General features: G+C 41.1%; 55 protein-coding genes, 2 tRNA genes and 1 pseudogene (2 of these 58 cut by a window edge). 20 read left to right on the plus strand and 38 right to left on the minus strand.

Going from position 1 to position 57,671, the window contains the following annotated elements:
- A protein-coding gene (locus tag TVG_RS05295) for an MMPL family transporter (protein ID WP_010917243.1) crosses the window boundary here: on the minus strand, nt 1–3,036 show its 5' portion. Its footprint begins 12 nt before the window's first position; the window shows 3,036 of its 3,048 coding nt (coding positions 1–3,036); it begins with the start codon at nt 3,034–3,036; the stop codon falls past the left edge of the window.
- 69 nt (nt 3,037–3,105) lie between these two features.
- Here TVG_RS05295 and TVG_RS05300 point away from each other — a divergent pair.
- Nucleotides 3,106–4,350 (plus strand): annotated as a pseudogene (locus TVG_RS05300) (adenosylhomocysteinase); the annotation flags it as partial.
- Nucleotides 4,351–4,354: 4 nt separating this feature from the next.
- Here TVG_RS05300 and serS read toward each other — a convergent pair.
- Nucleotides 4,355–5,680, minus strand: coding sequence for a serine--tRNA ligase (serS, locus tag TVG_RS05305; RefSeq protein ID WP_010917245.1), 1,326 nt, complete (start codon nt 5,678–5,680; stop codon nt 4,355–4,357).
- A 56-nt stretch (nt 5,681–5,736) separates the two neighbouring features.
- Nucleotides 5,737–6,783, minus strand: coding sequence for a calcium-gated potassium channel TvoK (gene tvoK, locus TVG_RS05310; protein ID WP_010917246.1), 1,047 nt, complete (start codon nt 6,781–6,783; stop codon nt 5,737–5,739).
- 151 nt (nt 6,784–6,934) lie between these two features.
- Between tvoK and TVG_RS08915 the strand changes: the two genes are divergently transcribed.
- On the plus strand, nt 6,935–7,045 hold the full coding sequence (locus TVG_RS08915; RefSeq protein ID WP_277770639.1) for an AbrB/MazE/SpoVT family DNA-binding domain-containing protein: 111 nt from the start codon (nt 6,935–6,937) through the stop codon (nt 7,043–7,045).
- Here TVG_RS08915 and TVG_RS05315 read toward each other — a convergent pair whose 3' ends face one another.
- Nucleotides 7,046–8,041, minus strand: a complete 996-nt coding sequence (locus TVG_RS05315) for a tyrosine--tRNA ligase (protein ID WP_010917247.1) — start codon at nt 8,039–8,041, stop codon at nt 7,046–7,048. It lies immediately after the preceding gene.
- A gap of 128 nt (nt 8,042–8,169) precedes the next feature.
- Between TVG_RS05315 and TVG_RS05320 the strand changes: the two genes are divergently transcribed.
- The 3 genes from TVG_RS05320 (at nt 8,170) to TVG_RS05330 (ending at nt 10,699) form a co-directional block, all read left to right on the plus strand.
- Nucleotides 8,170–8,430 carry a lipoate protein ligase C-terminal domain-containing protein gene (locus tag TVG_RS05320; protein WP_010917248.1) on the plus strand — a complete coding sequence of 87 codons (261 nt, stop codon included), beginning with the start codon at nt 8,170–8,172 and terminating at the stop codon, nt 8,428–8,430.
- Nucleotide 8,431: 1 nt separating this feature from the next.
- Nucleotides 8,432–9,220 carry a lipoate--protein ligase family protein gene (locus TVG_RS05325; protein WP_010917249.1) on the plus strand — a complete coding sequence of 263 codons (789 nt, stop codon included), beginning with the start codon at nt 8,432–8,434 and terminating at the stop codon, nt 9,218–9,220.
- A 111-nt stretch (nt 9,221–9,331) separates the two neighbouring features.
- On the plus strand, nt 9,332–10,699 hold the full coding sequence (locus TVG_RS05330) for a signal recognition particle protein Srp54 (protein ID WP_010917250.1): 1,368 nt from the start codon (nt 9,332–9,334) through the stop codon (nt 10,697–10,699).
- On the opposite strand, the gene TVG_RS05335 is transcribed toward TVG_RS05330, so the two are convergent.
- The 3 genes from TVG_RS05335 to TVG_RS05345 form a co-directional block, all read right to left on the minus strand.
- A complete protein-coding gene (locus TVG_RS05335; RefSeq protein WP_010917251.1) occupies nt 10,692–11,882 on the minus strand; it encodes a digeranylgeranylglycerophospholipid reductase in 1,191 nt (396 codons plus the stop codon). The two genes, TVG_RS05330 and TVG_RS05335, sit on opposite strands and share 8 nt — an antisense overlap.
- Complete coding sequence (locus TVG_RS05340) at nt 11,869–12,081, minus strand: 4Fe-4S binding protein (RefSeq protein ID WP_010917252.1); 213 nt, start codon at nt 12,079–12,081, stop codon at nt 11,869–11,871. Before TVG_RS05340 ends, TVG_RS05335 begins: the two co-directional genes overlap by 14 nt.
- Before the next feature lie 215 nt (nt 12,082–12,296).
- Complete coding sequence (locus tag TVG_RS05345; protein ID WP_010917253.1) at nt 12,297–13,163, minus strand: coiled-coil domain-containing protein; 867 nt, start codon at nt 13,161–13,163, stop codon at nt 12,297–12,299.
- 194 nt (nt 13,164–13,357) lie between these two features.
- Here TVG_RS05345 and asnS point away from each other — a divergent pair, with 194 nt between their 5' ends.
- Complete coding sequence (asnS, locus tag TVG_RS05350; protein ID WP_010917254.1) at nt 13,358–14,647, plus strand: asparagine--tRNA ligase; 1,290 nt, start codon at nt 13,358–13,360, stop codon at nt 14,645–14,647.
- A gap of 46 nt (nt 14,648–14,693) precedes the next feature.
- On the opposite strand, the gene TVG_RS05355 is transcribed toward asnS, so the two are convergent.
- Both TVG_RS05355 and pdxS read right to left on the minus strand, forming a co-directional pair.
- The gene (locus TVG_RS05355) at nt 14,694–15,458 is read right to left on the minus strand and encodes a DUF92 domain-containing protein (protein ID WP_241760262.1); all 765 of its coding nucleotides are present in this window, start codon (nt 15,456–15,458) and stop codon (nt 14,694–14,696) included.
- On the minus strand, nt 15,412–16,422 hold the full coding sequence (gene pdxS, locus TVG_RS05360; RefSeq protein ID WP_010917256.1) for a pyridoxal 5'-phosphate synthase lyase subunit PdxS: 1,011 nt from the start codon (nt 16,420–16,422) through the stop codon (nt 15,412–15,414). The genes TVG_RS05355 and pdxS overlap by 47 nt, the downstream gene beginning before the upstream one ends.
- 123 nt (nt 16,423–16,545) lie before the next feature.
- Between pdxS and purB the strand changes: the two genes are divergently transcribed.
- Entirely contained in the window at nt 16,546–17,892 is a 1,347-nt protein-coding gene (gene purB, locus TVG_RS05365; RefSeq protein WP_010917257.1) for an adenylosuccinate lyase, read from the plus strand.
- Nucleotides 17,893–18,483, plus strand: coding sequence for a hypothetical protein (locus tag TVG_RS05370; protein WP_010917258.1), 591 nt, complete (start codon nt 17,893–17,895; stop codon nt 18,481–18,483).
- A 5-nt stretch (nt 18,484–18,488) separates the two neighbouring features.
- Here the strand turns inward: TVG_RS05370 and TVG_RS05375 are convergent, their stop codons facing one another.
- The 5 genes from TVG_RS05375 to TVG_RS05395 are packed head-to-tail and all read right to left on the minus strand — an operon-like array spanning nt 18,489 to nt 22,704.
- Entirely contained in the window at nt 18,489–19,109 is a 621-nt protein-coding gene (locus TVG_RS05375) for a diphthine--ammonia ligase (RefSeq protein WP_277770628.1), read from the minus strand.
- 21 nt (nt 19,110–19,130) lie between these two features.
- A complete protein-coding gene (locus TVG_RS05380) occupies nt 19,131–19,886 on the minus strand; it encodes a thiamine-phosphate kinase (protein WP_338384076.1) in 756 nt (251 codons plus the stop codon).
- 44 nt (nt 19,887–19,930) lie between these two features.
- Nucleotides 19,931–20,113, minus strand: coding sequence for a hypothetical protein (locus TVG_RS05385; RefSeq protein ID WP_048054013.1), 183 nt, complete (start codon nt 20,111–20,113; stop codon nt 19,931–19,933).
- Nucleotides 20,114–20,173: 60 nt separating this feature from the next.
- Nucleotides 20,174–21,655, minus strand: coding sequence for a single-stranded-DNA-specific exonuclease RecJ (locus tag TVG_RS05390; RefSeq protein WP_010917261.1), 1,482 nt, complete (start codon nt 21,653–21,655; stop codon nt 20,174–20,176).
- Nucleotides 21,652–22,704: an archaeosine biosynthesis radical SAM protein RaSEA gene (locus TVG_RS05395; protein WP_010917262.1), complete on the minus strand. Its 1,053-nt coding sequence runs from the start codon at nt 22,702–22,704 to the stop codon at nt 21,652–21,654. Before TVG_RS05395 ends, TVG_RS05390 begins: the two co-directional genes overlap by 4 nt.
- Nucleotides 22,705–22,791: 87 nt before the next feature.
- On the opposite strand from TVG_RS05395, the gene TVG_RS05400 reads away from it, so the two are divergent.
- From TVG_RS05400 to TVG_RS05410, 3 genes are read left to right on the plus strand one after another with little or no spacing between them, the layout of a single operon-like run.
- On the plus strand, nt 22,792–23,937 hold the full coding sequence (locus TVG_RS05400; RefSeq protein WP_010917263.1) for a pyridoxal phosphate-dependent aminotransferase: 1,146 nt from the start codon (nt 22,792–22,794) through the stop codon (nt 23,935–23,937).
- A 58-nt stretch (nt 23,938–23,995) separates the two neighbouring features.
- Nucleotides 23,996–24,916 carry a homoserine kinase gene (locus tag TVG_RS05405; RefSeq protein ID WP_010917264.1) on the plus strand — a complete coding sequence of 307 codons (921 nt, stop codon included), beginning with the start codon at nt 23,996–23,998 and terminating at the stop codon, nt 24,914–24,916.
- Nucleotides 24,894–26,012 carry an aminotransferase class I/II-fold pyridoxal phosphate-dependent enzyme gene (locus tag TVG_RS05410; protein ID WP_010917265.1) on the plus strand — a complete coding sequence of 373 codons (1,119 nt, stop codon included), beginning with the start codon at nt 24,894–24,896 and terminating at the stop codon, nt 26,010–26,012. The genes TVG_RS05405 and TVG_RS05410 overlap by 23 nt, the downstream gene beginning before the upstream one ends.
- An 80-nt stretch (nt 26,013–26,092) precedes the next feature.
- On the opposite strand, the gene TVG_RS05415 is transcribed toward TVG_RS05410, so the two are convergent.
- The 5 genes from TVG_RS05415 to htpX all read right to left on the minus strand — a co-directional run bounded on the left by TVG_RS05415 (nt 26,093) and on the right by htpX (nt 30,589).
- A tRNA-Tyr gene (locus TVG_RS05415) sits at nt 26,093–26,190 on the minus strand.
- Nucleotides 26,191–26,276: 86 nt separating this feature from the next.
- Nucleotides 26,277–26,654, minus strand: a complete 378-nt coding sequence (locus tag TVG_RS05420) for a DUF302 domain-containing protein (RefSeq protein WP_162009542.1) — start codon at nt 26,652–26,654, stop codon at nt 26,277–26,279.
- Nucleotides 26,655–26,705: 51 nt separating this feature from the next.
- Complete coding sequence (locus TVG_RS05425; protein ID WP_010917267.1) at nt 26,706–27,854, minus strand: redox-regulated ATPase YchF; 1,149 nt, start codon at nt 27,852–27,854, stop codon at nt 26,706–26,708.
- A gap of 34 nt (nt 27,855–27,888) precedes the next feature.
- Entirely contained in the window at nt 27,889–29,511 is a 1,623-nt protein-coding gene (locus TVG_RS05430; protein ID WP_010917268.1) for a B12-binding domain-containing radical SAM protein, read from the minus strand.
- A gap of 160 nt (nt 29,512–29,671) precedes the next feature.
- Nucleotides 29,672–30,589 carry a zinc metalloprotease HtpX gene (gene htpX / locus TVG_RS05435; protein WP_010917269.1) on the minus strand — a complete coding sequence of 306 codons (918 nt, stop codon included), beginning with the start codon at nt 30,587–30,589 and terminating at the stop codon, nt 29,672–29,674.
- Nucleotides 30,590–30,772: 183 nt separating this feature from the next.
- On the opposite strand from htpX, the gene TVG_RS05440 reads away from it, so the two are divergent.
- The 4 genes from TVG_RS05440 to TVG_RS05455 are packed head-to-tail and all read left to right on the plus strand — an operon-like array spanning nt 30,773 to nt 34,824.
- The gene (locus tag TVG_RS05440) at nt 30,773–32,011 is read left to right on the plus strand and encodes a type II/IV secretion system ATPase subunit (protein WP_048054014.1); all 1,239 of its coding nucleotides are present in this window, start codon (nt 30,773–30,775) and stop codon (nt 32,009–32,011) included.
- Nucleotides 32,012–32,021: 10 nt separating this feature from the next.
- A complete protein-coding gene (locus TVG_RS05445) occupies nt 32,022–32,861 on the plus strand; it encodes a type II secretion system F family protein (protein WP_162009543.1) in 840 nt (279 codons plus the stop codon).
- On the plus strand, nt 32,858–33,595 hold the full coding sequence (locus tag TVG_RS05450; protein ID WP_010917272.1) for a type II secretion system F family protein: 738 nt from the start codon (nt 32,858–32,860) through the stop codon (nt 33,593–33,595). The genes TVG_RS05445 and TVG_RS05450 overlap by 4 nt, the downstream gene beginning before the upstream one ends.
- Nucleotides 33,592–34,824, plus strand: a complete 1,233-nt coding sequence (locus TVG_RS05455; RefSeq protein ID WP_010917273.1) for a type II/IV secretion system ATPase subunit — start codon at nt 33,592–33,594, stop codon at nt 34,822–34,824. Before TVG_RS05450 ends, TVG_RS05455 begins: the two co-directional genes overlap by 4 nt.
- Here the strand turns inward: TVG_RS05455 and TVG_RS05460 are convergent.
- The 4 genes from TVG_RS05460 to gdh all read right to left on the minus strand — a co-directional run bounded on the left by TVG_RS05460 (nt 34,817) and on the right by gdh (nt 38,973).
- Nucleotides 34,817–36,115, minus strand: a complete 1,299-nt coding sequence (locus TVG_RS05460) for a cation:proton antiporter (protein WP_010917274.1) — start codon at nt 36,113–36,115, stop codon at nt 34,817–34,819. The genes TVG_RS05455 and TVG_RS05460 overlap by 8 nt on opposite strands.
- Before the next feature lie 2 nt (nt 36,116–36,117).
- Nucleotides 36,118–36,846: an NAD+ synthase gene (locus TVG_RS05465; RefSeq protein WP_010917275.1), complete on the minus strand. Its 729-nt coding sequence runs from the start codon at nt 36,844–36,846 to the stop codon at nt 36,118–36,120.
- A 205-nt stretch (nt 36,847–37,051) separates the two neighbouring features.
- Nucleotides 37,052–37,897, minus strand: a complete 846-nt coding sequence (gene folD / locus TVG_RS05470; protein WP_010917276.1) for a bifunctional methylenetetrahydrofolate dehydrogenase/methenyltetrahydrofolate cyclohydrolase FolD — start codon at nt 37,895–37,897, stop codon at nt 37,052–37,054.
- The gene (gene gdh / locus TVG_RS05475) at nt 37,888–38,973 is read right to left on the minus strand and encodes a glucose/galactose 1-dehydrogenase (RefSeq protein WP_010917277.1); all 1,086 of its coding nucleotides are present in this window, start codon (nt 38,971–38,973) and stop codon (nt 37,888–37,890) included. The genes folD and gdh overlap by 10 nt, the downstream gene beginning before the upstream one ends.
- Nucleotides 38,974–39,078: 105 nt before the next feature.
- Between gdh and pyk the strand changes: the two genes are divergently transcribed.
- Nucleotides 39,079–40,704, plus strand: a complete 1,626-nt coding sequence (pyk, locus tag TVG_RS05480) for a pyruvate kinase (RefSeq protein WP_010917278.1) — start codon at nt 39,079–39,081, stop codon at nt 40,702–40,704.
- Between the two features lie 15 nt (nt 40,705–40,719).
- Here the strand turns inward: pyk and TVG_RS05485 are convergent, their stop codons facing one another.
- The 13 genes from TVG_RS05485 to TVG_RS05545 all read right to left on the minus strand — a co-directional run bounded on the left by TVG_RS05485 (nt 40,720) and on the right by TVG_RS05545 (nt 52,069).
- Nucleotides 40,720–42,201, minus strand: a complete 1,482-nt coding sequence (locus TVG_RS05485) for a D-glyceraldehyde dehydrogenase (RefSeq protein ID WP_010917279.1) — start codon at nt 42,199–42,201, stop codon at nt 40,720–40,722.
- Nucleotides 42,202–42,537: 336 nt separating this feature from the next.
- Nucleotides 42,538–43,251 carry an indole-3-glycerol phosphate synthase TrpC gene (gene trpC / locus TVG_RS05490; protein ID WP_010917280.1) on the minus strand — a complete coding sequence of 238 codons (714 nt, stop codon included), beginning with the start codon at nt 43,249–43,251 and terminating at the stop codon, nt 42,538–42,540.
- Complete coding sequence (locus tag TVG_RS05495; protein ID WP_010917281.1) at nt 43,248–43,799, minus strand: anthranilate synthase component II; 552 nt, start codon at nt 43,797–43,799, stop codon at nt 43,248–43,250. The genes trpC and TVG_RS05495 overlap by 4 nt, the downstream gene beginning before the upstream one ends.
- Nucleotides 43,796–44,851: an anthranilate synthase component I gene (locus TVG_RS05500; RefSeq protein ID WP_010917282.1), complete on the minus strand. Its 1,056-nt coding sequence runs from the start codon at nt 44,849–44,851 to the stop codon at nt 43,796–43,798. The genes TVG_RS05495 and TVG_RS05500 overlap by 4 nt, the downstream gene beginning before the upstream one ends.
- Nucleotides 44,841–45,428: a phosphoribosylanthranilate isomerase gene (locus TVG_RS05505; protein ID WP_010917283.1), complete on the minus strand. Its 588-nt coding sequence runs from the start codon at nt 45,426–45,428 to the stop codon at nt 44,841–44,843. Before TVG_RS05505 ends, TVG_RS05500 begins: the two co-directional genes overlap by 11 nt.
- Complete coding sequence (gene trpD, locus TVG_RS05510; RefSeq protein WP_048054015.1) at nt 45,400–46,392, minus strand: anthranilate phosphoribosyltransferase; 993 nt, start codon at nt 46,390–46,392, stop codon at nt 45,400–45,402. The genes TVG_RS05505 and trpD overlap by 29 nt, the downstream gene beginning before the upstream one ends.
- A 1-nt stretch (nt 46,393) precedes the next feature.
- Nucleotides 46,394–47,107: a tryptophan synthase subunit alpha gene (locus TVG_RS05515; RefSeq protein WP_010917285.1), complete on the minus strand. Its 714-nt coding sequence runs from the start codon at nt 47,105–47,107 to the stop codon at nt 46,394–46,396.
- On the minus strand, nt 47,104–47,913 hold the full coding sequence (locus TVG_RS05520; protein ID WP_010917286.1) for a hypothetical protein: 810 nt from the start codon (nt 47,911–47,913) through the stop codon (nt 47,104–47,106). The genes TVG_RS05515 and TVG_RS05520 overlap by 4 nt, the downstream gene beginning before the upstream one ends.
- A 25-nt stretch (nt 47,914–47,938) precedes the next feature.
- Nucleotides 47,939–48,322, minus strand: a complete 384-nt coding sequence (locus TVG_RS05525; protein ID WP_010917287.1) for a DUF123 domain-containing protein — start codon at nt 48,320–48,322, stop codon at nt 47,939–47,941.
- Nucleotides 48,319–48,990 carry a ubiquinone/menaquinone biosynthesis methyltransferase gene (locus TVG_RS05530; protein ID WP_010917288.1) on the minus strand — a complete coding sequence of 224 codons (672 nt, stop codon included), beginning with the start codon at nt 48,988–48,990 and terminating at the stop codon, nt 48,319–48,321. The genes TVG_RS05525 and TVG_RS05530 overlap by 4 nt, the downstream gene beginning before the upstream one ends.
- Entirely contained in the window at nt 48,987–49,289 is a 303-nt protein-coding gene (locus TVG_RS05535) for a DUF424 domain-containing protein (protein WP_010917289.1), read from the minus strand. The genes TVG_RS05530 and TVG_RS05535 overlap by 4 nt, the downstream gene beginning before the upstream one ends.
- On the minus strand, nt 49,286–51,385 hold the full coding sequence (locus TVG_RS05540) for a minichromosome maintenance protein MCM (RefSeq protein ID WP_010917290.1): 2,100 nt from the start codon (nt 51,383–51,385) through the stop codon (nt 49,286–49,288). The genes TVG_RS05535 and TVG_RS05540 overlap by 4 nt, the downstream gene beginning before the upstream one ends.
- Nucleotides 51,386–51,472: 87 nt before the next feature.
- Entirely contained in the window at nt 51,473–52,069 is a 597-nt protein-coding gene (locus TVG_RS05545) for a hypothetical protein (RefSeq protein ID WP_010917291.1), read from the minus strand.
- A gap of 478 nt (nt 52,070–52,547) precedes the next feature.
- Here TVG_RS05545 and TVG_RS05550 point away from each other — a divergent pair, with 478 nt between their 5' ends.
- A complete protein-coding gene (locus TVG_RS05550) occupies nt 52,548–53,366 on the plus strand; it encodes an NAD(+) kinase (protein ID WP_010917292.1) in 819 nt (272 codons plus the stop codon).
- Entirely contained in the window at nt 53,353–53,721 is a 369-nt protein-coding gene (locus tag TVG_RS05555; RefSeq protein ID WP_010917293.1) for a Mov34/MPN/PAD-1 family protein, read from the plus strand. Before TVG_RS05550 ends, TVG_RS05555 begins: the two co-directional genes overlap by 14 nt.
- A 68-nt stretch (nt 53,722–53,789) precedes the next feature.
- Here TVG_RS05555 and TVG_RS05560 read toward each other — a convergent pair.
- A tRNA-Leu gene (locus tag TVG_RS05560) sits at nt 53,790–53,873 on the minus strand.
- 68 nt (nt 53,874–53,941) lie between these two features.
- Entirely contained in the window at nt 53,942–55,633 is a 1,692-nt protein-coding gene (locus tag TVG_RS05565) for an APC family permease (protein WP_010917294.1), read from the minus strand.
- Nucleotides 55,634–55,830: 197 nt separating this feature from the next.
- Here TVG_RS05565 and TVG_RS05570 point away from each other — a divergent pair, with 197 nt between their 5' ends.
- Both TVG_RS05570 and TVG_RS05575 read left to right on the plus strand, forming a co-directional pair.
- Nucleotides 55,831–57,279, plus strand: coding sequence for a phenylalanine--tRNA ligase subunit alpha (locus TVG_RS05570; RefSeq protein WP_010917295.1), 1,449 nt, complete (start codon nt 55,831–55,833; stop codon nt 57,277–57,279).
- Between the two features lie 77 nt (nt 57,280–57,356).
- A protein-coding gene (locus TVG_RS05575) for a hypothetical protein (protein WP_048054016.1) crosses the window boundary here: on the plus strand, nt 57,357–57,671 show its 5' end (the start). It continues 483 nt past the right edge of the window; 315 of the gene's 798 nt are visible here — the first part of the coding sequence; its start codon is at nt 57,357–57,359; its stop codon lies beyond the right edge, outside the window.

Below are 57,671 nucleotides of genomic sequence, written 5' to 3' on the forward strand. Positions count from 1 at the left end.
GATCTTTGATGGCCACCAGTTCAGATGCTTCATTAACAGCATTACTGCTGGGACAAAGAATGGCCAGCTTAGGAATGTATCTATAAGGACACCTATCGCAAGCCCACCGCCAATCTCTTCTATCAGCTGCAAGTCGCTAAAGTACAGTGATCCGAACGTAACGAATAGCAGAGAGCCTAGAGTAACGATTATCCCGCCGTTCTCCTTTATGCTTGTCGTTATAGCCTCCTCGTCACTCATTCCCTTAATCACGCCCTCCCTAGCCCTGGTGATCATAAATATATCGTAGTCTAAGCCCACGGCTAAAAGCGTCACAAATGTAAACATAGGCATGAATACTATTATAGGCAACCCATAAATGTAGTACACTATTGCATATATTATCACAAGACCGACTATCACTGAAGCAAGAACCATAAGTATTAGCCTTATTGGCGTGAAAACCGAGCTAAGCTGTATCAGCAGTATAACGAATATCGATCCTGTGATTATAGGGATCATCTCCTCGAAAGTATGCAATGTATGTGAATATGCAGCATCTAGGCCGGCTGTGAGACCACCGACATAGAAAACCAAAGAATTTCCAAATTTATCTGAGATCATTGACGGCAACTTATTGATGAATGACGTGGCAGGATCTGACCAACTAATGTCATGCAATTCAAACTCGACCATTACGTACTCCGGGTTCTTTCCTATGTATGTAGAAATTTGCTTCTTATACTCAGATGCATAGCTGCTTGGTAAATTCGTAACGTTAACAAAGTAGCCATACGGGTAGGATGGCCCATAAACGTTCGCTATTTCACTTTGGTTTTTTAGGAAAGATTCTAAATTCGTTACTTGTAACATTTCTGTTGTGTTATAGGTGCCGTTAGACAAAATTGGGCTTGAAAATTTAAGTATAACAAAGCTAGTAAAGAAGAGGTCTCCGTGAAAACTCTGGTTTACTACGACTGCAGACTGAATGCCGCTGCTCGGAGGTATGAGGTTGAATACGTCCATGTTTGTGGGCGTAATCGCATAAACAAAGAGGGAGGCCATTGCGACAACTACAAATATCACAACTATCTTTTTCTTGTTGTTTATTACAATTTTCGAGATCTTATCCATGGTGTTCTCCATGGGTATCTTCTTAGATCTGAACGGCCAGAATATTTTGCCCTTCATCTTTGAAAGTAAAGCTATGAGGAATGTGTTGCCGAGCATAACTGAAACTATTACTCCAACAGCGTTTGTAATGCCGGCATCACTGAATATTGGAACATTAAAGAGGTATAGGACGATATATGACAACGCTACGGTTATGCCGGAGGTAAAAACAGCATGACCAGCCCACATAGAGCTTTCTGCTATTGCATCTAGATTATTTCTTATGAGCTCCCTTCTGAATCTTGACATGATGTATACAACGTAATCGCTTGTTAGTCCGAGCAGCAGTATAAGGAGCAAAGTCGGTGTAACGAATGATACCGAAGAATGCAAGATGTGCTCGTAAAGCAGGGAGTTTATGCCAAATGAAATAATAGATGACATAAGGAAAAGAGAAAATGGAATAAAAGCCGCTACGGGAGATCTAAAGAACAGCCCAACGATAACTATCGAAAGCACTATGCCTATTATGAGTGCACGGATTAGACCGTCCATCACTTCCTGTTCGATCTGTTGATCGAGAACAGTTGTCCCTGCGGTGTAATAAGACCCATTTATAGGATCAACCGATACATAGCTGCTGGCTATTTTGTTAACATGGTTGAGAGTGGATATGCTGTAGTTTTTATTAAGGCCAAAGGCAAAAATTTCAGTTGTGTTTCCATAACCAACAAAAGATCTAAACACATAGTTAGATGGGATTATAGGATACTGCGAAAATGTTTCATAATAAAGCGTAGAGTTTACAGTGTTGTTTACCTGGGCGAAGTTACCCTTGCCTCCGTCAAGCAAAGCGGATAGATATGGTTCGAGATATTTCGTGTTGAGAGAAACGAGCGGGTTTCCCTGGAATAGGTATACGGTTCCGTTATATACCTCCAAGGAAGTTAAATCCGGTACGCCTGCACTATTGCCTGAAAGAGAAAGGTTCACTATTGATCTTGAGAAGTTAGTAACTGTTGTGTGCAGATTCTTAGAAATTAAGTCTGTATAATTAGATAACTGTTCCGATATAGTTGATACACTATAGTTGTAAGAATAATTTAAGAAGTCCTTTTTCACGTTAAAAGTGCGAAGAGTCAAGTTATGATCGACAGATATAAGTATAGGGCCAAAAGGACCAGCTTTTCCAGCAATACCTGTAACGGTTTCGTTGACCGCATAATTAACAAGATCGAGCACCTCATGAATATTGCTGGAATTAAGTGTATTATTTAATAGCAAAGAAAAACCGTTCACGTAAGGCATGTAGAGTTCCTCATATGGTGTTTCATTAAACAAGGTTCGATTATCAACCGTATAATTATAAGCTAAATGTTCGGATACATTTAGATCACCTGATTTTTTGTAAGCAGTTAAAAGCGTTGAATAGTATATTGTGGCCGGAAGGAACAAGAAATTGGCTGTAAGGTCAAGGGTTTTATTTATCGTGAGCACAGAATTGTAAAGTTTTTCGTTAAGATCGTATATGCTCTTCAACTCACCATATAGGGATAATGAAACGGATCTTAAGGTGTTATTTTCTACTACCAAAATGCTGCTCACATTAACTGAGAAACCCTCGCTATTCAAATACGACATTATTGCTTCCTGCATATTCATTAATGCCGTCAGCGATAATTGCTGATCTATGCTAGTATCATTCGTAACAATTACAAAGGAGGAATCGTTAGACGTATTGAATTCCGAAGTCTGTAAGTTTGATGCGATATTGGCAGGTGAATTTGTAGGTACTATATCACTAGCTATATTGTAATTAGTATGCGTGAAAAGCGATGGTGCAAACGGTGCAAGCACAAGGAGCAGCAAAATCCAAGATATTATAACGGCTGTGCTGTGTCTCGCAGAAAATAGCCCTATCCCTTTGAATGTGCTCTCAAACACATATCCGGCATTTCAACCCAGTAGTTAAAAGTTTATGAGTTAAACGATCAACATTTAAGTCATTCTGTAGTATTAAGTGTCATGGCAGAGGGCAAAGGTTTTTTGAGACTTGAATGGGCACGGGATCATATGCCTGTAATTGCCGAAATAAGAAAGAGGTTCCTTGATGAAAAGCCATTCAAGGGGATAAATATAGCTATGGCGCTTCACGTTGAGGCAAAAACTGGTATATTCTCACTCTTGCTCAAGGAAGGTGGTGCGAACGTTAGAATGGCTTCATGCAATCCTTTAAGTTCAGACGATTCAGTTGTTGAAAGCCTGAAAACTGATTATGGAATGCCTGTTTTTGCACGCAAAGGGGAAACGCAGGAAGAATATTACGAAAACCTTCAAAGAACGCTGGAAAAGCCGCCAGATATAATAATAGATGATGGTGGAGACCTTACCAAACTCGTACACACTGAGAGAAAAGACCTATCTAAAAATATAATGGGCGGAAATGAAGAGACTACCACTGGGGTAGTAAGATTAAAGGCTATGGAAAAGGCAGGAGTACTTTTATTCCCAATGTTTGATGTTAATGATGCAAATATGAAGCATTTATTCGACAACAGGTATGGTACAGGACAGAGCACGCTCGACGGAATAATGAACTCGACCAACCTGCTTATAGCTGGCCGAAACGTGGTAGTTGCCGGTTACGGATACTGTGGCAGGGGAATAGCCATGAGGTTAAAAGGGATGGGGGCAAATGTCATAGTAACTGAAATCGATCCAATAAAAGCAAACGAAGCGATAATGGATGGCTTTCAAGTCAGGAGAATGAATGATGCCATTAGGTACGCAGATATGGTTATAACTGCAACAGGTATGAAAGACGTAGTAAAGTACGAAGACGCACTTGTCGCTAAGAAAAACATAGTATTGGCAAATGCTGGGCATTTTGACAACGAAGTAGCTGTGAAGGAGATAGAAAAGCATTCGCTGGAAAAACGTGAAGTGAGGGAATTCGTTAAAAGATACAGGCTTGAGAATGGCAATACAGTAGATGTAATAGCTGATGGCAGGCTGGTTAATCTAGCTGCTGGCCAGGGGCACCCTGTGGAAATAATGGACCTTAGCTTTGCACTTCAGGCACTAACAGCTGAATACCTAGTAAAGAACCACCAAAATCTTGAGAAAAAAGTCTATCCTGTACCTCCGGAAATCGACAGATATGTGGCTGAGATCAGGCTGAAGCAGTTTGGCGGAGAGCTCGATACATTAACTGAAGACCAGATAAAATACCTTAATTCATGGGATGAGGGTACCTAAACCCTCATTCCTTATCTATATACTGGAATCCTGTATATGGCACAAGGACATCAGGTATTCTTATCCTGCCATCTTCCTGGAAATTTTCCATAATTGCAACCAGTATCCTCGTGGTAGCTATGGCTGTGCTGTTCAGCGTATGAACGAACTCGTTCCCGCCGCTCTTCCTGTACTTTATGTTAAGGGAACGTGCTTGATAATCTGTATCGTTAGATGCAGATACAATCTCCCTGAATTTACCCTGTGCCGGGAACCAGGCCTCAATATCGTATTTCTTTGCGGCCAGCCTACCTAGTTCACCTGAGCAGACATTTACGACACGATAGGGGATTCCTAACGACCTGTAGATCTCCTCTGCGTTTGAAAGGATCTCCTCAAGATAATCCCATGAATCTTCTGGCTTGCAGAATATGAACTGCTCTATCTTGTTGAACTGATGTACCCTGAATATACCCTTTGTATCTTTTCCATGAGCGCCTGCCTCGCGCCTGAAGCAAGCCGAAACTCCGGCAACGCGTATTGGAAGCTCTTTTTCTTCAAGAAATTCATTAGAAAGCATTGAAGCTATTGAATGTTCAGACGTTGCTATTAAATAAAGGTCTTCATCTTCGATTTTATAAAGCGTATCCTTGAACGTTTCGAGGTCTGTTGCACCCCTCATACTTTCAAGGTTCAGCATATACGGCGGCTCGACTACGGTAAAGCCTCTTTGCGAAAGGAAATCCACTGCATAGTTTTCGAGTGCCATTTCCAGCTTCAACAACCTATTTTTTATAAAATAAAACCTCGCTCCTGATATTTTCGCTGCACTTTCTAAATCAATTATTCCGAGCTCCTGGCCTAAATCTACATGGCTTTTCGGCCTCTCGTCGATGACTTCGTAATCTCCATTGCCTCCTGATCCTTTGAGAAACTCCTCTTCATCATCCCTATATACCTTAGCGTGCCCTACGTACCTAACTATTTTATTATTTTCATCACCAAAGCATATAGGTACACTTTCATGTATCAAATTCGGAATGGTCCACAGAACTCGATCTCGTTCTTCCTCTATCTCCCTGATCTTTTTTTCCAAAGAAACTATCTTTTCGTTTATCAACTCTACTCGATCTTTCTCATTACTTACAATTTTGCCTCTTTTTAGGGACTCTGCGATAGCCCTAGTCATGCGATTCTTTTCAGCCCTTTGACCATTCAACTCCCTGTTTACAGATCTCCATTCTTCATCCAGCTTGAAAAATTGATCTATAATTGCCTTATCTACACCTCTATACTCACAATTCTTCTCAAATAGTTCTCTGTTTGAGCGCAGAAGCTTAACATCTATCATTGAAGGAGTATTTTAACATGATATATATTTATGCTTTTCTCATCAGAAATCAAAGATTATCCTTTTATAGCCTCTTCCACTTCCTTCTTGTTCTTTGCCAGAAATACGACGTAGTCACCAGCACCTATCTTATATGATCGGTCAGGTGGATATTCGATTTTTCCCTTTGAGATCACTGAAATTATTACACAAACTTCGGCTAAGTTGGAGGCTGCATCCTTAACGGTCATCCCTGGTAGGATACCGCAAGCTTCAATAGAGAATATCTTAAAATCTTCTGTCTCGGATAAAGACTTCAATATGAAATCGGTCAGTCCGGGATTGGATATTGATCTGGAGATTAACCTGGAACTAAGCTCTCCTACTGACAGTACTTCGGTAGCACCTGCACTAACTGCATGCTTTTTGTTCTTTTCGTCCCTTACCTCAGCTATTATTTCCACAGCGTTGTTCAATTTCCTAACAGTGAATATCGATAATAGAGTTTTAGCATCCAACAGGTCTTCAGGAATTGCGTTGTTTTCAATATCGCTCATGATCACAACTCTGGCAGCATCCTCTATTGCGGCATTCTTAAGATCGTCTTCACTTGTACAATCGCCTTTGACAAAGAAAACATTTTGGTATTTTTCAGAATTATCGGTATTTTCGGATAGGATGACTATAGGTGCCGCTTCCTCGTCTCTATTTCCCTCAATTATGTTTCTAGTATACGCATTCCAATTGCATATGATCGTATGATTTTTCAATCGCTTCTCCAATTTTCCCCTCCTCTCAATCCTTATTTGAAATAAATATGCGGATATTGTTGCGGTTAAAGTACCTAGCAATCCTATGCCTGACACCATTATTAACATTGCCACTACACGGCCTAAATTAGATACAGGAACAACGTCTCCATATCCAACTGTTGTTACAGTCTCCATTGTGAACCATATGGCCGTGAAATAATTCTTGATCTCTGAATATTTTACGTTTCTCTGTGTAAGGAATTCAAGATAAGACCCGATCAGTACGACTATGATGAAAGCCATAAAAACTTTCGTAAGAGGGCTGCTCTCTATTTTTTGCAATACTTTCACTAATGTTCTAAATGGCCTCATATCACCGCTAAGTATATCTTTGAATAATAAAAATAATGACGAATTTGGAAAGTGAAACTAAGCAAGAAAACATTATATATTGATCCTTTGATAATGAATCACGCCGAAGACATTAATCGATGTTTCGCACGTTTCCAGCAGGGGTTCGTCCCTGAGGATCACGATACCCAAGAAGGTAATCCAGAAGCTAAAGATTAACCCAGAAGACATAATAGGCTTTTACGAAGAAGATGGTAAGATCTACATAGAAAAAATAGAGTGATCAGGAAAATATACTTAAATCCATATCATACGCGACCTTCCTAGCCGGCTCGATCATTTCATCTAAGATAGGTATCATTGCTTTTTTGAGCTCAGTTGGTGCAATTTTGCCGGATATATAGTCATTCTGGAACTGATCAACATTTTCTATTCGAACATTTCCAGATGGTTTCTCAATGATTATATCTCTTCCATAGTACGGGATTAATACGTACTTCATTATTTCAGCAAGTGGATTCCCATCTACTTTTTCGGGTGGGCAGAAAGCAGCATTGACTTTTCTTTCAATGTCCTTGTATTCATCATTTATGAGAATGGCCGAGTTCGGATCACTCTTGGACATCTTTACAAAATTATCCATCCTCGTATTTCCCTTTAGGCTGCTCAACAGGTATCCGTGGACTGATACTGCTTTTTTCACCTTCATCTTATCGGCTATGTCTCTGGCAAGCATATGAGCATGTCGCTGATCCATCCCTCCAAATGCAATATCAACATCCAGGTAAAATATGTCGGTAACCTGCATTATAGGGTAAATGTACATACTAAAGTCTTTTTCTGCATCGGCCTCAGTTCTTCCCATAATCGGAAGGGCTCTTGTGAGCCGTTTTAACGTGCTTCTCTTTGCTGTTTTAATGAACATTTCCCAATAATTCGAAGAAGAAACTAGTTGAGATGCCCATAAGTACTCGGCCTTTGTAAGGCCTTCAGCCATAAATGATCGTTTTAATAATTCCCCTCCCTTCCTTATTAAATCAAGGTCACCATGCAGCTTGTTATTTATCATTGCATGCCAATCAGCAAGCAAAACATAGATCTTAATGTCATCTTGAAGTTCAGCAAGTTTTCTAGGCCACATAACAGCGGTTGCAACGTGAGGTATACCTGACGGTTCTATCCCAATGTAAGATTTCACGCCTGCCTTCTGATCGAGTTTCTGGGCATCCTCCAAAGTAACGATCTCCCTTGTATTCTTCATGAGCTTATCTATCAGCATTGATGGCTGATTGAAGCACCATTTATAATTTTTGGTTTTTTTAACTAAATTAGCTGAGAATTTAATAACTTAATTTGAGTTGTTATGCTTACAGTAATTTTATAAATGCATTTCCGATCATATATTTGATGCACGTCAACAGAAACTGGAAGGCAAAAAAGGGGCTGATCAGAGTTTCAATGGATGTAGAAAACGGTGTCATAAATAACATAAAGATCTCTGGCGATTTCTTCATGTTTCCAGAGGAATCAATAAATGAACTTGAAAACATGCTCAAAGGTTCGAAAATAGATAATATAAAATCGATCATTGATAAGTTTTACAATGAAGGCATCATTACACCAGGAGTGGAACCGCAGGATTTTGTTAATGCGATAGCAGGTGAGTAAAATGGACGGGAGGTTGCTATTTCTAGAGACTCCAGGAAACACAAGGATGAGCCTCGCGTATGACGAATCTCTTTACAGGAGTTTCAAGGAAGGAGATAAGCCCATACTAAGGTTTTACAGGCACGATCGATCCGTAATAATAGGATATTTTCAGATAGCTGAAGAAGAAGTTGACCTAGACTACATGAAAAGAAATAATATAATGCTCGCAAGGCGGTATACAGGCGGCGGAGCAGTATACCACGATTTGGGCGATTTGAACTTCTCGGTGATTACAGAAAGCCACGATATGAACATAACTGCTATGTTTAGAACAATGAACGAAGCAGTAGTTCGATCTCTGTCGTACCTCGGCCTGCAGGCGAGGCCTGGAGAATTAAACGACGTGTCTATTCCTATCAACAAAAAAACGGATATTATGGCAGGCGAGAAGAAGATCATGGGTGCGGCTGGAGCAATGAGAAAGGGCAGCAAGCTATGGCACGCTGCAATGCTCGTTAAAACAGATTTAGATATGTTATCGGCTGTCTTAAAAGTCCCAGATGAAAAATTCAGGGATAAGCTTGCGAAGAGCACAAGGGAAAGGGTTGCAAATGTCACAGACTTCGTAGACGTCTCAATTGAAGATGTAGAAAAAAGCTTGATCAAGGGGATATCAGAGGTACTAAAAATAGATTTCAAAGAGGATACTTTAAGGGACGACGAGGAGAACTTGGCGAAGGACTTATACGACAAAAAATACAGTACAGAGGAGTGGAATATGGGCCTGCTGAGGAAACAGGTTGCATAACTTTTTTCCGCATAACCGATCATAAAAATATATTTTATTTCTAATATGTTTTAGGTTAATAGCACCGTGATCAGTATATCTTAATATCCGGAATTCAATGTAGATAATACTATGGTCCTCGAAAGTTTATCAAGCTCCCTGAGGGAAACTATCCGAAAAATAACTGGTTCAACCTATATAGATAAGAATACGGTTAAGGAGATATCAAAGGATCTTCAACGTATACTGCTTAAGGCCGATGTAAATGTACAAACCGTTCTTAATATTACAAAGGAAATGGAGAGGAGGGCCCTAGAGGAGAAGCCCCCGGTCGGCATGGCCCACCAGGACTACATGGTCAAGATAATTTACGAAGAGCTTTTGAAAATACTCGGCGAACCTTCAAATGTAGAGCTGAAACCTCAGACTATAATGCTCGTGGGGCTCTACGGGCACGGGAAGACCACATCCGCTGGAAAATTGTCCAGGTTCTTCATGAAGAAGGGGCTATCGGCAGGCTTGATAGCGGCAGATGTCCACAGGTATGCCGCTTACGAACAGCTCCAGCAAATTGCAGAATCGGTAAACGCAAAGTTTTATGGAGACCCTAAAGAAAAAGATCCAGTAAAAATAATAAAGAATGGCCTAGAGGTTCTTAAGGACGCTCAGGTTAAGATAATAGATACTAGCGGTAGGGATTCCCTCGATTCAGATCTTATAGAGGAAATAAGAAGGATAAAGGAAGCAGTAAAGCCAGATCAGGTGCTTATGGTTATAGACGCTACTATGGGCCAGCAGGCTGGACCAGAGTCAAAAGCAATAAATGATGCTGTAGGCGTTACAGGCATAATAATAACTAAGATGGATGGTACAGCTAAAGGTGGAGGAGCACTAAGCGCTGTAGCTAAGATGCGTGTGCCGATTTACTTTATAGGTACAGGAGAACATATGGACGACATGGAGATTTTCGATCCCAAGAAGTTTTTGTCAAGACTCTTGGGGCTGGGAGATCTTGAGACACTATTCGAAACAGTTAAAGAAGCAAACATTACAGAGGAGGAGGCCCAGAAATCCTTTGAGAAACTGATGACTGGAAAATTCAACCTTAAGGACATGTACGATGTTTGGGAGAAATTTTCCAGACCAGGCCTTATGAAAAAGCTAGTTGATTCTTTGCCTTTGGCGAAGCTCCCAGGCAGCCAAAAGATCAACGACGACCAGATACTTACTGCGGAGCAAAAGCTGCAGAGATATAGGATAATAATGGACTCGATGACATTTCAGGAGCTTGAGAATCCGGAAATAATAAATGCGAAGCGCATAACAAGAATTGCACGCGGAGCCGGTGTAAGGGAAGAGGATGTAAGGATGCTTCTCAAGGAGTTTAAAGCTATGAAAAATAATATGAAATTAATGAAAGGGAACAGGGGCTTCAAAAAAATTTTACAGTCCAATTTCCGTTCTGGAAACTTTGGGCTTGATGATCTTGGCCTCAAATGAGGTCTTCAAGCTCTTTCACAACTTCTGGATATTTTTCTGCAATCGCCTTCAGTATGGCTTCGACGGATATTGTTGTAAGAACCTGTTCTGATACTATGTCAACAAGCTTGTCCAGAGTCTCATCCGATAGCTGTGCAAGCTTCTCTTTCGCAACCCAGTTTCTAAGGTGTTTTCTTTCAAAGCGATCCTTGACTAACTTTTCATACTTGCCCATCATCTGCGGCGAGTAGTCGTTGCTCTCTATCGCTTCCTTAGAGACTTGCGCAGCGTACATACCAGATACTATCGCGTTTGCAATGCCACCTCCTGTGATTGGATCTATGAGCCTTGCTGCATCTCCAACCAGCATCAGGCCTGGCATAGTTATCGGCATCTTCACCTTGGAAACTGAAACACCGCCAGTTACAAGCTGTATGTCCTGTCCCTTCTTAAGGCCCGGGTGGTTCTCTATAAATCTGTCCAAGTAATTCTTGAGCTCTAGCCTGTTATGTATAAAGTTTATGGATGATCCTATACCAACGTTGGCCATACCTTCGCCTTTTGGGAATACCCATATGTATCCACCAGGGGCTATTGATCCAAGATAGAAGTCTGTGTAGTCTGGATCGACATCTATGTTTATCATTCTATATTGGAGAGCAGATATGATGTCATTCCTGGCGAGTATCACACTCTTTAAGCCTGCCCACCTGCCAAATTCGCTTTCGAAACCATCGGCAGCTATCACCATCTTGGCTCTGACTTCCACTACATTGTTTTCATGCCTTATCTTTGCACCGGCTACCTTGCCGTCTTCCTTTATTACGCCTAGTGCAGGAGACTTGACCCATACGTCTGCTCCTGCCTTGGCAGCCAAAGCAGCTAGGTGTTTGTCGAACTTGTCCCTCTCAAGAACAAATCCTACTTCGTTGCCAGCCTTCTCGCTCTGAAGTATTATTGGCCTCTTCTCTGAAGGCCCGTATATTCTTGCACCTTTTACTTCATTAGCTATGAACGATTTATCAGGTTTTATATCTGCCTCGTTTAGTATTCCCTTTGACAGGCCCTCGCCGCACCTAACAGGTGATCCTATCTCAGGCCTCTTCTCTATCATTAAAGTCCGTAGGCCGTACTTTGCCGCATACCTGGCAGCTGTGCTGCCTCCAGGGCCTCCTCCTATGACGAGGACATCATAAGTTTCCATGGAACCACTCCGCATTTATTGCCCCAGTTGGGCATCCAACTATGCAAAAACCACACTCTATGCATTTTTCCTCGTGGATCTTGATTACTGTCTCATCGAGCCATATGGCATCGGTTGGACACATACCTACACAGGCTCCGCAGTAATTGCAGAGGTTTCTATCTACATCCATCTCTGTTTTAACTTTCAGCTCCACCATCTGGTACACCTAGAATTAATGATAAAACGGTAAGCTGTATATTTGATTTTTGTTATGTTGGCGTTGTCAATGTTGTATGTGATCTGTACTCTGCTAACATTTTAAGAGAACTTGCAAAATTAAAGCAATCTGGATTTCATATCCAAGTTGCATTCAATAATCGAACTAATGTTGTCATTCTTAAAATTACAATGCATATTGTATTTTATTTTCGCTTATTGGCTCTTTTTAAGCTCTCTTGCGTTTATTTTTTCAAATTCTCTCTTGGTCATTTTGTTAATCAATGTATCATAGCGAGTAAAAATATCATTGTAACTATCCTTCAACTTCTTAATCTCTGCATCACGCTGAAGAATTAAGTCTTTCAGCTGAGAAACCGTAGAGAGTGCAGTTGCAAGATCAGCACGAGTTTTTTCATACTCCTCTAGAGTTTTCTTCATGCTTTCATTTTCTTCGAACACGGCCTTTATTCTCTCGTCTATGCCTGCCTGTATATCCTCGATCTGTTTTTGCATCTCTGCGATCGCTTGTTCCAGTTCGCTCTTCTTCGCGTTTAAATCGTTTATCTCTGCGCTTAGCTGCGATATTTCAGACTGCATCTGATCTTTCTTTGAGTTTAGGTACCCTATTTCGCTTTCTATTGCCTTCTTCTCACCAACTAGGCCGTTATCTGAGTATATGGAATCTTTTACCTCCATTATGGGCTTCATGGCCTCTCTTACCAAATCTAGTTCAAAGGGGCTTTCAATATTAGTCATGTCCTCAATGACAAACTCCCTCAAGTCTTTGAGTTTTTCATCTGAAGGGTTTTTTTCCAACATCTGCGTTATCCTGTGATAAACATATCGTACAAACTTCTTATTGTAATCGTTTAACTCCAATGACTTAAAGTGATTAAAAAGGATTATTCGATTTGCCTTCTCTGGTTCAAATACCCATTCTGGAATATTATCGTTATTTTGAGAACCATTAAAATATTCATAAATTATTTCCTTGTAAGTTTTACCTGATTCCTTAACTCTCCTATCGAGGTCTTCTTGTATCTTGAACCTGACATCCTTCGTAGGGATGCTTTCTACCATATTAACTCAAATTGTTATACTCTAATAAATATTTGTACTTTTAACTTTGCAGGTCTCAAATCATATGGAATCGCATAACTATACGAAATAAAACCTTCGAAAATACCATTCCCGCCCAATATTTTAAATCAGATCAGAACGGATGTAATTTTCTCGCTGTAAAGTTTTATTTTGTAATTCAAAATAACGGTGCGATGTTATCCATAGCTGAAGCGTCCAGCGAAGCACATGTTGGTTCTGAAGTATCCGTAAGAGGCTGGGTCTATAGGATCCGGAGCAGCGGTGGAGTTACGTTCATAGTCATAAGGGACTCTACGGGCATAGTCCAGTGCACTGCCAAGAAAAATGAGCTAACTCCAGAACAATACGATGAGATCTCTTCACTTGGGATAGAGAGCAGCCTTTCCCTGATAGGGACTATGAAAAAAGAGCCTAGATCCCCAACAGGATACGAAATATCTATTCATAAGTTTACGGTATATCAGAAAAACGATGTTTTTCCCATCACTAAGGATCAGGGAGAAGAGTTTCTGCTGGACAACAGGCACCTTTGGCTGAGAAGCCGCGAATTCACTTCTATTTTAAAAGTCCGATCAACAATATTCAGATCTTTTGCTGACTTCTTTTACGATCAGGGATATTACCAGGTTCATACTCCTTTCATGGTCTCAACGGCAGTTGAAGGTGGCTCCACCTTATTTAAAGTAGACTTCTTTGGCGAACCCATCTTTCTAAATCAAAGTGCGCAGTTCTACTTGGAAACAATGATATACAGCCTCGAAAAGGTATTCACAATAGCACCGAGCTTTAGAGCTGAAAAATCAAGGACTAGGCGGCATCTTACTGAATACTGGCATGCGGAAGCAGAAGTAGCATGGATCGATAATAGAGAAATGATGGATGTAGAGGAAAACATGATATATTATATCATACAGAGGGTAATCGAAGAAAACTATGACGACTTGAAGCTGTTGGGCAGGGACCCGGAAGCTCTGAGGGCTATGAAGCCTCCTTTCCCAAGAGTGAAGTATTCAGACATAATCAAGGTAGCCAACGAAATAGGCATGCAGCTGAAATATGGAGACGATCTCGGCGCAGACGAAGAAAGACAGATAACTATGCGGTATTGCAAGCCAGTGTTCGTAACAAACTATCCAAAGGAGCTGAAGCCGTTTTATATGCCGCAGGATCCGGATAACCCGTCAGAGGTTCTCAACCACGACCTGCTTGCACCGGAGGGGTACGGAGAAATTATAGGCGGAAGCCAAAGGATATGGGATTACAAAGAATTAATGCAGAGGATCAGGGAAGCTGGCCTAGATGAATCTGCTTACTATTGGTATATAGACCTCAGGAAGTACGGCAGCGTGCCGCATTCAGGGTTTGGACTTGGTATGGACAGGCTAGCAATGTGGATAATGCATCTCGACAACATCAGGGAAGCGATACCGTATCCTAGGACTATAAGGAGGACAAAGCCGTAAATAAATATAATATGGAAATGAAATTACGGATTTTTATTGAAATGGATTAGACAATTAAGGCCGCAGACGCAGCCACCGTAAGGAATGAGGCCAGGAAATTCACCTGCCCTTTATTCAATTTTCCCCTGTTCTCAAAGAGACTTCCTAATACACTATCTATCTGGCAACCAGCGAATCCGGCTAGCGTAACCAGAGCCACAGGATAAGCTTGCACAGACCTATAGGCAAACAGGGAATATGATATTGCGATAATAAAACCGCCAAGAAGGGCAGCTAATTCGCCGGTTAGAGATACACCTCCATTTACGCCTGGATTAACCTTCTTGAAATTCGTTATCATGTAAACTTTCTTGTCGATTACCCCAATTTCCGAGGCAAATGTATCTGAATTTATTACTGCAAAAGATATAGCAAACAGTTCGAAGAAGTAATTCTGCATGTGTGGATACAATGCGTAAATGAATGTTATTATGATACCAGTTACAGCGGCGTAGGTTACGTTTGATGCTTTCCTCTCACCATTTTGTCCCTCCTGTACCTTCATAAGCTTCTTTGTTTTGAAAAATGCCTTTGTAGCTATAAACGATGAAGCTACGAATATCAACATCAATATAAGCCAATATATAGAACCAATGAATGAGATAAATGCACCTATGAAAAGGGCGATCGTGCTCCCCCTAAGGTCCAGTACGTTGAGTTTTAACGAGGCAACGAAAAGAATCCCAAGAATGAGAATAGTTAGGAGCACCATCGCCAGTGTCGTATTACCATCCTCTTTCTTGAAGCCTAGAGTCTCTTGGTATACTCTCAATATCTATGCCAGGCATTCCCTGGAGGCCTTCTGAAACCCTCGCAACTACATCGTAATCCTTGTAATTCTCCACAGCTTCGACTATGCTCTTTGCCATTTTCTCGGGATCCGGTGATTTGAATATCCCGCTGCCAACAAAGACGCCATCCGCTCCGAGCTCCATCATCAAGGCACCATCTGCAGGAGTAGCAACACCGCCAGCTGCGAAGTTTACCACTGGTAAGCGGTTAAGCTTTCTAATCTGCCTTAATATGTCAGAAATGCCCTTCACTATCTTCTCACGGCTCATCCCATAATATACATCATCATACAGTACTTTTCCTGATTGGCCGAACAAATCAGTAGAGGCTTCGTTCCTAAGTTGAAAATACGAAGAAGCTATGTTTTCTGCCGCGGTCTTTATCTCGTCCTGTGTCATCCTTCTTACGATCGCTATCTCTTCATTTACCTTTCTTATGTGCCTAACCGCCTCGATTATATTTCCTGTACCTGCCTCGCCCTTCGTCCTAACCATGGCAGCACCTTCAAATATTCGCCGAACGGCTTCCGGCAAATTCCTAGCACCCGAAACTACCGGGACAGTCAATTTCTTCTTGTAAAGGTGGAAGAATGGATCGGCCGGCGTTAAAACTTCGCTTTCGTCAAGCATATCCACGCCTAGCTTCTCTAACGTATAAGCTTCCGATATATGCCCAATCCTCACTTTAGCCATAACCGGTATCGTGACAGCATCAAGTATTTCTCTTATTTTCTTTGGATCGGCCATCCTCGCAACCCCGCCTGCAGCCCTTATATCTGCGGGAACGCGCTCTAGGGCCATAACTGCAACCGCACCGGCCTTCTCAGCTATCTTAGCCTGCTCTGCGGTTGTCACGTCCATGATCACTCCACCCTTTGTCATAGATGAGAAGCCTCTCTTAATGAGCTCCGTTCCAAACTTTAGCTTTTCAAGATCGAGAGCCATAATAATTGATATACTATTACGTAATATAAAGTTTTTATAGTTTTCCGGAAATGTCCGGATAAGTTACATAATGAGATCAAATCTGATCACAAATTTTTAGATACTTCATCTGATTAGAGCGGGATGGTAGTCTCCCCATTAGAGTATAGATACGGCAGGGAACAGATAAAGAGAATATTTGACGATGAAAACCGCCTCTACTATATGCTTAAAGTAGAGGCAGCAATATCAAAGGCAGAAGCGGAATATGGTATTATACCGCCCGAGGCCGCCGAAGATATTGGGAAAGTAGTCGCAGACCGCATAGTACAGCTGCAGAGAGTAAGAGAAATAGAAGCAGAGATAAAGCACGATGTAATGGCTATGGTGAAAGCGTTATCAGAAAAATGCAAAGTTGGCGCCAGTTACGTACATTACGGCGTCACATCTAACGACGTAAACGATACGGCAACAGCACTGCAAATGCATGATTTCTTTTCTTTCCTGAAGCAGGATATAGAAGATATTATGGAGACACTCATCGAATTGACGTTAAGATATAAATCGAGCCCAATGATGGGTAGGACGCATGGCCAGCACGCTTCACCAATCACTATCGGCCTAAAATTTGCCGTTTACCTTTCAGAGTTTTCAAGGCACTATGATCGTATGATTGAAATGTCAAAAAGAGCTTTCGCTGGCAAAGTGCTCGGGCCGGTAGGAACAGGTGCTGCCCTAGGCCCCAAAGCCCTTGATATACAGAATAGAGTTATGGAGATACTGGGTATATACGCAGAAGAGGGCCCAACACAGATAGTAAATAGAGACCGATACATAGAATATCTATCCGTAATAAACGGGATCTCTGTAACATTAGAAAAGATAGGTACAGAGATAAGGAACCTGCAGAGGCCAGAGATAGATGAGATGTCCGAATATTTTGATGTGGAGAGGCAGGTCGGTTCTAGTTCAATGCCCAGCAAGGTGAACCCAATAAATTCTGAAAATGTAGTTAGTTTATCGAGGCTTATAAGATCCATGATAATACCGGAATACGAGGCTGGCGTTACATGGCACGAAAGGGATCTGACGAACAGCGCTCTGGAAAGGTTTACGATACCATATTCTTCGATACTTGTGGATTATATCCTTGTTAAGATGAACTCAATCCTATCTAGCCTTATTATTAAGGAGGATAAGATTAGGAAAAATCTTGAAATGGATGACAGCATATTTTCTGAGAGCTTGGTAGCTGCTCTTACTCAGGCCGGCATGCCAAGGCAGGACGCACACGAATTCATAAGGAGATGTTCAATGAAAGCAAGATCTGAAGGCAAGACACTGAAACATGTAGTCGTAGAAGAGGGCATAACCAATTATATAAGAAGAGATGAGCTAGATCGCCTGATGGATCCTGCAAACTTCATTGGTTCCGCACCAGAAATATGTGATATAGTGGTAAATAATGCAAGGAGGAGGCTGATCAACTGAATGACAGGAACGCTTCCAGACAATAAACAGCTGATAGACATAATAATAGGGGCCTTACAGAAGGGCGAACAATCGATCTCCTCTCTAGGGAAGATCCTGGAGGAGAACGGCCATAAGATGCATAGGATAATGCTTTCTGGTTACCTAAAGGCCCTCGTTGATGTGGGCATTCTAAAGGAGCGCAGGATAAAACCAGTGGCACTTTACTCCATAGCGAAGAAGAACGATCAGGATATCTATGAGATAGTAGGATCAGTGGCCAGAGGCGTAAAAAACTCTGTTGATGGTGACGTGGCACTGCTGCTGCTTTATAACGTCTTGAAACGGCCTATTTTCATAAGTGAGATTGATAGGTGCAACGTAAGAAGGCCGACTAACTTTCAATACGTATCTTCCGATAAAAGGATGGATCTTATAAAAAAGCTTGCAGAAGCGGGGATAAGGATCTCTGAAGCGGACATGTTGGTTAGGCCTAACAGCCAATCAGATGAATTCGTACTTAATGTATTAGTGAATTTCGTGGAATCAATCATCGACTTGAAAAAGTACACTATACCTTTTAACGAAAAAAAGCAAAAGACCCTCGACTGACGATCTTATGATTCTATCCGGTCTATAATGAAATATCCGCCTGACCCACTCCATACACGATGGCCCTGCACCCTCTTCACCTTAGAGCCATAACCAAAGACGAAGCTCTCATATTCACCACCTTCGCCACTTATATTTATACCATACCTTTTCTCCAACGATTTGAGATGATCTAAGTAAGGCAAGTTTATCTCCTTTCCTAGATCTTGCTCACCTAACCCTTCGGCAGATACTGAGACTATCATCGCCCTTATCCCTGCGTTTATTATTTCCCTGATTATTCGTTCTTGATCAATCTTCCAGAGTGGTGTGAATGAAACTATTTTGTTTGCAGTGCATAGCCTTTCGATCCTTGTCTTCTGGTATTCAGAAGCGATAGCTCCAGATACGATAGCGTTAAGACCTTCTCCAGCAAGTTCGGAGATCTTCCTTTCGAAGTGAGCCTCGTCGACAAATTCATATTCCAGGTCAAGAAGTGAGGCAGTTTCTGTTGCGTATAACACGTTTGGAAAGTGAAACATGTACGAATACTCACTTGGCTTCACAATAAGGGCTTTTTCTAATTCAAGACCCTGTTCTATGGCTATAACGGCCGACAAGAATGAATCTTTTCCGCCAGACATCAACGCAACTGCCCTCGTAACCTCTCACCTTATTTCGCCAAGCTGTGGTTTTGGCCTGAAATGTTCGTAGCCTTCATCCTTCATCTTCGTCCAAGTCTTCCCATCGAATACAATGTTTTCTCCTTCCCAAGTCTCACCTATAAAATGCACTTCTATGTTGTTTGATTCCATAGCTTGGGCGAAATCCCTGTAATTTTCTTCAGGAACTGTGAATAAAAGTTCATAATCGCCTCCATAGCCGCATGCAATATCATATACACTCGCACCGGAAATCTCGGCAGCCTTCCTAGCACTATCATCGTAAACAACCTCATCTTCCACGATTTTGAAGCCTACACCGTAATCTGCCTTCATCTGGTTCAACGATGAATAGAGGCCGTCTGAGAGATCCATCATAAATTTGGCTCCATATTCGCTTATAATCCTGGCTTCCTCTAGCCGTGGAGTGATGCCAAGCATCATGTTTATCCCTTCCACACTGTCGTATCCGCTTTTGTAGAATATATAGCCACTGGCAGCCCTTCCAAGCTTATTAGTATAGGCAACCATCTGTTTCCTTCCTATGTCAGATCTCTTCCTAGTAAGCGTTTTTTTCTGTTTTCCTATAGCTATACCAGTCAATATCAAGTCCATGCCTTCCTTGAGGTCTCCGCCTATGAAATCCACGTCGTACATCTTCAATACCTTCATAATTCCAGATTCTATATCCTCCAAAAAGGATATTTCAATTTCTGGGGAAATCGAATAAGCTGTCATAAATGAAATAGGTATGCCAGCCATAGCTGCAACATCACTAAGATTTATGGATGCAAAGAATTTCCCTATCAGTTCGCCGGCGGGCCTGACGGCATGTGTGTTTTCCTGCCTATAACATCTGTGGTTATGAGTATGTATTCATCACCGTTATCAATGTACGAGCAATCATCCTTGTAAGATAATCCTGTGATGCTGTTGAGCCTGTTTATTATTGCCCTCTCTCCAAGTTCCTTTAACTTCATCTTTACCATTCTCCGGCAGTCCCGTACTTTAATCCAGAACGTTATTTCATTAATGACTGTTTCCAGTGGCTAGTTACGGATTCTCGAAGTTTTCTCCTGCACTTCAATTGAGTGGCCAATTTCTTCATCTATGAATTTGAGGAAATCGCCCATCCTGTCCGCAGGTATATTTGCACCCGCTGCCAGGTCGTGACCTCCGCCAACACCACCTGTCTTGACTGCTGCCCTTCTAAACAGATCCGCTAGATCGATCCCAGAACTAAGAAAGCTTTTGCCTGCCCGTACACTTATCTTTATAGTGCCTGGATCCGAATCTGCCATTGTTACAAGTGGCCTCATTGTTTCGCCGGTCTTGGCTAGCACCATGTTTGCTATTATGCCAACTATATTCTCATTTATATCTTTGCCTGCGTAAAAATAATCAACGTTTTTAAGCGACTTCAAGCCCTTTGACAATATCTGGTTATAACCATTTACCAAGTTCTTTCTGTGGTTAGCCATCAACGAAATTGCCTTTTTATAAAATTCGGCGCGATCACCTGCAGCTACCATCAATCCAACAATACCCTGATCATATCTGCCACATGAATTAAGCAGCGTGGCAAACTCCTTAGCATCCCAAGTGGGTGAATTTTTATCTTCATCTGGAAAGATATAAGTCTCTCCAATCAGCTTCGAAATATCATTGTTTCCTGCTATTATGAACCTACCTACCACTTCGGTCCTAAGCTTCCTCTTTTCTTCTTCAGATAAATCGTTGTATACCCTGTATTTTTCCCCATCCTTTACCGGAATGCCAAGAAAGTTCAGCAGCCTTCCAGCACCGCTGTAGAAGTTCGATATGCCTGGAATGCCGTCAGAACCGAGCTCCAAGAACCTCTTAAGTGGACGGGATGTACGCCCAAAGAACTTGAGATCTTCAAGAACAGAGACCTTTCTGGCATCTTGGCCAATCCTTAAGAATACTCTGTTCAATCCTTCGAGAACTCCTGAATTGGCATCTTGGACGTCACCAACAGATCCAACTATAGCAGGCTTTACCAGGTCTAAGTTCTTTTCGGAAAAAGCCAATGATACTAAGAATGTACAGCCTGATCCACTTATATCGTATGATCCGTTTAATCCAACAAGATGCGGGTTAACCTGGTATATTTTTGAGAAATCTGAAAATTCAAGAAAAGAAAGAATATCTCTCTTATGATCCTCGTCTACATCAAACTGATCAGGCACGTGGTGATCCGTTATTAGGCATTCGATGCCTGAGTCCCTGATCATGTGCATCGATCCTGATCCAAGATCAACAAACCACTTGAATCCTGAAGGCAAGCTTTTAAGTACATCTCTATCTAAGTTTTTTACAAAGATCACTTCGTTCGATATGCCTGCTCTATCAAGAGTGACTTTCGCAATCGCTGACGAAGAGAGTCCATCCGCATCATTATGGGATACAATTACAACCTTTTCTTGGTCTCTAAGTATTTCTCTGGCAGCTACTGCCATCTCGTAGAGATCCCTGTGTTTCTTTTCCAAAAAATATTCTTGTAGCTTCATATATATGCTACGGAGTTAAGCGATTGATCTATTAACTTGCCAAAATCACATTGAAATAAAGAGCGGTCTTCTATCTCAAGCTCTTCCATATACTTCGATAAGTCCTGAGACTTCATATATCTTTCCAGTTCCGTTGTGTCCTGGTTAAGCGAACTCTTTACTATCAAATCCAGAAGATCGTAGTCAAACTCATCGTTGTGTATTCCTCTCTCCTTATTTCCTCCTGTTGGGTATGATATAACTTCAGGTCCTATCTTCATCCCGTCTATCAATACACGGGCAAGCGACCATAATCTGGGTGGTCTGTAAAGGCCGCGTTTCCATAGGTACTCAACGAGTGTATTCTTTTGCACATTTGTTGGATTTATGGAGACATCATTGGTTAGGTCTTTTACAGCCCTTATGGAATCTAGTACATCCTTTATTGCCGATTTCTCAGATATGAATGGAGGCTTGAGCAAGAGATACGTCCTCAGTTCTAAACCATTATTTCTTATCCGTTTTGCGGCATCAACATACTTTGTGAAACTTGATCCTTTGTTTATTGAATTTTCCACTATATAATCATTGGCGGACTCTAGACCAATTGCTATCCTAGTTTCGAACCCATATTTCTTAATTTCTTCTAGCCTTTCATCTCTTATATATTCCGTTCTGGATTCTATAAGGAGTTTTTCTACCTTGTTAGATATGGAATCGTAGAAATAAGCTCTTACTTCGTCTGGAACTTCAATAGGGTCCAGGAAACTGCCAGAAGTGAATACCTTCAATACCTCAGTATTTAGAACAGAAGAGAGATGGTCAATCTGCTTGAACAGGTTTTCATTTGAAACGTCAGCTGTATCATTGAAATATCCGCACATGCTGCACGCGGAAAAACGATACCAGGAACAACCTCTAGTTCTTAAAATCGCAACTGTGCTTTTTTCTGGATATCCGCGTAGCCGATCCATTTCGTTCCATATTGATACTGGCTTATCCTTTTCTACTTTACTTGAATATGAAGGCATAAGACTCTTAATGAACAGAGCCAGTTCCCTATTAACCATGCTTAGCTTATGCTATGTTAAATAAAATCTTTCTGATTTTCTATTGCCTAATGGAAAACTTTTATCCTTATCATCGATTACTTAAAAATGCTTTCTCAAAGGCTACAATATGTCAATGAATCAGCCACCGTTTCCGCCAGCAACTATGTTGAAAAGCTCAAGAAACAGGGGATAAAGGTATACAACTTTGGTATAGGGGAGCCGGATTTCACAACCCCACAGCACATAATAGAATATGCGTTCGAAATGGCAAAAGAAGGAAAAACGCATTATACACCGTCAAACGGCATACACGAATTGAGGGAAAAAGTTTCTGAAAAGCTCAAAAATAGGAATAATATAAATGCATCGCCAGACGAAGTCCTGATTACGCCAACAAAATTTGGCATAAATCTCGCTATGATGGTCATCCTTAACCCTGGCGATGAAGTGCTCATTCCAGAACCTTACTATGTTTCGTATCCGGACATCGTAAGGCTCGCAGGAGGAAAGCCCGTAACTGTTAGTACATTGGAAGATTACAGCCTGGATTTTGATCTAATGCGAAAGTACGTTACGCCTAAGACAAAGGCAATAATATTCAACAACCCGACAAATCCCACGGGAAAGGTTTACGATGAGAAGGAGATAAAGAGCCTTGTCGATTTTGCACTTGAATACGGCCTCTACATAGTATCAGATGAAATATACGAAGACCTCATCTATAATGGCAAGTTAATTTCGCCTGCCTCTTATAGCGAGATGTGGGGAAAGAGTATAACACTGAACGGTTTTTCAAAAGGATATGCAATGACTGGATGGCGCATAGGTTACATGGCGGCACCCAGGGAGATTGTGGAAGCAGCAAACGTAATACAGCAACAGACTATAACCTGCGTTTCCTCTATATCGCAGTATGCCGCGTTACGGGCACTCGACGATACTGAAAGCCCGAAAAAGATGAAAGACGAATTCAAAAGGAGGAGAGATCTCATACTTTCCATACTCGATTCTTCTGATAAGCTAAATGTAACAGAACCAGATGGAGCTTTCTATGTATTTCCGGAATACAACAGCGATATTTCTTCTAATAAAGTATCAGAGGATCTGCTTGAAAAATACCAGGTCGTTGTAACCCCTGGTTCTGCATTCGGGAGGCAAGGAGAACATCACTTTAGAATATCGTTCGCAACCTCTGAAGACATTATTAAGGAAGGGGCTGAAAGGATTATTAAATTCTTTGCATCAGTTTAATTACTAGCAGTAATTTCCTATAACAAAATTATTAACATATTGTCATTAATTGCCATCCATGGAACTTTCCGTGATATCTCCTTGTTCTTCTGCTAACTTAGGGCCTGGTTACGATGTCCTTGCCATCGCATTCGATGCTTTCTACGATCAAGTAAATGTAATGTTATCCGATAAGTTGCGTATATTGGCCGATGAAATACCAGTTCAGCCAGATAAAAATACAGCAGGCCTTACCGCCTTGAAGATGATTGAAGATTTTGGAATTAAAGATGGCATCAAGATCTCAATTAAGAAGGGAATACCTTACGGGCTTGGGCTTGGCAGTAGTGGTTCAAGTGCAGCTGCAGCTGCATACGCAATTAATAACCTTTTTGCGCTCGGCTTGGAGAGGAAGGATTTAATCAAGTATGCTGCAGTTGGCGAGCTTGCTTCGTCAGGGTCTCCGCACCCTGATAACGTATCTGCATCTATTCTAGGTGGTCTCGTCATAGTATCACCCGAAGGCATTTCCGCGAAAAGGATAGAGGTATCTGATCAATTCAAGTTCTTGCTAGTGATTGCTGACCTTAAGATAAGAGACAAGACAAAGTACGCAAGATCCCTTGTCCCATCTGGTGTGAGTATGGGCGACCACAAGAGAAACACAAGCCGCGTAGCATCTCTAATAGCTGGATTAATGAGCGGGGATAGAGAACTAGTTAGTACAGGAATGAATGATGATATTGTCGAAGCGGCAAGGGAACCCATTTTTCCATACTATCGAAGAGTAAAGGACACCGCAATAGAATCAGGAGCGGTAGGCGCGGTTGTAAGCGGTGCCGGACCATCAATTCTTGTAGTATACGATAACAAGACAGAAACGAAACAAATGATCCGAAAAATATCCAGGATATACGAGGGCATGGGAATAAGTGTAAACTTCGCAACTCCTAATGTAGCAGATGGGGTGAGAGAGGTTGCCAACCCGCTTGCCGATTAAGGACCGTTTTGACGATCATGCACATTCACTATCTTTCCCTGTCTTTTTTACAAGTTCCTATGATTCGAGAAAGGACCGTAAATATAGGTATAGCAGGGAGTTAAACCCAACTGTAGAAGAGTTATCTAGACAACTGAGTTTGCTCGAAAATACAGAGAGATCCATATGCTTTAGTTCTGGAATGGGCGCAATTACAGGCACTATCCTCGCTCTTGCAAAACCTGGAGATAAGTTAGTTATGCCAACAGATGTGTTTGGGAGAACGTATCTCTTTGCAAAGAATTTCCTTACTAAGTTCGGGATAAACGTTAAATTTGTAGAACCAGGGACGGACTCTCTCCTAGGTGCTGTTGAAGAACATGCGGACATTGTATTCTTTGAGAGCCTTTCCAATCCATTACTGAGATTGTACGACGTAGATAGGATCTGCAGAAAAGCCTCAGATATAGGGGCTATTACCATAGTAGACAACACCCTAGCCACACCTATTTTGCTGAAGCCTTCTCTTTACGGATGCGACATAATAATAGAGAGCCTTTCTAAGTTTATTGGTGGTCATAACAATGCTATTGGCGGTTCAGCTTCTGGATCGCTAATGATGGATACCATTGATGAAAATAGGAGAAGCCTTGGATCTTCCATGGACCCAATGTCAGCATACCTCTTTATTCTTGGACTAAAAACCATCGATCTCCGCATAAAGAGATCTTCAGAAACAGCTAAAGCTATAGCGAGATTCTTAAATGAAAACAATTTTGTATCTAAAGTCTATTATCCAGGTTTGAGCGATAATTCGGACAACATATCTGCAAAAACACTGTTAAATGGTTCTCCCCCTATAGTCTCCTTTTTATTAGATGAAGGAAAAGATGTGCAGAAGTTCATGGAATCCTTACGAATAATTACGCCAGCAAACACCATGGGTGGTTCTAATTCTACAATTTCGAATCCATACACTATGTCTCACAGAAACCTTAGTGAAGATGAAAAATTAAGGCTAGGAATAACGAAGAATCTCATGCGGTTGTCTGTTGGCCTCGAAGACCTAGATCAAATAATTCAAGATTTAGAACAGGCAATTAAATATGCACAGTAATTAAGGATATGAGCGGTATTATAGGTTCCTTTACAAGCTAATTTCCAATTGCGCTATAAGATCCAACCATAAAATGAAGATCCCGGCTTCCGGATTCGAACCAGAGACCTGCGGATTACGGCGAATTCACCGTTGAACCCTCTACAGTCCGCCGCTCTACCAGCTGAGCTAAGCCGGGTTGCAACCTGATTTTCGTAATTTCATTTTATCATTTAAAACTATCTCTAGTCACAATCTATGCCATAAAGACATCTCGATCTTCTTCTAAATATCTTTTATAGCTTCTTCTATTTCCTTTTCGTACTTAACTGCGACATTCCCATCTTGCCCCATATAATCGTTTATCTGTGTAGACACGTACTGCATGGAAATGGTGACTTTGTCTCCTTCGCCTTTTAGAACTATCTTGCAAGGAAGGAACAGGCCATAATCCCGAGATACAGAAAGTATTTCATCTGCAGCCGACGGTTTGCACACATTCAGTATGTAATAGGGATCAACATCCTTTTTCAGAGCATTTTTCAATATCTGCGCAACATCTATGTACGATAAAACAACGTATCCTCTCTTCTTGAGCTCCGTAAATAGTTTTCCATACACTTCCTCAACAGTCCCATTTACCTTCCTTTCATACTTATACATAAAGCTTGATTTTTGCATCTTTCTTAATGGTGGCGGTATGTGCAAAGCCAATTATTTTTTGGAGATTATCTTTATTACGTCTCCATCCTTTAAAATGTAGTCTTTACCCAAAACCATCCTGGTTCTAGCGTTGACAGCTCTTATAAAGCCCTCCCCTATATCTGTATGAATTTTGTATGCTAGGTCAAGCGATGTTGATCCGTATGGCATGACGAAAGCATCAGGAAGCACGTTACCGGACTTATCCGTCCATTTGCTCTCATCGTATACAGGATATACAATTATGTAATGCAGGTAATCTCTTACAACTTTTTGCAAGAGATCGTGTATTCTTATTATGCCAGGCGTATTAAACCAATCCCTTATTTTTGCGAGGACTTCTTTCTGTTTTTCATTTCCACCTAAGATTGCGAAATCATTGAGAGTCGTTGAAACGAGGCCGGACTTTCTAGCTCTTTTCAGCGCAAGTTCGTATTCAGCAGAAACAAAGTATGAATCTCCTAAGGCGTTTTTCATCTCAGACAAAGTATTCGGGCTAACAAGGTCAGACTTATTTCCAACTAGCAGGAGAGGTTTTGCGTATTTTATTATTGAAAGAGCGAGCTTGTCTGCGTCTTCCCTTGTCCATATGCTTAGTTTTGCTGGAAAAAAATCTTTTTCCATCATCTCTGATATCTGGTGCTCGCTTATACCAAATAATGAAAGTTTTCTTTTAAGAGCAATGTCTCTCCGTTCTCCAGATGCCTCACTCTTTCTGCTGAAATGATCCCAATCAGAATATATCCTTTGTGAGATCCATTTTAGAAGCTCGGATTTAACCATTTCAATGCTTTTCCTAACAGTGGCTATATCTCCAGCCGAGGCATCGAAGAGGAGGAGTATAGAATCAACATCCCTTATATTGTCCAGAAACTCATTTCCCATCCCTTTGCCTTCACTTGCACCTTCAATTAATCCGGGAACATCAATAATTTGAACCGGGATGTGCCTGTTACCATTTTCGCAGTAGCCCTCACGCGGATTACACTTTCCCGATATTTCTACTTCCGGGCATTTGACAACAAAGTAGGTCATGCCAAGATTAGGCTTTATAGTTGTAAAAGGGAAGTTGTTTATTTCAGCCTCATTTTCAGTTGCAGCAGAAAAAAAAGTCGACTTTCCAACGTTTGGTTCTCCTATGAGGCCTATACGTATCGACATGCGAGGTGATTACAGAAATAAAAATAAATATTCCTCAGTAGGCGTTTCCTGTCGACACTGGAGACTTAGCCAATCTCCTGCTTTTAAGGCCTAGGGTAGCAAGGTAGTATAGTGTCTTCACCGTACCAGTAAAGGAGTCGAATTCCACTTTTCCATACTCCTCTGAGACTTTCCCTTTTGTCTCTGCAAGCTCCTTGAATACCTTTTCAACTCCAGAGAAGACTCTGTCGTTCATGCTTCTAACAACCCATTGTATGATAGGATTGCGCATCTCGCTAGTAAGGTACGGGAATAAGTCCTTTGTTACCTTTATTGAATGCTTCCAGGAGAGATAAAGTATGTCCCAGTACTTCGTTGGTATCGTATCTATCCACGGGAATTCGTTGCCCTTCAACCTGCTAGCAGTCATTGGTATGACTGGAAGCGGGAATATCCATGCCTTAAGATCAGCATCTATCATCCTCTGCACTAATTTAATGCTCTCCTCAATATCCTCATCCGTCTCATCAGGGTAACCTATAGTCATTGTGTAGCATGGATGTATATTGTTGTCGACCATTATGCCTGTGGCATCAATAATTACATCGCCCCAATCGTGCGGAGTCCAAGGAAATGGCTTTCCCCTCATATACTTCGAGATTATTCTCTCACTACCACTCTCAAGCCCTACTACTGGAGCTTCGGCCGTGTATTTGTCATATTCGGCAATCTCTGCAATTGCCTGAACAGTCTTAGGGCTGGATTTTGCACCAGGAGCAGATATGTGTGGGAAATATATGTGAGTAGCGCCGAGTTTCTTAACTGTAGTAAAAAGATTAACAAGAGCTTCGTGGTTGACCTGAAGTTTCTTAGAACCGTAAAGCATTATGTCGTCCGTAAGAAGCTCTATCCCCCTTATTCCATGATCTATGTTCAGTTTGACTTCCTTAATAATGTCATCCATAGGTATTGATCTGAAGGTTTCGGGAGTTATCGAACAAAATTGGCAGCCACGTGGGCATCCCCTTGTTATCTGAACTTCTCCAAAGCGTGACGGTTTTATTATTGTGGGGATTTCCTCAACCTTTGGCATTCTTCCATAAGTAACCTTAGGAACCTGTTCGCCATTCTCTATTTTTTTAACTAGATCTGGGAAATCTATCTCTGCTTCCCCATCCAGAACTGCGTCAACCCAATCCGGTATATCAAGTGCTATCTGCCATGCAGCTGGACCACCTATTATGACCTTGAAACCATACTTTAGCTTAAGTGATTTCACTTTTTCTCCGAGTTCTTTGAAAAACTTAGACGTCCATGAGTCTCCGCCTCCGAATATCATGGTAAGTTTCGTTGTAACTGGGCTAAGTGCATACGGATCGTGTACATTTATCCCCAAGACCTTTGTGTTTCTATCTATTGCCTTTTCTAAGTGTTCGGGTGGGGATACGACAACCGATATGCCATTTTTGGCGAGGATCGCTTCTACCTTCCTCAATCCATAGGGAGCAACAAAAGCTTCCCCTGTATCATAAGCCTTTATTGGAGGTGTAAAAAATTTATCCATGAAATACCGAGGAACAAGCCTAGAAGGGAGGCAAGCTACGTATCCAAGAGGAGATGATCCGTTATAGTCAGTAAAAGTTCCTCTGTCAGCCGTTAAAACTACTTCCCAGGACATAATTTAATAATACTTTATAATATTTAAATATTGCTTACTTTTTTAGCTACATTATAACTTAATTCAAATATGATAACAAGCTAAATGGCAATAGCTAAAAATGAATTTCCGTAGGACTAATAAATATTTCGCTAACCAACTTTAAACTACTTAACTATTATTAACTACTATCCTGGAGCTTATCAAGCAGCCTTATCCTTTTAGCAGGATGAGGATGATCAGAAAATAGATCCGAAAGTATTCCGACCCTCATAGTTCTCCATTTATCTATCAGCGTTTCAACGTCCTCACGATCCATATCGTAATTAGCGAATAAAAGCATTGAAGCCGCCGTGTTTTTTGCGCTCGATCCGTAACGTACTATCTTTGCCAGGGCAGTCTGCAAATTTCTAGCACCGTTTGGTATTGTTAATGCTGCGTTCGCATCTGCATAAGATTCACGCAATCTATTCACCGACAGTACCATTATGTTGAAGAGGAAACTGACGACCATCAAAACTAAGGCTAAGATAATTGCTGAGCCGCCGTTTCTCCTATCACCAGCGAATAGAGTTGTATAAGCAAAATAGAATATTAATGTAGGTATAAGACCTATGGCCATGATTACAGCCGAATCATGGTGTTTAAGATGCCCGATTTCGTGACCTATCACTGCCCGAAGTTCATCTTCATTCAATATGCCTAGAAGTGGCCGAGTTATTGCTATCCGCCTTCCAGCTATAGGAGATTCATAGGCAAAAGCATTGGGAAAAGACACTTCTGAAATGTAGAGCGTAGGTGGCCTGATGCCATTTAGCTTTGCGACTTCTTCAACAATAGCTATTATGTTTCCGTACCTGTTGGGATCAGCTTTTTTAGCCCTATAGACCATATCTACTATATATGGGCCGATAAACCACTGAAGTAAATCCATCATCAGTACTAATACAAAAACACCAAAGATTATACCAATACTGTATATGCCGAAAAGATAGTAGGCGACAGCGTAGATTATTAAGCTTGCAAGAGCCGCTATCCCTAACCCTACCAGCAAGGAGAGAAGCCGCAGCTTAATGTAAGCTAAATTATTTGAAGCCATAGGTACCACCTTGCTTCTATCCTTTTATACATATACTATTAATATTTCTGTCACCCAAATTCAAGATCAATATTTAAATCAAGAGGCATGCGAAAAATAACACAAACGCAACAAGATTAAAATGTCAATACAGAGTAAGTTATCGTGTTTAGCCATCACCAGACGTATCACACAATAAGTATTATGGTAGATTCCGATTCCCACGTGACCGTAGTTGAACCTAATTCTGACCAAAAACTAGATACGGCTGTAGCTACTGTACTTCATGAAATATCTAGTTTCCAGAGCTTTGCTGTAGAAAGGGACTTAGAAGATGTTATAGAGAGGATCTCCAAAGTATTTAGAATATCGGATATAGATGCCTTCAGGTATTACATTAATAAATCGATTTCCGGCCTTGGCAAGATATATCCACTCTTTAATTTAGAAGAGGTAAAGGAAATAGATGTTAATGGCTACGACGAACCTGTGATAGTCAAACTTTCCGACGACAATTATTATACAACCAACATAAAGCTTCTCGCAAATGAAGTGGATTCAATAGCAATAAGATTGGCCCAGCTAATGGGAAAAAAGATATCAACAAGCGATCCGCTGGCAAGGGGGACACTTAATAACCGCGAGGTTTCTATAACTTTCGGCACTGAAATATCGCCTAAAGGCTCCTCTATACGAATAGCAAGAAATGATTCCGGCTACGATTTGAAAAAATTCGTAGAATCAAATGGTTTTTCGCTGGAATCTATATCGTACCTAAAAATTGCTATTGAGAATTCAAAATCCATTGTAATAATAGGGCCTCATACAGAGTTAAAATACTCTGCCCTCCTCTTCTTGATGGACTTGGTAGATAAAGAAAAAAAGATTACTTACATAGGAGAGAAAATACCATCCAGATCGCCAGGAAACTACATATTTATGAAGACGAAAGAAAAATCCATATTTAGCAGCCAAATAGATCGAGTATCGCTTATAAATACGGCAATGAGGCAACGACCTGATTATATAGTTATAGATACAATCGAAGTTGTCGATTTGCCATCCGTTATACAGGCCATAACTACAGGACATCCCACATTTACTAGTATTGATATTGATTCGGTCTCTGCACTAGTTTCCGCATTCTCTGATTCAGCTCTAGATCTTGGGAGAGACATGGTATCTGTGATAGATATAGTCATAGAAATATCCGAGTCTTCAGACCGTATCAGCAGCATCTATGAATTCGATAGGTTTGAGCACAATGATGTGCTTTATGACCTCGTGTTCAGCATTGACAAAACTACAGAAAAGCTTCGATACAATGGATTTAGCCCAATGTTCCGGAGCATGTCAAATGCCATGGGCAAAGATGATTTCCATAGATATTTGGAGAACGTCCGCAAAATAACCTCAGAGCTTATAGAAAACGGGCTTTCGTGAGGTGTTGAAATTGCCAAGGAAGATATTCTTGTTCCTGCAGAGCCAAGTTGCCAGATACGTTCCAAGGAAGACCATTGATAAGCTGCAGGATCAACTCATAAAATCTCAAATTGAATTAAATGCTGTAAGTTACCTCACGCTCTCGATAATCGTTACCTTTATCTTCTTCATCTTGTTTGCAGCAACATCTATATTTACATACTATTTTGATAGGCGGTACTTTTTCCTAGTGTCTGCAGTGTTTTTCCTGCTTGCAGCCCTAGTCCTGTACTACTCATCCTCTTACCCGGAGATTAGGCAGAAGTGGATCGCTAGGCAGGTCAGCTTGAGAATTACGGATTTTCTTGCGATAACCTACTCCCTTTCGCTTTCAGGAATACCAGTAGATAGAATACTCAGGGATATTTCGAATATGGATAGCCTGGGGGAAATAGCGAAGGAATCTAAGAGGATAGTTGTGATGATGGATCGCCTAGGATACGACTTTTTAACGGCTTTAGAAAAAGCTGAAAAGATTACAGCTTCAGATGATCTTTCAAGGATATGGGCAGGTCTTCGCCTATCCATACTCCTAGATACTGATATAGTTGCGTACTTCAGGGATCGGATAGACTATTATAGCAGAGTACAGGAGAACAAATCCAAGCTGTCTTTAGATTCACTTGGCTTAGCATCAGAGAGCTTTGTTGCCCTAGTAATTGCCTTTCCCCTTCTCATCTTTATGACAGGTTCCATAATATCCATAAAGAACCTTAGCACGATTTTCTTTGTAATATCCCTGATCATAGTTTTAGGTGCTTCGGCTGTGATGTTCTATTTTACATCCAAAATAACGGGTGATCTTTCATGAAGCCAATATACGGGGCTGTACCTGCACTCCTTGCGGTTGTGCTTTATCTGATTTACAGAAACCCAGCTGTAATCCTAGCTCTAATCGCATCGGGTATTGCAATAGCATTCGGATCTGAATACATCGATTTACGCAGAAACGAAGAAAAGAGAAACATGATGGTTCCATCATTTCTCAGGGATCTGTCCAGTTTTTCTTCATATGGTATGTCCATGTATAATATACTTCACTTGATATTATCCGAGGACCTAGGCCCTCTCAACGAGGACGTGAGAAACGCCCGTGCGATATTGGATAATGGGAATACAATAGAGGAAGTTTCAGCCTATCTAAGAAGCAGAAACTCGCGGGACTTAGACATAGTAGCAGAGGTGATGAAGAATGCAGATAGGGCTGGTAGGCCTGGCACTACCCTACAGTTTCTCTCAACTTACATGAACGAAAGGATGAGCCAAAGGAAGAATGCCACCCAGACCGCAGAAAACTACGTAGGATTGATAATAGCTTCCTTTATGATATTCCTTCTTGTGATGATAGTTGTGGATTATTATTTTATCCAGAGATCCGGCTTTCTGCTTATAGATTACATATCCGCTATTCTTATCATACAGTCCATTTTTACTGGATTCTATACTGGCCTAGTTAGATACTCTTCAATCAGATCAGGGCTCTTCTATTCAGGCATGCTTGTTACCATAACGGTTACTCTGTTGACGGTGGCGAGGTTGATATGAGGGTATACACTGTAGACAACAAGTTCAATGAAGAAACCGTAAAGTTGGGCTTACTTTATTTGTCACAAGCCCACGAGGTATCCATGGAAAACTTCGTAAAACAATATGCCCTAGATCAAAGAATGGCCAGTTCCGTTTCAGAATTCGCCGAAGCCTACCGGATAGGCATGGGTAAGGTCGAACCGATCATAAACGACCCTATGGTAGAGGATATAACCATAACAAGTGAAAACTACGTTTACATTTACCATTCAAAGCTTGGCCCAATGAGGACAGACGTATTTTTCACTGAGGACGAAACTAGGAAGTTTGCACAGCACATTGCACAGAGGTCAGGAAAAACAGTTTCTGTCTATAATCCTGTTGTCGACGTATCATATAAGAATTACAGGATAAACATAGTTTACGAAGACGTTGGAAAGCCGTCTATATCTATCAGGAAGCTAAGGGCTGCAGCCTTCACACCCTTCGATCTTATACAAAGCGGTGCGGCCACTCCTAAAGTTATGGCCTACCTCTGGCTGGCAATAGAACACAGATCCAACATTATAATAACTGGATCAACTTCTTCCGGTAAGACCACGCTTCTCAATGCCATTCTGTCATTCGTACCGAGGGCATCTAGGATCGTAAGTATAGAGGATGCCCGAGAACTAAATATAATGAACGAGAACGTTGTCAGCCTTCAGTCAAAGATAAGTTTAACACAATCTGGTGGAATTTCAGTGAACGATCTTATAGAATTCTCAAAATATGACGGCGCAGACTATTTGGTCCTCGGCGAGGCCAGGGGAGATGTCATAAGGTCTTATTTTAGGTACATCACTTCAGGCAGAAATGCGATCACAACTATACATGGGGGGTCATCGTCTGCCTTGATTAGGAGGCTTAAATCATTGCCGCTTTATCTTCCTATCTCGAACATACTGGCTATAGACGCAATAGTGGAAGTCAAAAACTCTGGCCGGAGATACATAAATAAAATATCTGAACCTTTTTACGAAGGATCTCTTTCATTGAACAACGTTTTTGACTATTCTTCAGGCCACTATGAAGAATCAGGGGTTAGCTATCTACTGGAGAATATTGCCTCAAAAACCGGTATGGACAGAGAATACATTATTAAGGATTTAGACAGGAAGGCAAAAATCCTTGAAAATATGCAAAAACCTGCAGACTACATGGATTTCGTTAGAAAGGTAAGGGACGAAGCCAACAAAATTACTTAGAGTTCCCATTGCCTTGATCCGGTATAAATATATTCTTCATTATAGGTGTATAAATCGTTTGAAATACGATCGAAAATAAGACTATAAATAAAGCTGATACGCCTATAACCGGCCCCCATGTGATGAGTATAGGTATGTTGTAAGATAATCCTACAACATATGGAAGTGTGGATAGAACGACCGGTACTACTCCTCTAGGCCCAACTAAGGATATAAAAGCAACAATTTTATAGTAGCCTTTCATCTTTATTTTTCCAAGATCGGCTATCAAGATGCTGGGAAAGACAGCAGCTGGCCTTACAACAAATATAAGTATTGTGGTTAGCATTATCCCTAGCAATATATACTGTTCTATTTCGTTTATGGTAAAAGACGAACCTATCAACAAAAATATTATAGAAGTACTTAAGTATGATAAATTTTCCTGGAAGTTTTTCTCCCTCTGCCAGAATATTCCCTTGTCTGAAAAATTCCCCACTATTGCCCCCGTCGCAATTATTGCTGGGAATGGGGTTATAGATATGCCTTCAAATATAGTAAATTCAAATATAACCACACCAAGTAGTATTGCAGTCAGGTAATTTTCAAAGTTTATTTCTTTGTTGAGGTAAATTATTGCAAATCCTATAGCTACACCGACAACAGAGGGCACAGCTACCTGTATTAGGAAATATGCAACAATCCCAGGATAGAAAGATATGCTATTCGCTATGCTTGAGAATAGAGAGACGTATACGGAGTGCGGTGCTAGTATAGCAATTCCCACCGATACCAGTATTATACCTACAGGATCGTTGAAGAGACTTTCACCAATCAGTACTTCAGATATATCTTCGCTGATCTTCATCCTCCTAAACAGCGGAATAAGTGTAACTGGATCCGTAGGCGATATTATAGCTCCAAACAAAAACCCTATAATAAGCGGAGCTCCAGTAAAGAGGGAAAATAAACCGGCTGCTACAAGAGCGGTTATTATCACACCTATGGTGTCGAGAGATGCAATTCTATAGAACGAAGATTTGAGAACCTTTATGTTCATGTTGTGGCTCTCGCTGTAGAGTATTATTACAAGGCCTATCATTCCTATGCCTACGCCGGCGAATGAGGAAAACAGGTACACAGAAAATGCAGGCGAGATTAATCTTAAAAATGGCCCAACTATGAGTCCTATAAATATGAGAATTGGTATTTCAACAACCGACATTTTCCTGGCTATAGGTATGGCTACAGCACTGAGCACAAGCAATAAGCTCACATCAAGATACTCACCAAAGGGAAATATTCCAGCCATTTTTAATCAGGACTAAGGCTGTACGGCAACCTCCTCTTATGGTCTGACTTGGAGTGCAAATCCAATATTTTTTTGAAGTCTGGGTCTTCGCGGAGTTCTCCCTTGTCAAAGATCGATGACAAAATATCATCGATCTTAGAATATGGCATACCTATTTCGTCCTCGTCGGTTTGGCCCTGCCATAGGCCTGCAGTAGGCTTCTTTTTTATAATAGATTCCGGAACCCCAAGCAACCTCGCTATCTCATAAATATCTCTCTTATACAGATGCTCTATCGGTTCTACATCGCAGCCACCATCTCCATACTTCGTGTAATAACCAAGCAACAGCTCGGTCCGGTTAGTTGTCCCTACGACGATTCCATTGTATATATTTGCAAAATAGTATAGGACAATCATTCTTATCCTTGACTTAATGTTACCTATCGCTCCCTTGTCCACGGCGGATAGTGTTTTTGAAAAAGTATCCACTATATTCTGAATATTTACGGTTGAATATTTTACGCCGAATGTGGATGCAAGTACATCCACATCATCATAATCTGATTTAGGCGTAGTGGCATCAGGCATAAACACTGCTTTTATGTTCTCATGTAAAAAAAACTTGGATAGAATGCCTAGAGTAACTGAACTATCTATCCCTCCGCTGATGCCTATCACTGCCTTCCGATCGGCAATGATTTTCCGCAAAAATTCCCCTATTCTTTCGATTTCCTTCTGGTAATCAGGCATATGTACTTACATATTGCAAATTAATTATAAAACTTCGTGAGCTTAGGGACAAATTTCATTCGTTGGGAAATTCGATGATGCCGAAAAACAATAAATGGTTAATCATAAGTAAATTAAGATATTAAAATTTATAAATGTCAAGGGACCGCGTTGATCAATAAGAACCGAGTAATCCTTTTTACTTATTGCCTCTTCTTTCAAAATATCAACGCCCAATATTAGTATTAGACTGATACTCGGCTGCCTTTACCAGGTTAGAGAGTATATTTGTCGCAGTTATTGGGCCGACACCGCCTGGTACTGGCGTCACTGCCTCTACTTTTTCTGAAACCTTATCAAAATCAATGTCCCCTATAACCTTATCTTGGACATAGTTAATACCGACATCTATAACTACTGAACTCTCTGTTACGTACGTGTCATCAAGGAAACCTGGTCTTCCTACTGCAACTACTATAATTTTGGAGGCTTTCGCTATAGACCTAATATCAGGCGTCTTACTGTGGCATATCGATACGGTATAATCTCTGTTCAACATCATCATGCTCAATGGTCTTCCCACGACTGGTGATCTGTTTATTATGGTGGCAGTAGTCTTTTCATATCCGTAGTATTTAAGTATATCAACTACGGCCATAGCCGTAGCGGGGACAAGAAATTCTCTGTTAATCGCAATAGATCCTTGATTGTACGGTGAGAGTGCATCAACATCTTTATAGTATGGAATTGATTTTACAATGTCGTAGTAGTCTATGGTCTTCGGAAGTGGGTTCTCAACCATTATTCCATTTACGTCTTTATCAGCCGAAAGCTCTTCTATTCTCCTTACTAATTCCTGCTTAGTAAGATCCTCGTACTTTTCGAGGACGACATCCGCCCCTATCTTTTTCCCTCTCTTTATCTTTGCACGTGCGTATATTGTAGCTGCGCTGTAATTCCCGACCTGAAGTAGGACAAGCCTTGGTGAAACACCCATTTTTTCGATTCTTTCTTTTAATTCTTCTGCCTTTTTTTCCGCTATCTCCTCTCCCTTAAGGAGCTTTACGGCCATTTTATCACCGTCTTTATTTCACCTTTTGGCTTTTGGAAGAATATATTTGTCTCCTCAGGCTTGGCCTCGTACGTTATGATATCTTTAATCGTCTGCGGATGCCTATGATACCAGTTGCTGAGAGAATCAAGTGCTTGTACATAATGTATCTTCGCGGCGTCCACTGATCCAGCTATCGTTATATTCCTCTCCACGATATAATCAATGTCCTCGCCATTTACAGGATATCCCGGGGCTTTTCCGTTTGTTCCAAACAGTATCACTACACCGTTATTGTTTACCTTCTTTACAAATTTGAATATAGTCGAAGGATCGCCGCTCGTATCTACCAGTAGATCGATCTTATCCGGCATATCCTTAAGATAGTTGGAAAAACCTACACCAAAGTCGTCCATCATCTTCATTTTGTTTTCAGTCTCGTCATGTCTATTTACCATCGTAACATCGAATCCCCTATCCTTCCCAACAAACGAATAAAGAAAAGCCTCGCTGCCAGATCCTATTACCACCATTTTCTTTCCTATAAAGGTAGAATCATCGTTCTGGAATATTGATCTCTTAGAGACCACATCGAAAACTTCGAACGCTTTCATAACGTTTTTAAGGGGCTCAGTAAGTACGGCTATCTTTCCAAGATCAGGATCATTAACCTTCACGAGATTCTGAATATCATCGTATATAACGTCCCTCATAAATCCGTGCAGTCCAGTTATTCCGGCTTCGTGCTTATCAGGATCTCCTATGGAGCAATTATCCTGCCTTCCTATCCTGCAGTTGACGCACTTGCCCGGCCTCCTGACGAGAGGTACTACGAAATCACCTCTCTTTATATAGTTATTGTCTGATACATCTAGAACTTGTAATAGGGCTTCATGACCAAGGACCAGAAAATTTTCACCTTCCGGATTATATGTAAAAGAAAGAGCTCCAGCCACTTCCCCCCTGTCAGTGCCACATATACCTATATATACAGGTTTGAGTTTGGCTTCATATTTTTCGGGTTCTGGCATATCGATTTTCGTATATTTAACCCCACCTTTCGGTGCATCAGTTACTATGGCGTTTATAGTGGACATATAGCAGATAACGTCAATTGATATTAATTAGTTTTGAAACTATGTTCGATCCCGTCATAGAATTTTCAATGAACATTAATATGTCTCCTATATCTAACGTAAATTATGAAGACCAAGATCGTAGCAACGGTAGGACCTGCAAGTGAAGATCCGTCGATACTTAAGCAAATGGTAAAAAATGGATTATCCTTAATCAGAATCAACTCCGCACACGCTGAAATTTCCTATGTAGCAAAAATAGTAAAAGAGATGCGCGATATAAATCCAGATGTAGGTGTAATGGTCGATCTCAAGGGCCCAGAGCTTAGGACTGGAACCTTTCCTGGCGGTTCACTGCGCATATCTAAAGGAAATAAATACACCATAGGAAAAGAAATCACGCTGAATAATGAAAAAGCCATTGGAAATATTCAGACTGGCGACAAAGTCCTGATGAGCGATGGTGAGGTGGAATTTACCGTTGATAGCACTTCGCCTATAGTGCTAATAGCAGAAAATGATGGTGTTCTACGAGACAGGAGCAGAGTGAATGTCCCTGGGAGATACGTTGAAATTGGGTCCATAACCGAAAGAGATAAGAGTTTCGTAATTGAGGGTATAAAACAAGGCGTAGACTTCTTTGCCTTATCTTTCGTACAAAATGCTGAAAATGTGAACAGCCTTAGGGATTTCATAATAGAGAATGGCGGTAACCAGTACATAATAGCGAAAATTGAGACAAAGAGCGGCCTTGATAACATTGAGAGCATAGTTCAGGCATCAGACGGAATAATGGTAGCGAGAGGCGATCTCGGAGTCGAACTCCCCCTGAAAGAAGTTGTTATGGCGCAGAAGAAGATAATAAAGATCTCTCATGAGGATGGGGATTTCACAATAGTCGCTACACAGGTACTGGAGTCTATGGTTAACAATGCATTTCCAACAAGGGCGGAGATATCAGATATAACCAATGCTATAATAGACAATGCCGATGCCCTCATGCTGTCTGAAGAGAGTGCGATAGGCAAATACCCAGCACTTGCTGTACAGACACTGCGTGACGTATCCGATTATGTGGAAAATCTCGTTGATTTTCAATCGTCTTACACCTTTAAAGGCAACAAAATAGCTTATTCAGTCGCGAAGGCAGCAAAAGTGCTTTCCGATGATATAAACAGCAATGGAATTGTTGCACTGACACACACCGGATCGACTGTAAAAATGATCTCTTCGCTTAGGCCAAAGGCGCTGGTCTATGCTGGGACTGTTGATGACTCGCTGTCTAGGAAGCTTAATATTTACTTCGGAGTTGTTCCTCTGCATCTAAAAAGAGATTCAGAATCTCTCAGTTTTGCCGATCTGACAGAATACATCTTAAAATCTGCATTTTTCAAGAGTGGGGATAAGATCGTAGTAACAAGCGGCGATCCGTATTTTACCTTTGGCGGCACGAATGACGTCCGTGTTATGGCTATAGGTGAATTCCTGGGCCGTGGATATCCTCAAGGCAAAGATGCCTTCGGAACAGCAACATACGGGAAAAATGGAAATATTCTAATTTCAAATAGCAAGGATGTACCTGACGGGAACTTCGACGCGTATATATTTACGGCTGATGTAAAGCCATCAGAAGTTAAAAAGATCAACGGTAAAACTGCGGTTTTTAAAACGAGGCTTGCAAGGACCATCAACGAAGGTGAGAGGATCTATATAGATGGAAATACAGGTATAATATTAAAATATGAAAAATAATATTTTTATAGAATCTTACTGAAATAGATCATCTCTTACAGTATTTATTTGCAACGGCTTTCCTGAGTAGTCTACGTATATGTTCTTTATTTTAAGGTACTCAAGTATGCCGTATCTGCTTCCTTCCCCTGCTTGACCAGTAAGCCTGAAACCTGTGTGGTATCCTTGCGATGCCTCTGGGCCTGGCATGTTTATGTAGAGTTCGCCAAACCTTATGCGTTCTGCGGCTTCGAATATAAGGTTCGGATCTTTAGTAAACAAGTACGATGCAAGCCCGTACTTGGAATCATTGGCAAGGCTGTACATTTCCTCTACGTCAGACACCTTTCTTGCGCCTATTACTGGTGCAAATATCTCCTCCTGGAATATCTTTGATTTCTGATCGACATTGTCAATTATCGTAGGCAGGAAGAAGTATCCATTCTTGTATGGACCAGAAAGATCGGGTTTGGATCCGCCATATAGTATGCGTGCACCGCTTTCTTTAGCCTCTTCAACGACCTCTTCTGTTCCCTTCAATGCAGTAGTATTTATCAACGGGCCCATGTCTGCCCTTGACGGGTCGCCGACTACAATCTTCTTGCTCAGTTCCACGAACTTGTTAATGAACGTGTCGTATATATCCTCGTGTACGTAGAGCCTTTCCGCCGCTATGCAGGACTGGCCGGCGTTCCAGTACTTTGCCCAGAGCAGGGTTTTAAGCGCATTGTTTATGTCGGCGTCCTTCCAAACCATAAAGGGGGCCTTTCCTCCCAATTCGAGCATAAGTTTTGCCATGTTAGCAGAAGCTTTCTGCATTATCCTTTGGCCGGTGCTGGTAGAGCCAGTCATGGTGATTAATGCAACTTTCTTATGCTCTACTATATAATCACCGATAACCGAACCCCTGCCTGTTATATAATTGAGAGCGCCCTTTGGAACGCCAGCCTGGATAAACTTTTTCACTATCCATTCAGCGCTTCCTGGTGTATCACTGCTTGGCTTCAATATGACCGTATTGCCTGTGAGGAGTGCCGGAGCAAGCTTCCTCGCAACCATACCTGCTGGGAAATTCCACGGAGTAAGGGCAACTACAGTACCGTACGGGACTTTATATTGGAATATCTTGCGGTGGTTAGTAGTCCCTTCAACGACCTCTCCGTTCAGCTTTCTGGCCCATTCCGCATAGTATTGCATTTGATCGAGCACACCATCGACTTCTTCAGCGGCTTCTTTAACAGGTTTTCCATTCTCTTGTATTATTATATTTTCAAGTTCCTTCCGGTTTTCCTCTATGAGCTCCTTCGCTTTGTATATGATTTTTGAACGCTCGACTGACCCAAGATCCATCCACTTTTGGAAGGCGTCCTCGGCTGCATCAAATGCTCTATCAACATCATCCCTTGATGCTGCTGCAAATTTCCCAATGACTTCGCCAGTAACCGGGTTGTATTTCGTTAAAGTATCACCATTGGACGAATCAACCCATTGTCCATCTATGTACAGTTTTCCATCCATGTTTAGGCTATTGCAATAAACTAATTTAAGATTTTTCTAATAACATATATATTAAATATATTGTAATAAAATAAAAGCAGCAATCTTTATACTCAATATCGAAACTGCGTTTGAATTTCCCTAATTCTAGTTGCGGTTTATAGTTCTTGTAATAGGCTAGTTTCTTAAAGAGAGCCTATGTTTCAATTATTTAAAGAAACATAGGCCAGCACCAGGGACAATGAACATTCAGGGTTTCATTCTGCTTAATCTTTTCGAATGCTTGTGGCTGAAAGTAAATAGAAAATCCATTTACATAGTATATAGATCTCATTCCGAGCAGATATTGCTTACTCTCTAGATTATGCCCTCCATCTCGAGATATTCCAGTGTACCATCCTTTTTCAGGATAGAGGTACCGATGAGATACCCTTGGAACTTTAGGTCAAGATTTTTTACATTATCTATAGATATACCGCTCTCAAGTATTCTAACTTCTCCGCTAAAATCTGGGATCTTTTCGTCCATTAAAAGATTTGTGAGATCTCTCCTGTTATAGCCAATCATTACGTTATCCCTTATATATTGCCTTTTCAAGGCATCTTGGTTATGGAACTCTTCCAACACATCCATACCCAGATCCGCTGCCCTCTCTACTATCCGCTTTATTGATTCGTAATCTAGGAAATCAAGTATAACTAGGACTGCATCACCTCCGGCATTGAATCCATAATCCACGAACTCACTATCAGGGACAAAGTCCTTTACTAGTATAGGTATGTTGTACCTATGGGCTACAACGACATCCTGGAAGGAACCATTAAAAAATGAAGGTTCTGTAAGTATGCTTAAGCCTGCTATTCTGTGTTCCATTACGTACGATAGATAGTCTTCGATGGAATAATCCACCTTTAAACCTGATGGAGATCTCCTTTTATATTCCGCTATAACGCCCCTTTTCCCGGATCTATTAAGTTCGATTATCCTTTCCTTTAAACTTATTATGCCTCGCCTTCTTGAATAAGGAAAGCTCCTAAGTTTATTCGATTTGTAAACACTATCGTAATTCATAACATCACAAAATTTTTGAGGATCTGTTTTCCAACTGAAGTAAAATAGCTCTCCGGATGGAACTGAATACCGTATATCCTACCATCTACAGAATGGAATCCCATTATATTTCCGTCTGTTTCCGACACGGCATCTACCTCTATGTTCTTATTTGGGCTTATGACCAGGGAATGATATCTGATCGCGTCAAACGAATCTGGTATCCCTAAGTACAAACTGCTTCCGTTGTGCTTTATCCGGTCTATTTCACCATGGTAAGGCCTTCTAGCAACTGAAATCTGCGAGCCTAGATGATAGGCCAGCAGCTGATGACCAAAGCATATGCCAAGGACAGGGCCATCGAATTTATCGACCACATCTAATGTCCTGCCTCTATCCCTAGCGTTCAGTGGACTGCCTGGGCCAGGAGATATTATTATTTTGTCGTAGCCCGATGCATCAACTAATTTGTCATTCTCTACGACATCCACTTCTATGTTCATCTCTCTAAGGTAATAATAGAGGTTATAGACGAAAGAATCGTGATTATCGACGACCAACATCTTCATAGAACTGACCTCGCCTTGTTATATATCTCATTGACCTCAGAAGAGGGATCGGAATCCTTGACTATGCCTGCACCTGCACGCACCCTAAAACCATTTCCAGAAGAATAGGCCATGCGTATGGCAAGCCCCATATCAAATATACCTGAACCGACTATTCCTACAGCTCCGCCGTAAGGGCCCCTAGGCGTTTCTTCGAACTTGTCTATGATCTCAATAGCCCTCTCCTTTGGCGATCCCGTTACGGTGCCGGCAGGAAACATTGCCCTTAGAATGTCCACATAATTCTTGTTTGAGAACGTAGCCTTTACCTGGCTTACAAGGTGCTTTACACTTGAAAATTCCTCAATTTCCATCACCTTAGGAACTTCTAGGCTGCCAATGTCAGCAAATTTGCTTACATCGTTCCTAGCCAGGTCAAGAAGCATCCTATGCTCACATCTATCCTTTTCACTTCTATAGAGTGTATCGGAGCTAAATGAATGTGATATTGTCCCAGCGATAGGATCGACATAAATTCTGTTCCCTATAACCGTAAATATATTCTCCGGGGAACTTCCAACCACTTCGTACTTGCCGAACCTATAGTAAAAGACGTATCTTGACCGATCCTTCGTGAGGAATTCATGAATCTTTTCGTTAACATTTACGTTAGCCTCAAATTCCCGGGAAATTACTACCTGCAAAACTTCCCCGTTCCTTATTAGATTCACTATTTTCCTAATCTTTCCCTCCAACGCTTCATCCTTTAAGCTACCTGAGTTCTTCTTTTTAAAGGCAGAAGTACGCATTATTGGACGTTTTTCAATAGTTTCCGCATCCATAGATAGAAAGTATGGCCATCCAGAACTCTTAACCTTCGTATCGAAGATCTCGTTTACATAATCGTATGTTACTAGAATTGGCCTAAGAGCGCCATCGAATATCTTAGAAGGATCATTTTGGAAGGTATCTGATGCAAATACGTACTCATATCCATTTACCCTGTCAGGGAAAGAGGCAAAATATGCAAAATTACTATAGGTCCTAAACTCATCTATCTGATCAGCTAACATAATCCATCGCATCTCTAATTTTCTTGAAAAATGACATTACTTTGCCGGGATGTTTGATGCCTGGACTTGATTCCAGAGAACTGCTAACGTCTATAATCGAGGGTTTAGCTGCAATGATATTCTCAATATCCCGATCGCTTATGCCTCCCGCATAGCCTACATTCAAACCGAGTGGTGCTATCTGAGAAACAATCGATGAAACACCTTTCTTGTACTCTACTAGTATTATATCTGCTTCCCTATACGCATTGTACTTTATTTTGAGGTCTCTTATCCCATTAAAATTAATCACAGAGATAACCTTCCTTCCAAGCTCATGAATGGATCTTATTAGCTCAGGATCGTGATCAAAATGCAGTTGCACATAATCTTCGAACAATGGCGACGATAGCACGGTTTGTTCAGATGTGTAAACACCAGCTACGGTTATACCTGCTTCTGCTATTTCCCTTATTGTATTGTGTGACGCATGGCGAGGGCTCAGCTCATCAAGCACAACGCCCACAATAGATGCACCGAGTTCCGTTACCATAGCAGCATCTTCAAGCCTAGTTATGCCGCAAACCTTTATTTTCATGCATTATCGCCTCCAATTTTTCATAGGCCTGGCCAGATTTTATTGCTTCTAAAGCCAGACGATAGGCATCTTCATAGTTTCCAGCTTTCTTGTTCAAGATCAGCACAGGGGCTGTGTTGAGCGCTATGAACTTTGCTGCATCTTCATTTTCCCCCTTAAGCCCCATAAAATTGAATTTTCTTATCAGCGATGGATCCTGGGACGATATTTTATCGTACCTTACGTCGTTGGAGATGGATCTGCCATCTACAACGTATTTTTCTACAGATCCGTCTACGTATATCACGTCTGTAAAATTGAAGGGGGTGATCTCGTCCATGCCATCCTGACCCCTGATAATAATAGCTTGATAGCCCAATTCATTCAGAATATAGGAATACACATCCATCATTTCTGTACTAGCCGAACCTATTACACGTTTTTTCGGAGCTAGAGGATTCAGGACAGGGCCTAAGTAGTTAAATAAGGTAGGGAACCCTAAACGTTTCCTAACAGTTGAGAAGATTTTGAATTCTGGAATGAAGGTTGGTGCAAGCATGAATACGAAGTTGTTACTTTTAAGCCGATGCAAAGCAGCTTCCACATCTCTTGGAAAACTATAGCCTGCATCGGCCATAAAGTCTGCTGAACCGTAAGCACCAGTAGACGACCGGTTTCCGAATTTTGCGACTGGGATTCCCAAAGAAGCTGCAACTATAGCAGATGCAGTGCTCACATTTATTGTATTTTTCTTATCACCTCCTGTTCCTACTATATCCGTAGCGTCTACACTTACAGTAGGCTTATAAATTGCATCTAGAAATCCCATGAATTCTTCCCTAGTCACACCTTTGAAGTGAAATGCAGTTAGAACTGCGGCCCTGCATACGTCTGAACAGTCTTCCTTTGATATGATCTCGTATAGACGCTTCGCTGATTCTCTATCTACGTTCAATCCAAGAACAATGTCTTCTATACCCATCATATTAGGATGCCCCCAAAATATCATTGATCAGCTGCCTGTAGGCCTTCACATTGCCATCGTCCAGCATTTCTACAACAGCTGTACCTACCGCTATTCCGAACCCACCGTACTTGGCGATCTTAGCTATCGTACACTTGTTACGTATGCCAAATCCGTAAACTATACGCTTTCCAGATGTAAAATCCCTGATGTGCCCATAAATAGTCCCTATATCATAAGGCAGCTGAATGCCGGTTGCTGGCATCATCCCTTGATAGACGATCTCCCCGCTTACTTTCATCTGCCTTTCCATTATCTTGAATGGAGTGACGGGAGTGACGAACGGTACGTAATCCATTCCATGATCCGCTATTGCCTTGGCTACTTGTTCTATTCTATCCGGATAGTCTATGCCAACGTCAGGCACCATAACCCCGTCAAATCTTGATGACGATAAGTAATCCAGGATTCCCTTCTTCCCTGAAAAGACAGAATAGTACAGGAGGGCATACTTTTTAATGCCCATAGATTCTGCAAGCTTGAATATTTCTGCATTATCATCATGGCTAAATTTGTTGACTGCAAAACTATGTGTAGCTTTTATTTTCTTCCCGTCATAGAGTGGATTCTCAGTTGGAAAGCCAAATTCAAAGGCATATACTCCATCTGAATTCTTTATGAATTTTTTTACCTCATTGTATTTGTAACCGAGAGTGAAATATACAAATGGCTTCATTCAATCACATCCAGCGAAAGAACGGTATTGCCTGGTATCCTGCCAGAAGAAACTTTCAACTTTCCTGACTTATAAAACTTTGTTAAGTAAGGGGATGGAAATGGTTTTCTTCCTATCTTTATGCCTGATACATTCATCATCCCAGATAAGATATCGATATTATCGGCTTCTACCGACGGATCGCCATCGATTACGATCCGGATTTCTTCCGGATCTCCGAAAGCAGAAATGAAACCGTCTAGCACCAGCGGATCGAAATTTCCATTAGCTTTTATGCTATACCTATTGTGAGTTTTTCTTACAGACCTTGATACGATGACTGAATTATAGAAAGAATTTGAATTTGGAAGCTCCGGTGTGATAAAATGGTATCCCTTTGAGAATGCCGTTCTTATGGATTCCTTTGGATCCTCAGAGATATCATCTACTACAATAACTCTATCGAAAACGTCTGCAGCTTCTTTCACAGCATCTTCCCATAATTTTCCGTACGGAAAAGTCTGTACATCTTTTCCTGAGAAATAAATCTGAAACAACGCGCTGAATATATACGGATTACCCAATAGCTCGATAGATATACCTTTTCCTCTTTCCACTATTCTAATTATTTCCTTATGATCTTCAATGGCATAGGCAAGTTCCGGGGGAATACTCCGATCCTGAAACAGGAATTCGTCAAGGAGTACTCTTCTTGGAAGAACTCGGCCAAGCATGTTAACGAAGTCGTCGCTAGTCGACTTATGGAGAAATATTGGCCTCTCCTCATTTACGATGAACTCATAGTTTATGTGGCCATTGACCTCCATAAATAATGGTATATATGCACATTATTTAAGCATTATTGTATTTTATTTTTGCACATACAACAATAACATAATTTAAGAATATAGGCATGTCCGTGATTCTAAAAAGTCTCGGTACATTAGGATCATCCGAATTTCCGAAGCTTTTTACGTGTTCTAAGTTTGAAAGTGCAACTCCCATTTCATGTTCCGGACAATCGAATATAATGGCTGATAGAGGTTCGCAATCAAGATAATCAACGTGCCATCTCTTTTTGGAAATAGACCGGATCATATGCCTGCTTATCCTAGATGCGCAGGCCTTGCCGCAAGAACCAAGGTATGCATAAAGTCCGCTGTCTATATCAAAAGTCTTGGACGACAATTTTATAACTTGGCTCTTGCAGAGAAAAAATACTATGTAGGACTTCATTTCTTTTGCGCTATGTGCATAAATACAGAACCAAAAAACAGATCTTTGGGTTCAACGATAAAGCCTTTAGATTCAAGCTTTTTGCTAAGTATGAATGGACTATAGAAAAACTTTACTGAGTTAGCTAGATATGAGTAATTCCTAGAGTGAGTTGCATGGTTCCCAAAGAACGGTACCATTCTGTAGAAATAGAGTGAAAAGAACTGAGAAAAAACTGGCTTAGTAGGGTTGAATATATCTAGATTTACAAATATCCCACCTGGCTTGAGCACCCTATAGACTTCGGAAAAATACTTGTCAACATCTGCCAGGTTTCTCGTTAGGAAAGCTGATGAAACCCGATCAAAAGTCTCATCACTAAAGGGGAGGCTTTCAGCAGGAGAGACAACGAATTTGCAGCGTTTCGTTAATTCTGGGTTGAACATAGAATCGGTTATATCCAAAGCTGTTACACTGCAGCTATCGCAAGACTCCATTATTAGCTCCGTAACCTTTCCGCTTCCAGCCCCGCAATCGAGGCACTGCAGTCCTGGCATCAGCTTAAGGTTAGAGATGAGAGAACGCCTCCACCTTTGGTCCAAGCCAAGACTTATTATAGTATCTATTAAATCGTATTTGTCTGATATCTGATCGAAGATTTTCTTAACAGCCTGATGTTTGCTTATCATTGGAACATCTTCGCGTACTGGGCATATGGAACGCCATCAATATACAGCACGTTATCCTTATCGATATAACCATTTTCAATGGCAAGCTCTACCGTATGCTTCCCAACCAGATTAGCTATTGTACACATATTTAGCGAAGAAATGAACATTTCATCCGTTACCTTAACTTCGCCATAAAATGACGGGAAGACCTCTATGTGTAGATTCTTTTCCCTGAATTTTTTGCCAAGTATGTCTGAATCGGCAGCGGCTAGGAGTATTTCTCCCCTGATCTCGGTAATCTTCATCACTATGTTCACTTGATCACATCTAATTTACCGTATGACCTCTCGAATATCTGGCCAGCATTTTTCAACTTCAATATAGCCTCCTCAGCTTTCTTAGCAGTTATACCTTTACTCTCCGCCACTCCAATCACATCCGATACCTCAGCAATACCTTTTTCTTCCTTTATCTCTTTAATTATATCAAGCACGGTCTCCATTTCATTTCTCTGCTTGGAACTTGAGCCTGTATAAATTATATCGATATCCATCTTTCCATTTTCGGTTGACACATCAGTTAAGTAATAATCAACTATTTTCTTTGCCAGCATTGCGTCTTCGACCGTAACTATAGTTGAAAGCCTGGCCCTCGCCGCTGCTTCAGCTAATCTTATTGTGGATTCTAGCTGCCTTACCGTTATGGGGATAGAATCTCTGGAACCCGTCCTTGTTCTTACGTACTGATCCTGCAGTATGGCAATGGCCTCATCGCTCAACCTCGGAAATACGTTATTTTTAGCATAAGCAACATACTTTCTGAGCAGATCCTTGTCTATATCTGGTTCATACTTGGCTTCATCTGGCACATCTATCTCTATGTCATTTTTTTCCATGCTCTTGTATATTTCACCGAGCCTGTGAGCCTTAAGGACGTGTTCAGCAAGCTGGCTGTCTGTATCCTTATTAGGCTGATCTACCATCTTGAATATAACGTCAAACCTTGACAGCAATGGTAATGGAAAATTTATCTGTTCGGCCAAGTTTCGATTAAGATCGTACCTGCCAAACTTAGGATTCGCTGCAGCCAAAACGGATGCCCTTGCTCTAAGGGTAGCCATGATGCCAGCCTTTGATATAGTAACAGTCTGCTGCTCCATTGCTTCATGCATAGCGGCGGTGTCGTGCTCGTCCATCTTGTCGAGTTCATCTATTGCCACGAAACCGTTGTCTGCAAGCACCAAAGCCCCTGCTTCAAGCGTCCAGCGCCCTTCTCCAAACTCATCCCTAACTGCTGCTGCAGTCAGTCCAGCAGCGCTTGATCCTCTACCAAATGTAAAAATTCCTCGAGGCGATACTTCTGCCATGTATTTTAAAAGCTGAGATTTTGCAGTACCTGGGTCACCAACCATAAGTATGTGGATGTCACCCCTCATCGTTGTTCCATCTTTCATGGTTTTCCTGACACCTCCGAACATTTGGAGCGCCAGGGCCTTCTTTATCATATCAAGCCCATGTATAGTCGGCGCTATTGATTTTGCTATTACGTCTATTACGTTCGGCCTCTTCGAAATCTCAATTATCTTTTGCTTATCTTCTTCAGTGATCTTTACGCTTTCAATCTCTTTAACATCTTTTCTTATGTTAACGGCATATAGAAAGGTGTAAAACTCTGTTAAAGGTACATTTCCCTGCCGCCTTTGTTCTGCCTGCAGTATGCCATCAACGACAACACGGTTGCCTGGAAATAGCAGCCCTGCAAGGTCATCTTCCACAATAATTATCAACCTCTGGGGCTGCGCTCCACCTTCTAGAGTTTCCGGATCCTCCTGTATCTCTATCTTCTGGACATCTATGAACTCGGAGAGATTGGGCCTAAGTTTGAATGATATCTTGTCCTTCACCTTAGACTGTCCGCAATTAGCACAGTAAAGCGGTTCTGTCAATCTTGATTCGTTTTGTTCAACGTAATTTAACTCGTGGCAATTGCTGCATTCAAAGGCAGCGTTTTTTAATTTTGGAAATACCTCTGTATTCTTTCGAACTATTCCTGAAACGCTTATTAAAGTGCCTATGTTTGCACTTCTTATGTCCCTTATATTATAGGATGTGTTTCTATCTTCGAGATCCTTTATCCTTAAATGGAATATTCTGAACCTCCTCGAAACTTTGTCTAGGAGATAATCTTCCATCACTATCTCTTCCCCAGTCTTGAGGTATATTTCTGGAGAAGCCAGGATAGAAGCTGCAAATTGCCTGTCGTAATCCTCAATGTCCTTAAAGGACACATAGAGTGTTCTTACTTCAGGATAGTCCTGATGTATGCTATTTATCTTATCGCTGTAGCCGTAAGTCCTAAAGAAGTCCCGCCAGAGGTCCTTTATCCTCTCAACGGGCATCTCCTGTGAGATCATTTGAAAACGTATTCTATGATCAGTACTTATGGTTTTTCATATGAGATTATAAAACAAAAAGTGGTAAAAAATTACAGTAAAATTAGATTAATGGGCTTCTATTGTCGGTCCACCTACATTCTTTTCGTTTTGGAACAGAAGTCTGTTGAGAGCATCAGCTGCCTTACCAGCAGATTCAGACTGTATTATGATCCATACCTCCCTACTAAGCCTATATATATTAACTACAGATATTCCGTTTATCTCAAGGAATTCCGTTATCAGCAGCGTTATTCCGGCTGTAGTGCATGATCCTGCAGGAAGATGTATCTTAGCAATTACAAGCGAATTTGATTTTGCGGACTTTGCTAGCGTACTATATCCGTTCTGATCCTTTATGATTAGTATGGCAGACTTCGGGATCTCCTCTGGATTTTCAAAGTGCTGTTCTTCGTAGTTATATTCAAGCGTTAATGTAGATTGCTTCAATATTTCGAGTGCATTCGAGTTTTTACCCTTAACTTCGATGTTGGTCAACGCTTTGACTATGGTGTTTATCTTTATTTTTTTCCCAGTAAGGAAATCAACCTGCCCCTTTATCTCACGGGCAAGTTTTGTGTAATTCACAAGGCCTGTATTTATCAGTAAAGAGTAAACGTTATTATTCGAGACGATGGTCTTTACCGCCTCAGATGCCTTTGTCATAATATATTATTTAAAATTAATAGATAAATTTTTCCTTTTTATGATATCTTTTTACAAATATCATACCTGTGATATATAAGTTGGAGATCAAAAACAAATAGGAACTACGTTATCAATCTATTCTATTAAAGTGATGCTATAATCTTATTATTTTCAGCAATGCTGAGTAGAATTAAGCCAAATACTGATAAAAAATATGCAAAAATTGGAGAAAACACCTTCTAGCTATAAACTGATTCTTTAACAGCAATTTCGATCCAACTTTTCTTAACCCCGTTAACACTATTTTTTTCGGAATAGCTCCTGTGCTGATCGGATAATCTTATCTTCCACTCCAATCTCCTCCTTACCGGACTTTAATTATAACTCTGTTTTACAGAGGCGCATTTATAATTGTTTCAATAGAAAAACGTAATAGCATATATTTAATACGAAGTCAGGTTCTCAGGGTTGTGCCTAGAATATAAGAGGTTAGAGCATGAAGGTCGCCTTCGTGATTAGAAAAGACTGTAAAAGATGTGCAACAATAGCGAAGAGTATAATTGAACTGATCCCTCCGGACTGGGAAAAAATATACGACACGGAGGCCGCCAAATTTCTGGGTGGAGTTGGAAAGGACATAACTGAAATATCTGCAGACATAATAATAGCGATTGGTGGTGACGGTACTGTTTTAAGGATTCTTCAAAATGCCAAAGGCCCTGTCTTAGGCATAAACATGGGCGGCCTTGGCTTCCTCACTGAAATCGAGATAGATGAGGTGGGAAGTTCAACCTATAAATTAATAAGGGGTGAATACAAAATTAACGAAGCCATGAAGTTGAAGGTATACATAAACGGCAGGCGTCTCGAGGACTGCACAAACGAAGCCGTTGTACATACAGATCGCATAGCTAGGATAAGGCAGTTCAAAATTTATGTTGATGGGCATTTCTTGACTACGATAAAATCTGATGGGGTGATCGTAGCCACGCCAACAGGTTCATCTTCATATTCATCCTCCGCGGGTGGCCCCTTACTTCTGCCAACGGTAAGGGGAATGGTGATATCATACTTAGCACCATATTCATCAAGAATCAAGCCAGTAGTGGTGCCTTCAGAATCTACCGTTGAAATAAAAATAGCTGGAAATGACCAGGACTCCCTTCTTATCCTGGATGGGCAAAAGGAGTATAAGATTAAGAGCGGAGACACTGTTTCTATTTCAATGTCAGAGGAAAAAGCCAGATTCGTGTCTTTTCGTGAATCGATATACGACAGGCTTAGGGATAAGGTAATAAAGCATGTGGTTAATTAAAAAAGATACCCTGCAAATGATAATGGAGGCTTCAAAAGACTCCTATCCTAGGGAATTTGGCGCACTACTAAGGGCAGAAGACAACGTCATCTACGAGATAGCCTTAGTTCCCGGGACGATACAAAGCGATAGGTATACTCTCTTTTATATGTACAGCAAGCCAATTGATTTCTCACTAGTTGGGTCGGTTCATTCCCATCCATCTGGCATAACGAAACCATCAGATGAAGATTTACGTATGTTTTCACTTACTGGGAAGATCCATATCATAGTTGGGTATCCATACAACCTAAAGGATTACTCAGCTTACGACAGAAGTGGAAATAAGGTTCCGCTTGAAATTATCGGCGATTAGTTAATAAGAATGCGTCGTATCTTTATAATTGAAACTTACCATAATATTATATTTACAGGACATTTTAATGCGGAGGGAGGGATTTGAACCCTCGAACCCTGCGGGAATGGACCCTGAATCCATCGCCTTTGGCCAGTCTCGACAACCTCCGCGGACTAGAGAGAATAGAATACTTGTATATTAGAATGTTTTTATGTAAAATAAAAATAATAGAGTACGATTAAACGTACTGGTCCTCATTCGCTATCATAGCTGCTATCTCTTCCGTCTTTATTCCAGATTTTATTGCCCAAACGTATATTATTGCGCTGGCTATAGCAACAACTATTAGATCCAATGGGAAGTGCAGAACATTTATGCCGCCATATTCTCCCAGATACGATAGAATAGTCAGTATAACTATAAAGACAGGCACCCAAAGGCCAGCCTTGACGTTCTTCTTATCGAAGGTTTGTTCAATCTTGTGCAGCCCAACAAGAGCTCCATAAAGAACTAGGCCTAGGAATATAGCTATTGCTAAGTACAACGTAGTAGGCCAGCCTGTCCAGTAAACTGCCTCTGACGCAAGTATGAATGCGATCGGAGCCAAAACGTTTGCGGACCACAGCTTGAACGGCCTCTTGAGTTCTGGGGCCTGCTTCCTTAGGTTCATAAGTGCGGCACCGCCAACTATGTAGGTGAAAACCGTCGCTCCACTGATGAAACCGACCATTTTGTACCAGCTTGGAAACGGAAGGAAGAACAGGAAACCTACGAGCAGTGTAGTAATAAGTGGAATGACAGGTATTTTGTTCCTATCAGCAACTTTTGCGAATATCTTTGGAAGATGGCCGTTAACTGCCATTCCATAGAGAGTCCTCGTAGATGTGCCTAGGTATACGTTAAGGGTTCCCGAAGGAGCTATGTAAGCACTTGCATACAATGTGTATGTCAACCATACAAGCCCAGCGGAGAGAGCTATTGTAGCAAATGGTGCATTCATAAGCTGGTAAGCAAGGGGGTGTTCAGTAGACGCGTGTGCTGCGGTTGCATAGGCGTTGAGAAGAGTCCACTGTCCAGGTTCAAGGCCCATTTTGCTCCAGTCTATTCCACCCACGAACACTACCTGAAGCAAACTATATAGCAGTATTCCAATGAGCACCGAGCCAATAGTCGCTATTGGTATAGACCTCTGCGGATTCTTTGCCTCCCCGCCATAGTCTATAGCCTGCCTGAAACCAAAATACGAGAAGACTATGCCTGTACTGGATATAGCCGCAAATACAGGAGCCCAGCCATATGGCAGGAAGCCATTAGGCGGTACTATCTCTGATGGATTGAAATGTACTGCTATAAGTACTATAACTGTTATCACAGGTATTATAACCTTTATCCAGGTTATACCCTGATTTGTCTTTCCCATTAAGTGTATTCCTGCATAGTTCAGGAAAAAGAAGGCTATCATCAATAGCATCGCTATAAGAGTTCCGAATACTGTCATAATGCCATTGGCGATTAGAGCCGGCTTTGTAACATAACTAGCAGCATAGGTAACGACAGCTTCAGCTTCTATCGCTGGCACCGATACGGCGCTGAGGAAATATGCCCAACCGAATAGAAAGCCTGCAAAGCTCCCATGTGAGAGGTGGCCGTACCTTACTATTGCACCGCTCCTTGGAATCATCGCACCTAGTTCCGCGTATACCAAAGCGATAAAGATGACGATAATTCCGCCAAGCACCCATGCGAGTATGGAGGCAGGGCCTGACAGAACTGAAGCTGCATAGGCTGCAAACAGCCATCCCGATCCGATTATGCCTCCTACACTCAGCATAAGGAGGTCCCATGTTGACAGAGCTTTCCTAAGCTTCCTGTCCTGATTTTCGCTATAGGATATGTTAGCATCAGTCGAGGCACTATTTAAATCTCCCATACTATAGTTTACGACATGGTCATATATTTTGTTTTCGTGTATCACGATAACAATGTACTGATGGTACTTTGTAAAAATCAGAGGAAATATTGAACTTGTATCATTTCAATCAAACATTATGTATATAATTATAATGTATTATATAGAGGAAATACTGGAACCTCCAAATATTAATACAAACATGATATCTCCAAGAAATGTCTGAGATAAGCAAAAACGAAGCGCTTATTCTAAAATACCTTGCTAGCAAGAATCAAGAAATAGAGGAAAGTAATATTGAGATAAAAGGATTGTCAAGGCAGGACATAGCAAGTGCAACATCGTGGCTCCAGGTGAAAGGCCTAATAGACGTCAAAACAAGAGAAGAAGTTGCCTACGTTCTTACGGATGAGGGCAAACGTTATGCTGAAAATGGCTTACCCGAGCTAAGGGCCTATTCTATTCTGAAAAGGAAAGGGAAATTATCCCTACGGGATCTTCAGGAAGCGATGCCTGATGAATACAAGATAGTCTTAGCCCAATTAGCAAAATTTGGTATAACTCCTAAGAATGGCGTTTTAGAATATTCTGATGGCCATATAGAAGCTGAGATCTCAAGAAGACAGCGTTTCTTATCTGACCTAAATACAGATGATCAAGAGATGATCGAACACTTCAAGAGGAGGAAAAATGTCATAGAGGAAAAGAAGAGGTCCGTAAGGATAGTATCGATTAACTCCAAGGGCCTAGAACAACTCAATAACTTCGATCAGTTCGAGGCTATTGGGGAGATTGATTCAGGTATAATAACGTCTCAAGCGTGGAAAACCGCTCCATTCAGAAAATATGATCTAGATGCCCCCGTTTCGCCAACAAAATCGTATGCAAAGCATCCGTTAGTATACTTTATCAATGAGATAAGGCGGATATTCTTAGATATGGGTTTTACCGAGATGAGTGGACATTATATAGAATCTGCATTGTGGGACATGGATGCACTATTCATACCACAAGATCATCCGGCTAGGGATATGCAGGATACGTTCTATGTAAAGGACAGTAATTTTACAATCGAACATCCGGAAATCGAAAAAAGAATAAAAAGAATACACGAGAGAGGATTTGACGGATACTCTGGCTGGGGCTATAGATGGTCAAGCGATGATGGAAAAAAACTGATACTCAGGACGCATACAACGGTAACTACTGCCAGATACCTTTACGAACACAACACATATCCGCAGGCGATATTTTCAGTGGAAAAAGTATTCAGGCACGAGAGCGTTGATTGGAAGCACTTAGCAGAATTTTACCAGATAGAAGGCGCAGTATATGACAAAAATGTGAGCGTTGCGACGCTTAAATGGATACTCCGCACGTTCTATGGTAAGCTTGGATTCGAAAAAATAAGGCTTGTACCATCCTATTACCCATATACTGAACCAAGCCTGGACGTGGTTGTGGAAGTAGACGGCAAAGAAATGGAACTCGGTGGTTCAGGTATATTTAGGCCCGAAGTTGGTAAAATACTCGGACTGAAGGCCCCTGTTATGGCTTGGGGGATGGGCTTGGAACGTTTAGCTATGCTCTATTACGGATTAACTGATGTACGAGATCTCTACAATACAGACTTCAGCTTCCTAGAAGGTTACAAAATCAAATATTAAATATATCTCTAAAAAGAAAAATGACTCCTTTTGAAGAAATATTTATTATTAACGGATTTATAAATATCATGACTTAAGTGATCAAGATATCGCTAATCTATATTCCAGGATACATTATCTCGAGCATTCTAGCTTCCATCGTATTGGAGTATATGATCACGCATAATCCATATAGGATAAAATTTCAAATAATAAAATCAAAGAAGTTAGTTGGATCTTCACTTTTTTCTACTAGGATAACAAATAGAGATGCAATTTATTTGCCTAACCTCCAACTTTATAAGATATCCTCACCTGGATTCTCTTCTATTATAAGTAAAGAGTTGCTTGATCCGACTCTCGTTATGTTCGGAACAACTAGAAGTGATGTAGACTGGAAGTATCTAGAAAAC

Source organism: Thermoplasma volcanium GSS1, from assembly GCF_000011185.1.
GTDB lineage: Archaea > Thermoplasmatota > Thermoplasmata > Thermoplasmatales > Thermoplasmataceae > Thermoplasma > Thermoplasma volcanium.

What these genes read in the sequence shown, in the direction of transcription:
- serS (WP_010917245.1), bottom strand. Translation starts at nt 5,680, where the DNA reads ATGATAGATGTTAAGCTTCTGCGCTCAAACAGAGAACTATTTGAGAAG.
- tvoK (WP_010917246.1), bottom strand. Translation starts at nt 6,783, where the DNA reads ATGAGGCCATTTAGAACATTAGTGAAAGTATTGCAAAAAATAGAGAGC.
- TVG_RS05315 (WP_010917247.1), bottom strand. Translation starts at nt 8,041, where the DNA reads ATGCTGATAGATAAGCTCATGAAGAATACAAGGGAGATCGTTACTTTG.
- TVG_RS05320 (WP_010917248.1), top strand. Translation starts at nt 8,170, where the DNA reads ATGCACGTCAACAGAAACTGGAAGGCAAAAAAGGGGCTGATCAGAGTT.
- TVG_RS05325 (WP_010917249.1), top strand. Translation starts at nt 8,432, where the DNA reads ATGGACGGGAGGTTGCTATTTCTAGAGACTCCAGGAAACACAAGGATG.
- TVG_RS05330 (WP_010917250.1), top strand. Translation starts at nt 9,332, where the DNA reads ATGGTCCTCGAAAGTTTATCAAGCTCCCTGAGGGAAACTATCCGAAAA.
- TVG_RS05335 (WP_010917251.1), bottom strand. Translation starts at nt 11,882, where the DNA reads ATGGAAACTTATGATGTCCTCGTCATAGGAGGAGGCCCTGGAGGCAGC.
- TVG_RS05340 (WP_010917252.1), bottom strand. Translation starts at nt 12,081, where the DNA reads ATGGTGGAGCTGAAAGTTAAAACAGAGATGGATGTAGATAGAAACCTC.
- TVG_RS05345 (WP_010917253.1), bottom strand. Translation starts at nt 13,163, where the DNA reads ATGGTAGAAAGCATCCCTACGAAGGATGTCAGGTTCAAGATACAAGAA.
- asnS (WP_010917254.1), top strand. Translation starts at nt 13,358, where the DNA reads ATGTTATCCATAGCTGAAGCGTCCAGCGAAGCACATGTTGGTTCTGAA.
- pdxS (WP_010917256.1), bottom strand. Translation starts at nt 16,422, where the DNA reads ATGGCTCTCGATCTTGAAAAGCTAAAGTTTGGAACGGAGCTCATTAAG.
- purB (WP_010917257.1), top strand. Translation starts at nt 16,546, where the DNA reads ATGGTAGTCTCCCCATTAGAGTATAGATACGGCAGGGAACAGATAAAG.
- TVG_RS05370 (WP_010917258.1), top strand. Translation starts at nt 17,893, where the DNA reads ATGACAGGAACGCTTCCAGACAATAAACAGCTGATAGACATAATAATA.
- TVG_RS05380 (WP_338384076.1), bottom strand. Translation starts at nt 19,886, where the DNA reads ATGGCTGGCATACCTATTTCATTTATGACAGCTTATTCGATTTCCCCA.
- TVG_RS05385 (WP_048054013.1), bottom strand. Translation starts at nt 20,113, where the DNA reads ATGGTAAAGATGAAGTTAAAGGAACTTGGAGAGAGGGCAATAATAAAC.
- TVG_RS05390 (WP_010917261.1), bottom strand. Translation starts at nt 21,655, where the DNA reads ATGAAGCTACAAGAATATTTTTTGGAAAAGAAACACAGGGATCTCTAC.
- TVG_RS05395 (WP_010917262.1), bottom strand. Translation starts at nt 22,704, where the DNA reads ATGGTTAATAGGGAACTGGCTCTGTTCATTAAGAGTCTTATGCCTTCA.
- TVG_RS05400 (WP_010917263.1), top strand. Translation starts at nt 22,792, where the DNA reads ATGCTTTCTCAAAGGCTACAATATGTCAATGAATCAGCCACCGTTTCC.
- TVG_RS05405 (WP_010917264.1), top strand. Translation starts at nt 23,996, where the DNA reads ATGGAACTTTCCGTGATATCTCCTTGTTCTTCTGCTAACTTAGGGCCT.
- TVG_RS05420 (WP_162009542.1), bottom strand. Translation starts at nt 26,654, where the DNA reads ATGTATAAGTATGAAAGGAAGGTAAATGGGACTGTTGAGGAAGTGTAT.
- TVG_RS05425 (WP_010917267.1), bottom strand. Translation starts at nt 27,854, where the DNA reads ATGTCGATACGTATAGGCCTCATAGGAGAACCAAACGTTGGAAAGTCG.
- TVG_RS05430 (WP_010917268.1), bottom strand. Translation starts at nt 29,511, where the DNA reads ATGTCCTGGGAAGTAGTTTTAACGGCTGACAGAGGAACTTTTACTGAC.
- htpX (WP_010917269.1), bottom strand. Translation starts at nt 30,589, where the DNA reads ATGGCTTCAAATAATTTAGCTTACATTAAGCTGCGGCTTCTCTCCTTG.
- TVG_RS05440 (WP_048054014.1), top strand. Translation starts at nt 30,773, where the DNA reads ATGGTAGATTCCGATTCCCACGTGACCGTAGTTGAACCTAATTCTGAC.
- TVG_RS05450 (WP_010917272.1), top strand. Translation starts at nt 32,858, where the DNA reads ATGAAGCCAATATACGGGGCTGTACCTGCACTCCTTGCGGTTGTGCTT.
- TVG_RS05455 (WP_010917273.1), top strand. Translation starts at nt 33,592, where the DNA reads ATGAGGGTATACACTGTAGACAACAAGTTCAATGAAGAAACCGTAAAG.
- TVG_RS05460 (WP_010917274.1), bottom strand. Translation starts at nt 36,115, where the DNA reads ATGGCTGGAATATTTCCCTTTGGTGAGTATCTTGATGTGAGCTTATTG.
- TVG_RS05465 (WP_010917275.1), bottom strand. Translation starts at nt 36,846, where the DNA reads ATGCCTGATTACCAGAAGGAAATCGAAAGAATAGGGGAATTTTTGCGG.
- folD (WP_010917276.1), bottom strand. Translation starts at nt 37,897, where the DNA reads ATGGCCGTAAAGCTCCTTAAGGGAGAGGAGATAGCGGAAAAAAAGGCA.
- gdh (WP_010917277.1), bottom strand. Translation starts at nt 38,973, where the DNA reads ATGTCCACTATAAACGCCATAGTAACTGATGCACCGAAAGGTGGGGTT.
- pyk (WP_010917278.1), top strand. Translation starts at nt 39,079, where the DNA reads ATGAAGACCAAGATCGTAGCAACGGTAGGACCTGCAAGTGAAGATCCG.
- TVG_RS05485 (WP_010917279.1), bottom strand. Translation starts at nt 42,201, where the DNA reads ATGGATGGAAAACTGTACATAGATGGACAATGGGTTGATTCGTCCAAT.
- trpC (WP_010917280.1), bottom strand. Translation starts at nt 43,251, where the DNA reads ATGAATTACGATAGTGTTTACAAATCGAATAAACTTAGGAGCTTTCCT.
- TVG_RS05495 (WP_010917281.1), bottom strand. Translation starts at nt 43,799, where the DNA reads ATGAAGATGTTGGTCGTCGATAATCACGATTCTTTCGTCTATAACCTC.
- TVG_RS05500 (WP_010917282.1), bottom strand. Translation starts at nt 44,851, where the DNA reads ATGTTAGCTGATCAGATAGATGAGTTTAGGACCTATAGTAATTTTGCA.
- TVG_RS05505 (WP_010917283.1), bottom strand. Translation starts at nt 45,428, where the DNA reads ATGAAAATAAAGGTTTGCGGCATAACTAGGCTTGAAGATGCTGCTATG.
- trpD (WP_048054015.1), bottom strand. Translation starts at nt 46,392, where the DNA reads ATGATGGGTATAGAAGACATTGTTCTTGGATTGAACGTAGATAGAGAA.
- TVG_RS05515 (WP_010917285.1), bottom strand. Translation starts at nt 47,107, where the DNA reads ATGAAGCCATTTGTATATTTCACTCTCGGTTACAAATACAATGAGGTA.
- TVG_RS05520 (WP_010917286.1), bottom strand. Translation starts at nt 47,913, where the DNA reads ATGGAGGTCAATGGCCACATAAACTATGAGTTCATCGTAAATGAGGAG.
- TVG_RS05525 (WP_010917287.1), bottom strand. Translation starts at nt 48,322, where the DNA reads ATGAAGTCCTACATAGTATTTTTTCTCTGCAAGAGCCAAGTTATAAAA.
- TVG_RS05530 (WP_010917288.1), bottom strand. Translation starts at nt 48,990, where the DNA reads ATGATAAGCAAACATCAGGCTGTTAAGAAAATCTTCGATCAGATATCA.
- TVG_RS05540 (WP_010917290.1), bottom strand. Translation starts at nt 51,385, where the DNA reads ATGATCTCACAGGAGATGCCCGTTGAGAGGATAAAGGACCTCTGGCGG.
- TVG_RS05545 (WP_010917291.1), bottom strand. Translation starts at nt 52,069, where the DNA reads ATGACAAAGGCATCTGAGGCGGTAAAGACCATCGTCTCGAATAATAAC.
- TVG_RS05550 (WP_010917292.1), top strand. Translation starts at nt 52,548, where the DNA reads ATGAAGGTCGCCTTCGTGATTAGAAAAGACTGTAAAAGATGTGCAACA.
- TVG_RS05555 (WP_010917293.1), top strand. Translation starts at nt 53,353, where the DNA reads ATGTGGTTAATTAAAAAAGATACCCTGCAAATGATAATGGAGGCTTCA.
- TVG_RS05565 (WP_010917294.1), bottom strand. Translation starts at nt 55,633, where the DNA reads ATGGGAGATTTAAATAGTGCCTCGACTGATGCTAACATATCCTATAGC.
- TVG_RS05570 (WP_010917295.1), top strand. Translation starts at nt 55,831, where the DNA reads ATGTCTGAGATAAGCAAAAACGAAGCGCTTATTCTAAAATACCTTGCT.